The organism is Shewanella chilikensis, assembly GCF_037953065.1.
Taxonomy (GTDB): Bacteria; Pseudomonadota; Gammaproteobacteria; order Enterobacterales; family Shewanellaceae; genus Shewanella; species Shewanella chilikensis.
Map to the genome: position 1 here is coordinate 4,675,172 of NZ_CP149966.1, position 55,932 is coordinate 4,731,103.

At 52.6% G+C, this 55,932-nt stretch carries 52 protein-coding genes and 1 pseudogene (1 of these 53 running past the window's edge); 30 read left to right on the forward strand and 23 right to left on the reverse strand.

What is annotated here, in order from left to right; all coding sequences use genetic code 11:
• Positions 1-179, forward strand: the 3' portion of a protein-coding gene (locus WKR14_RS21045; protein WP_000058717.1) for a DMT family transporter. It extends 706 nt beyond the left edge of the window; 179 of the gene's 885 nt are visible here — the last part of the coding sequence; its start codon lies off the left edge, out of view; it ends in the stop codon at positions 177-179.
• Between the two features lie 31 nt (positions 180-210).
• On the opposite strand, the gene tet(A) is transcribed toward WKR14_RS21045, so the two are convergent.
• Positions 211-1,410 carry a tetracycline efflux MFS transporter Tet(A) gene (gene tet(A), locus WKR14_RS21050; RefSeq protein ID WP_276396203.1) on the reverse strand — a complete coding sequence of 400 codons (1,200 nt, stop codon included), beginning with the start codon at positions 1,408-1,410 and terminating at the stop codon, positions 211-213.
• Between the two features lie 105 nt (positions 1,411-1,515).
• On the opposite strand from tet(A), the gene tetR(A) reads away from it, so the two are divergent.
• A complete protein-coding gene (gene tetR(A) / locus WKR14_RS21055) occupies positions 1,516-2,166 on the forward strand; it encodes a tetracycline resistance transcriptional repressor TetR(A) (RefSeq protein ID WP_000164043.1) in 651 nt (216 codons plus the stop codon).
• 31 nt (positions 2,167-2,197) lie between these two features.
• On the opposite strand, the gene WKR14_RS21060 is transcribed toward tetR(A), so the two are convergent.
• The 5 genes from WKR14_RS21060 to chrA all read right to left on the reverse strand — a co-directional run bounded on the left by WKR14_RS21060 (position 2,198) and on the right by chrA (position 7,749).
• Positions 2,198-2,440 (reverse strand): transposase, encoded by a 243-nt coding sequence (locus WKR14_RS21060; RefSeq protein WP_000844627.1) that lies wholly within the window; start codon positions 2,438-2,440, stop codon positions 2,198-2,200.
• Between the two features lie 57 nt (positions 2,441-2,497).
• A complete protein-coding gene (locus WKR14_RS21065; RefSeq protein WP_001138014.1) occupies positions 2,498-5,464 on the reverse strand; it encodes a Tn3-like element TnAs1 family transposase in 2,967 nt (988 codons plus the stop codon).
• Positions 5,465-5,467: 3 nt separating this feature from the next.
• Positions 5,468-6,028, reverse strand: coding sequence for a recombinase family protein (locus WKR14_RS21070; RefSeq protein WP_001161490.1), 561 nt, complete (start codon positions 6,026-6,028; stop codon positions 5,468-5,470).
• A gap of 199 nt (positions 6,029-6,227) precedes the next feature.
• On the reverse strand, positions 6,228-6,533 hold the full coding sequence (locus WKR14_RS21075) for a PadR family transcriptional regulator (protein WP_000130000.1): 306 nt from the start codon (positions 6,531-6,533) through the stop codon (positions 6,228-6,230).
• Between the two features lie 10 nt (positions 6,534-6,543).
• A complete protein-coding gene (gene chrA / locus WKR14_RS21080; RefSeq protein WP_000184001.1) occupies positions 6,544-7,749 on the reverse strand; it encodes a chromate efflux transporter in 1,206 nt (401 codons plus the stop codon).
• Between the two features lie 227 nt (positions 7,750-7,976).
• Between chrA and WKR14_RS21085 the strand changes: the two genes are divergently transcribed.
• Positions 7,977-8,981, forward strand: coding sequence for an IS110-like element IS5075 family transposase (locus WKR14_RS21085; RefSeq protein ID WP_000427614.1), 1,005 nt, complete (start codon positions 7,977-7,979; stop codon positions 8,979-8,981).
• Positions 8,982-9,286: 305 nt separating this feature from the next.
• On the opposite strand, the gene WKR14_RS21090 is transcribed toward WKR14_RS21085, so the two are convergent.
• On the reverse strand, positions 9,287-9,490 hold the full coding sequence (locus WKR14_RS21090) for a hypothetical protein (protein WP_000553518.1): 204 nt from the start codon (positions 9,488-9,490) through the stop codon (positions 9,287-9,289).
• Between the two features lie 1,096 nt (positions 9,491-10,586).
• Here WKR14_RS21090 and WKR14_RS21095 point away from each other — a divergent pair.
• The 3 genes from WKR14_RS21095 to mphR(A) are packed head-to-tail and all read left to right on the forward strand — an operon-like array spanning position 10,587 to position 13,311.
• The gene (locus WKR14_RS21095; protein WP_000219387.1) at positions 10,587-11,492 is read left to right on the forward strand and encodes an Mph(A) family macrolide 2'-phosphotransferase; all 906 of its coding nucleotides are present in this window, start codon (positions 10,587-10,589) and stop codon (positions 11,490-11,492) included.
• Positions 11,489-12,727, forward strand: a complete 1,239-nt coding sequence (gene mrx(A) / locus WKR14_RS21100; protein ID WP_000004159.1) for a macrolide resistance MFS transporter Mrx(A) — start codon at positions 11,489-11,491, stop codon at positions 12,725-12,727. Before WKR14_RS21095 ends, mrx(A) begins: the two co-directional genes overlap by 4 nt.
• Positions 12,727-13,311, forward strand: coding sequence for a macrolide-binding transcriptional repressor MphR(A) (gene mphR(A), locus WKR14_RS21105; RefSeq protein WP_001137892.1), 585 nt, complete (start codon positions 12,727-12,729; stop codon positions 13,309-13,311). The genes mrx(A) and mphR(A) overlap by 1 nt, the downstream gene beginning before the upstream one ends.
• A 492-nt stretch (positions 13,312-13,803) precedes the next feature.
• Here the strand turns inward: mphR(A) and WKR14_RS21110 are convergent, their stop codons facing one another.
• The 4 genes and pseudogenes from WKR14_RS21110 to WKR14_RS21130 all read right to left on the reverse strand — a co-directional run.
• On the reverse strand, positions 13,804-14,568 hold the full coding sequence (locus WKR14_RS21110; protein ID WP_001389365.1) for an IS6-like element IS6100 family transposase: 765 nt from the start codon (positions 14,566-14,568) through the stop codon (positions 13,804-13,806).
• A gap of 506 nt (positions 14,569-15,074) precedes the next feature.
• Entirely contained in the window at positions 15,075-15,575 is a 501-nt protein-coding gene (locus WKR14_RS21120; protein ID WP_000376623.1) for a GNAT family N-acetyltransferase, read from the reverse strand.
• Between the two features lie 127 nt (positions 15,576-15,702).
• Positions 15,703-16,542 (reverse strand): sulfonamide-resistant dihydropteroate synthase Sul1, encoded by an 840-nt coding sequence (sul1, locus tag WKR14_RS21125; RefSeq protein WP_000259031.1) that lies wholly within the window; start codon positions 16,540-16,542, stop codon positions 15,703-15,705.
• A pseudogene (locus WKR14_RS21130) lies at positions 16,536-16,742 on the reverse strand (DMT family transporter); the annotation flags it as partial. The gene sul1 and the pseudogene WKR14_RS21130, both read right to left, overlap by 7 nt.
• Positions 16,743-17,040: 298 nt before the next feature.
• Between WKR14_RS21130 and WKR14_RS21135 the strand changes: the two are divergent.
• The 3 genes from WKR14_RS21135 to WKR14_RS21145 are packed head-to-tail and all read left to right on the forward strand — an operon-like array spanning position 17,041 to position 18,865.
• Positions 17,041-17,853 (forward strand): subclass B1 metallo-beta-lactamase NDM-1, encoded by an 813-nt coding sequence (locus tag WKR14_RS21135; RefSeq protein ID WP_004201164.1) that lies wholly within the window; start codon positions 17,041-17,043, stop codon positions 17,851-17,853.
• A 3-nt stretch (positions 17,854-17,856) separates the two neighbouring features.
• Positions 17,857-18,222 (forward strand): bleomycin binding protein Ble-MBL, encoded by a 366-nt coding sequence (ble, locus tag WKR14_RS21140; protein WP_004201167.1) that lies wholly within the window; start codon positions 17,857-17,859, stop codon positions 18,220-18,222.
• Between the two features lie 4 nt (positions 18,223-18,226).
• Positions 18,227-18,865: a phosphoribosylanthranilate isomerase gene (locus WKR14_RS21145; protein ID WP_004201168.1), complete on the forward strand. Its 639-nt coding sequence runs from the start codon at positions 18,227-18,229 to the stop codon at positions 18,863-18,865.
• 10 nt (positions 18,866-18,875) lie between these two features.
• Here the strand turns inward: WKR14_RS21145 and WKR14_RS21150 are convergent, their stop codons facing one another.
• Complete coding sequence (locus WKR14_RS21150) at positions 18,876-19,907, reverse strand: protein-disulfide reductase DsbD domain-containing protein (protein ID WP_004201169.1); 1,032 nt, start codon at positions 19,905-19,907, stop codon at positions 18,876-18,878.
• A 4-nt stretch (positions 19,908-19,911) separates the two neighbouring features.
• Positions 19,912-20,241 carry a divalent-cation tolerance protein CutA gene (gene cutA / locus WKR14_RS21155; protein WP_004201171.1) on the reverse strand — a complete coding sequence of 110 codons (330 nt, stop codon included), beginning with the start codon at positions 20,239-20,241 and terminating at the stop codon, positions 19,912-19,914.
• 193 nt (positions 20,242-20,434) lie between these two features.
• Between cutA and groES the strand changes: the two genes are divergently transcribed.
• The 3 genes from groES to WKR14_RS21170 all read left to right on the forward strand — a co-directional run bounded on the left by groES (position 20,435) and on the right by WKR14_RS21170 (position 24,139).
• The gene (gene groES, locus WKR14_RS21160; RefSeq protein WP_004201172.1) at positions 20,435-20,725 is read left to right on the forward strand and encodes a co-chaperone GroES; all 291 of its coding nucleotides are present in this window, start codon (positions 20,435-20,437) and stop codon (positions 20,723-20,725) included.
• Between the two features lie 55 nt (positions 20,726-20,780).
• Positions 20,781-22,421, forward strand: coding sequence for a chaperonin GroEL (gene groL, locus WKR14_RS21165; RefSeq protein ID WP_004201176.1), 1,641 nt, complete (start codon positions 20,781-20,783; stop codon positions 22,419-22,421).
• A 236-nt stretch (positions 22,422-22,657) separates the two neighbouring features.
• The gene (locus WKR14_RS21170; RefSeq protein ID WP_032723056.1) at positions 22,658-24,139 is read left to right on the forward strand and encodes an IS91 family transposase; all 1,482 of its coding nucleotides are present in this window, start codon (positions 22,658-22,660) and stop codon (positions 24,137-24,139) included.
• 210 nt (positions 24,140-24,349) lie between these two features.
• Here WKR14_RS21170 and WKR14_RS21175 read toward each other — a convergent pair whose 3' ends face one another.
• The gene (locus tag WKR14_RS21175; RefSeq protein WP_015056391.1) at positions 24,350-24,634 is read right to left on the reverse strand and encodes a hypothetical protein; all 285 of its coding nucleotides are present in this window, start codon (positions 24,632-24,634) and stop codon (positions 24,350-24,352) included.
• 96 nt (positions 24,635-24,730) lie between these two features.
• On the opposite strand from WKR14_RS21175, the gene WKR14_RS21180 reads away from it, so the two are divergent.
• The 8 genes from WKR14_RS21180 (at position 24,731) to WKR14_RS21215 (ending at position 36,525) form a co-directional block, all read left to right on the forward strand.
• Positions 24,731-25,711, forward strand: a complete 981-nt coding sequence (locus WKR14_RS21180) for an IS5-like element ISEc68 family transposase (protein WP_151532535.1) — start codon at positions 24,731-24,733, stop codon at positions 25,709-25,711.
• 240 nt (positions 25,712-25,951) lie between these two features.
• Positions 25,952-26,941 carry an AAA family ATPase gene (locus tag WKR14_RS21185; protein ID WP_000179436.1) on the forward strand — a complete coding sequence of 330 codons (990 nt, stop codon included), beginning with the start codon at positions 25,952-25,954 and terminating at the stop codon, positions 26,939-26,941.
• 20 nt (positions 26,942-26,961) lie between these two features.
• A complete protein-coding gene (locus tag WKR14_RS21190) occupies positions 26,962-29,505 on the forward strand; it encodes a S8 family peptidase (protein WP_001536280.1) in 2,544 nt (847 codons plus the stop codon).
• A gap of 77 nt (positions 29,506-29,582) precedes the next feature.
• Positions 29,583-31,508: an ATP-dependent nuclease gene (locus WKR14_RS21195; protein WP_080080200.1), complete on the forward strand. Its 1,926-nt coding sequence runs from the start codon at positions 29,583-29,585 to the stop codon at positions 31,506-31,508.
• On the forward strand, positions 31,505-33,166 hold the full coding sequence (locus WKR14_RS21200; protein ID WP_000562220.1) for a UvrD-helicase domain-containing protein: 1,662 nt from the start codon (positions 31,505-31,507) through the stop codon (positions 33,164-33,166). The genes WKR14_RS21195 and WKR14_RS21200 overlap by 4 nt, the downstream gene beginning before the upstream one ends.
• Before the next feature lie 1,068 nt (positions 33,167-34,234).
• Positions 34,235-35,107, forward strand: coding sequence for an integrase domain-containing protein (locus WKR14_RS21205; RefSeq protein ID WP_080080199.1), 873 nt, complete (start codon positions 34,235-34,237; stop codon positions 35,105-35,107).
• Positions 35,108-35,992: 885 nt separating this feature from the next.
• Positions 35,993-36,178, forward strand: coding sequence for a hypothetical protein (locus WKR14_RS21210; RefSeq protein WP_080080198.1), 186 nt, complete (start codon positions 35,993-35,995; stop codon positions 36,176-36,178).
• Positions 36,179-36,255: 77 nt separating this feature from the next.
• Positions 36,256-36,525 carry a hypothetical protein gene (locus WKR14_RS21215; RefSeq protein ID WP_000901446.1) on the forward strand — a complete coding sequence of 90 codons (270 nt, stop codon included), beginning with the start codon at positions 36,256-36,258 and terminating at the stop codon, positions 36,523-36,525.
• 40 nt (positions 36,526-36,565) lie between these two features.
• Here WKR14_RS21215 and WKR14_RS21220 read toward each other — a convergent pair whose 3' ends face one another.
• From WKR14_RS21220 to WKR14_RS21230, 3 genes are all read right to left on the reverse strand, one after another.
• Complete coding sequence (locus WKR14_RS21220) at positions 36,566-36,721, reverse strand: hypothetical protein (protein WP_023139365.1); 156 nt, start codon at positions 36,719-36,721, stop codon at positions 36,566-36,568.
• A 218-nt stretch (positions 36,722-36,939) separates the two neighbouring features.
• Positions 36,940-37,335: a hypothetical protein gene (locus WKR14_RS21225; protein ID WP_339087169.1), complete on the reverse strand. Its 396-nt coding sequence runs from the start codon at positions 37,333-37,335 to the stop codon at positions 36,940-36,942.
• Positions 37,332-38,189 (reverse strand): hypothetical protein, encoded by an 858-nt coding sequence (locus WKR14_RS21230; protein WP_000783473.1) that lies wholly within the window; start codon positions 38,187-38,189, stop codon positions 37,332-37,334. The genes WKR14_RS21225 and WKR14_RS21230 overlap by 4 nt, the downstream gene beginning before the upstream one ends.
• Positions 38,190-38,534: 345 nt before the next feature.
• Here WKR14_RS21230 and WKR14_RS21235 point away from each other — a divergent pair, with 345 nt between their 5' ends.
• The 10 genes from WKR14_RS21235 to WKR14_RS21280 all read left to right on the forward strand — a co-directional run bounded on the left by WKR14_RS21235 (position 38,535) and on the right by WKR14_RS21280 (position 50,271).
• A complete protein-coding gene (locus tag WKR14_RS21235) occupies positions 38,535-39,857 on the forward strand; it encodes a conjugal transfer protein TraH (protein ID WP_243757284.1) in 1,323 nt (440 codons plus the stop codon).
• 3 nt (positions 39,858-39,860) lie between these two features.
• Positions 39,861-43,265, forward strand: coding sequence for a conjugal transfer protein TraG N-terminal domain-containing protein (locus WKR14_RS21240; RefSeq protein WP_000347732.1), 3,405 nt, complete (start codon positions 39,861-39,863; stop codon positions 43,263-43,265).
• Positions 43,265-43,519 (forward strand): hypothetical protein, encoded by a 255-nt coding sequence (locus tag WKR14_RS21245; protein ID WP_000043897.1) that lies wholly within the window; start codon positions 43,265-43,267, stop codon positions 43,517-43,519. Before WKR14_RS21240 ends, WKR14_RS21245 begins: the two co-directional genes overlap by 1 nt.
• A gap of 496 nt (positions 43,520-44,015) precedes the next feature.
• Positions 44,016-44,225, forward strand: coding sequence for a hypothetical protein (locus WKR14_RS21250; protein ID WP_000681268.1), 210 nt, complete (start codon positions 44,016-44,018; stop codon positions 44,223-44,225).
• Entirely contained in the window at positions 44,225-44,836 is a 612-nt protein-coding gene (locus WKR14_RS21255) for a hypothetical protein (protein ID WP_000271074.1), read from the forward strand. The genes WKR14_RS21250 and WKR14_RS21255 overlap by 1 nt, the downstream gene beginning before the upstream one ends.
• A gap of 2 nt (positions 44,837-44,838) precedes the next feature.
• Entirely contained in the window at positions 44,839-45,372 is a 534-nt protein-coding gene (locus WKR14_RS21260; protein ID WP_208252623.1) for a FlhC family transcriptional regulator, read from the forward strand.
• 96 nt (positions 45,373-45,468) lie between these two features.
• On the forward strand, positions 45,469-48,228 hold the full coding sequence (traN, locus tag WKR14_RS21265) for a conjugal transfer mating pair stabilization protein TraN (RefSeq protein ID WP_339087170.1): 2,760 nt from the start codon (positions 45,469-45,471) through the stop codon (positions 48,226-48,228).
• A gap of 150 nt (positions 48,229-48,378) precedes the next feature.
• Complete coding sequence (locus tag WKR14_RS21270) at positions 48,379-48,606, forward strand: helix-turn-helix transcriptional regulator (RefSeq protein ID WP_001187968.1); 228 nt, start codon at positions 48,379-48,381, stop codon at positions 48,604-48,606.
• On the forward strand, positions 48,593-49,546 hold the full coding sequence (locus WKR14_RS21275) for a replication protein RepA (RefSeq protein WP_000802150.1): 954 nt from the start codon (positions 48,593-48,595) through the stop codon (positions 49,544-49,546). The genes WKR14_RS21270 and WKR14_RS21275 overlap by 14 nt, the downstream gene beginning before the upstream one ends.
• Before the next feature lie 356 nt (positions 49,547-49,902).
• Entirely contained in the window at positions 49,903-50,271 is a 369-nt protein-coding gene (locus WKR14_RS21280) for a helix-turn-helix domain-containing protein (protein WP_000215270.1), read from the forward strand.
• On the opposite strand, the gene WKR14_RS21285 is transcribed toward WKR14_RS21280, so the two are convergent.
• The 6 genes from WKR14_RS21285 to rpmH all read right to left on the reverse strand — a co-directional run bounded on the left by WKR14_RS21285 (position 50,268) and on the right by rpmH (position 55,493).
• Positions 50,268-51,485 carry a site-specific integrase gene (locus WKR14_RS21285; protein WP_000868887.1) on the reverse strand — a complete coding sequence of 406 codons (1,218 nt, stop codon included), beginning with the start codon at positions 51,483-51,485 and terminating at the stop codon, positions 50,268-50,270. The genes WKR14_RS21280 and WKR14_RS21285 overlap by 4 nt on opposite strands.
• A gap of 203 nt (positions 51,486-51,688) precedes the next feature.
• Positions 51,689-53,050 carry a tRNA uridine-5-carboxymethylaminomethyl(34) synthesis GTPase MnmE gene (mnmE, locus tag WKR14_RS21290; protein ID WP_339087171.1) on the reverse strand — a complete coding sequence of 454 codons (1,362 nt, stop codon included), beginning with the start codon at positions 53,048-53,050 and terminating at the stop codon, positions 51,689-51,691.
• Between the two features lie 80 nt (positions 53,051-53,130).
• Positions 53,131-54,756, reverse strand: coding sequence for a membrane protein insertase YidC (gene yidC, locus WKR14_RS21295; RefSeq protein WP_101056526.1), 1,626 nt, complete (start codon positions 54,754-54,756; stop codon positions 53,131-53,133).
• 3 nt (positions 54,757-54,759) lie between these two features.
• Positions 54,760-55,014, reverse strand: a complete 255-nt coding sequence (gene yidD / locus WKR14_RS21300) for a membrane protein insertion efficiency factor YidD (protein WP_101056527.1) — start codon at positions 55,012-55,014, stop codon at positions 54,760-54,762.
• Complete coding sequence (gene rnpA, locus WKR14_RS21305; RefSeq protein WP_101056528.1) at positions 54,981-55,337, reverse strand: ribonuclease P protein component; 357 nt, start codon at positions 55,335-55,337, stop codon at positions 54,981-54,983. Before rnpA ends, yidD begins: the two co-directional genes overlap by 34 nt.
• Before the next feature lie 18 nt (positions 55,338-55,355).
• Positions 55,356-55,493 carry a 50S ribosomal protein L34 gene (gene rpmH / locus WKR14_RS21310; protein ID WP_011758135.1) on the reverse strand — a complete coding sequence of 46 codons (138 nt, stop codon included), beginning with the start codon at positions 55,491-55,493 and terminating at the stop codon, positions 55,356-55,358.
• Positions 55,494-55,932 lie beyond the last annotated feature (439 nt).

Genomic DNA, 55,932 nt, shown 5'->3' on the forward strand with positions numbered 1-55,932 from the left:
TTTCCTTACTGGGCTTTCTCAGCCCGGGGACCGCCGTGTTGCTAGGATGGTTGTTCTTGGATCAGACGCTGAGTGCGCTTCAAATCATCGGCGTCCTGCTCGTGATCGGGAGTATCTGGCTGGGCCAACGTTCCAACCGCACTCCTAGGGCGCGTATAGCTTGCCGGAAGTCGCCTTGACCCGCATGGCATAGGCCTATCGTTTCCACGATCAGCGATCGGCTCGTTGCCCTGCGCCGCTCCAAAGCCCGCGACGCAGCGCCGGCAGGCAGAGCAAGTAGAGGGCAGCGCCTGCAATCCATGCCCACCCGTTCCACGTTGTTATAGAAGCCGCATAGATCGCCGTGAAGAGGAGGGGTCCGACGATCGAGGTCAGGCTGGTGAGCGCCGCCAGTGAGCCTTGCAGCTGCCCCTGACGTTCCTCATCCACCTGCCTGGACAACATTGTTTGCAGCGCCGGCATTCCGATGCCACCCGAAGCAAGCAGGACCATGATCGGGAACGCCATCCATCCCCGTGTCGCGAAGGCAAGCAGGATGTAGCCTGTGCCGTCGGCAATCATTCCGAGCATGAGTGCCCGCCTTTCGCCGAGCCGGGCGGCTACAGGGCCGGTGATCATTGCCTGGGCGAGTGAATGCAGAATGCCAAATGCGGCAAGCGAAATGCCGATCGTGGTCGCGTCCCAGTGAAAGCGATCCTCGCCGAAAATGACCCAAAGCGCGGCCGGCACCTGTCCGACAAGTTGCATGATGAAGAAGACCGCCATCAGGGCGGCGACGACGGTCATGCCCCGGGCCCACCGGAACGAAGCGAGCGGGTTGAGAGCCTCCCGGCGTAACGGCCGGCGTTCGCCTTTGTGCGACTCCGGCAAAAGGAAACAGCCCGTCAGGAAATTGAGGCCGTTCAAGGCTGCCGCGGCGAAGAACGGAGCGTGGGGGGAGAAACCGCCCATCAGCCCACCGAGCACAGGTCCCGCGACCATCCCGAACCCGAAACAGGCGCTCATGAAGCCGAAGTGCCGCGCGCGCTCATCGCCATCAGTGATATCGGCAATATAAGCGCCGGCTACCGCCCCAGTCGCCCCGGTGATGCCGGCCACGATCCGCCCGATATAGAGAACCCAAAGGAAAGGCGCCGTCGCCATGATGGCGTAGTCGACAGCAGCGCCGGCCAGCGAGACGAGCAAGACCGGCCGCCGCCCGAAACGATCCGACAGCGCGCCCAGCACAGGTGCGCAGGCAAATTGCATCAACGCATACAGCGCCAGCAGAATGCCATAGTGGGCGGTGACGTCGTTCGAGTGAACCAGATCGCGCAGGAGGCCCGGCAGCACCGGCATAATCAGGCCGATGCCGACAGCGTCGAGCGCGACAGTGCTCAGAATTACGATCAGGGGTCTGTTGGGTTTCACGTCTGGCCTCCGGACCAGCCTCCGCTGGTCCGATTGAACGCGCGGATTCTTTATCACTGATAAGTTGGTGGACATATTATGTTTATCAGTGATAAAGTGTCAAGCATGACAAAGTTGCAGCCGAATACAGTGATCCGTGCCGCCCTGGACCTGTTGAACGAGGTCGGCGTAGACGGTCTGACGACACGCAAACTGGCGGAACGGTTGGGGGTTCAGCAGCCGGCGCTTTACTGGCACTTCAGGAACAAGCGGGCGCTGCTCGACGCACTGGCCGAAGCCATGCTGGCGGAGAATCATACGCATTCGGTGCCGAGAGCCGACGACGACTGGCGCTCATTTCTGATCGGGAATGCCCGCAGCTTCAGGCAGGCGCTGCTCGCCTACCGCGATGGCGCGCGCATCCATGCCGGCACGCGACCGGGCGCACCGCAGATGGAAACGGCCGACGCGCAGCTTCGCTTCCTCTGCGAGGCGGGTTTTTCGGCCGGGGACGCCGTCAATGCGCTGATGACAATCAGCTACTTCACTGTTGGGGCCGTGCTTGAGGAGCAGGCCGGCGACAGCGATGCCGGCGAGCGCGGCGGCACCGTTGAACAGGCTCCGCTCTCGCCGCTGTTGCGGGCCGCGATAGACGCCTTCGACGAAGCCGGTCCGGACGCAGCGTTCGAGCAGGGACTCGCGGTGATTGTCGATGGATTGGCGAAAAGGAGGCTCGTTGTCAGGAACGTTGAAGGACCGAGAAAGGGTGACGATTGATCAGGACCGCTGCCGGAGCGCAACCCACTCACTACAGCAGAGCCATGTAGACAACATCCCCTCCCCCTTTCCACCGCGTCAGACGCCCGTAGCAGCCCGCTACGGGCTTTTTCATGCCCTGCCCTAGCGTCCAAGCCTCACGGCCGCGCTCGGCCTCTCTGGCGGCCTTCTGGCGCTCCTGCTGCGGCGTCCGCTCGTGGGCCGTGGCGCGGGTCCGCGCGCCGGCCTCGTGCGCCTGGCGCTCGCGGGCGAGGTCCAGGGCGGCCGTCTTCACGTTCTGCCTTGCGCAGATGAGATAGGGGAGCCCGCAGAATTCGGAAAAAATCGTACGCTAAGGTTTTCCGGGCATCCGTAAGGGCCGAAACTTCCCGTCTTCCAGTCTGCGGCTCTGCCGCCAGACGTAATCGCCGGTTAGGTTGATGTGCTCCCAGCCCAGCGGCGACAGGAATTGCAGCAGCTCGCCGTCCACCGGCTTGCCGGCCTCGACCAACCCCTGGGTGGCGCGTTCCAGGTACACCGTGTTCCACAGCACGATAGCCGCCGTCACCAGGTTGAGGCCGCTGGCCCGGTAGCGCTGCTGCTCGAAGCTCCGATCCCTGATTTCCCCAAGGCGGTTGAAGAACACCGCCCTGGCCAGCGAGTTGCGCGCCTCACCTTTGTTCAGGCCGGCATGCACGCGGCGGCGCAGTTCAACACTTTGCAGCCAGTCCAGGATGAACAGCGTGCGCTCGATCCGGCCCAGCTCGCGCAGGGCCACGGCCAGTCCGTTCTGGCGCGGGTAGCTGCCGAGCTTGCGCAGCATCAGCGAGGCGGTGACGGTGCCCTGCTTGATCGAGCTGGCCAGGCGCAGGATGTCGTCCCAGTGGGCACGCACGTGCTTGATGTTCAGGGTGCCGCCGATCAGCGGGCGCAACGTCGGGTAGGCTTGCACGCCCTGCGGCACGTACAGCTTGGTTTCGCCGAGGTCGCGGATGCGCGGCGCGAAGCGGAAGCCTAGCAGGTGCATCAGGGCAAAGACGTGATCGGTGAAGCCGGCCGTGTCGGTGTAGTGCTCCTCGATCCGCAGGTCGGACTCGTGGTACAGCAGGCCGTCGAGCACATAGGTGGAATCGCGGACGCCGACATTCACCACGCGGGTGCTGAACGGCGCGTACTGGTCGGAGATATGGGTATAGAACAGCCGTCCCGGCTCGCTACCGTACTTCGGGTTGACGTGCCCGGTGCTCTCGCCCCGGCCACCCGCGCGGAAGCGCTGGCCATCGGAGGATGAGGTCGTGCCGTCGCCCCAGTGGGCGGCAAAGGCGTGGCGATACTGGTGGTTGACCAGCTCGGCCAAGGCCGCCGAATAGGTTTCGTCGCGGATGTGCCAGGCTTGCAGCCAGGACAGCTTGGCGTAGGTCAGGCCGGGGCTCGACTCGGCCATCTTGGTCAGCCCGAGGTTGATCGCATCACCGAGGATTGCGGACAGCAGCAACGTCCTGTCTTTGGCCTCGGCCCCGTCCTTCAAGTGGGTGAAGTGGCGGCTGAAGCCCGTCCAGTCGTCCACGTCCATCAGCAGTTCGGTGATCTTGATGCGCGGCAGTAACTGGCTGGTTTGGTCGATCAGCGCCTGCGCCCGATCCGGCACCGCCGCATCCAGCGGGGTGATTTTCAGCCCTGACTCGGTGAGGATGGCATCGGGCAGCTCGTTGTCCTTGGCCAGGCGGGTGACGGTGGCCAACTGCTCGTCCAGCAGCTGCAAACGCTCTTCCAGGTACTGGTCGCTGTTCGGGTTGATCGCCAGGGGCAGGGCCTGCTCGCGCTTGAGTGCGGCGAACTTCTCGGCCGGCAGCAGGTAGTCGTCGAAGTCGCGGAACTGCCGCGAGCCCTTGACCCAGATGTCGCCGGAGCGCAGGGCGTTCTTCAGCTCGGACAGGGCGCAGATTTCGTAGAATTTCCGGTCGAGGCCTTCCGGGGTGATCACCAGCGGCTTCCAGCGCGGCTTGATGAAGGCCGTGGGTGCATCGGCCGGCACCTTGCGCAGGTTGTCGGCGTTCATCTCACGCAGGGTCTGCACGGCTGCCAGCACGCCTTGCGCGGCCGGCGCGGCGCGCAGTTCCAGCACCTCCAGCAAGGCCGGCGTGTAACGGCGCAGGGTGGCGAAGTTCTCGCCGACCAGGTGCAGGTGGTCGAAGCCTTCCGGCCGGGCCAGCAGCTCGGCCTCGCTGACGCTCTCGGTGAACTCGTCCCAGGGAATCACCGCCTCGATGGCGGCATAGGGGTCGCTGCCGCTTTCCTTCGCTTCCAGCAGCGCCTGGCCGATCCTGGAGTACAGGCGCACCTTGTCGTTGATCGCCTTGCCCTGCTTCTGGAACTGCTGCTGATGCTTGTGCTTCGCGCCGCTGAACAGCTTGACCAGGATGCGGTCATGCAGATCGACCAGCTCATCGATCACGGTCGCGGTGCTCTCCAGCACCACGGCGGCCAGGGTCGCGTAGCGGCGCTGCGGCTCGAACTTACCGAGGTCTTTGGGCGTCATCTGCCCACCCTCGCGGGCCAGCTTGAGCAGGCGGTTCTGGTGGATGTGCCGGCCCAGGCCTTCGGGCAAGTCCACCAACTGAAATGTCTTCAGCCGCTCGATGTGTTCCAGCATGTGCCGAGAGTTGGGTTTCAGCGGTGCCTGGCGCAGCCAGGTCAACCAGGTGATGCTGCTGCCGGCCTTGAGCTTCAACAGCTCGTCCAGCTTGGCCCGATGCGAGTCCGTGAGTGGTTCGACCAGGGCGCGGTAGACCCGCCGATTGGCTCGCGCAATGGCTTCCGAGCAGGCCCGGTCAATCACGCTCAGCGCCGGCAGGATGCGTCGTTTCTGCCGTAGGCTCTCCAGGGCCTGACCGGCCAGCAGCAAGCCTTTGTCGGTCTGCTGGGCCAGCTCGGTTAGCTCGCGCACCAGGGCGCGGAAGTCGGACAGGCCGAACGGGGCCAGTTGCAGGTAGGTGCGCAGTTCCTGGGCATGCTCGCGACGGGTCACGTCGCGCTCGCCGTACTTTGCCCAGCTCGCCGGCTCGGCCTGGACTTGCTTCGCCACCCACAGGATGACCGGCTCGGGCAGCTCGCTGTCGGTTCCCAGCGCGTAACCGGGGTAGCGCAGCAGGCAGAGCTGCACGGCGAAGCCGAGGCGGTTGGCGTCGCCGCGTCGCTGGCGGATCAGCGACAGGTCGGAGTCGTTGAAGGTGTAGTAGCGGATCAGGTCATCCTGGCTTTCCGGCAGCGCAAGCAGGGTGTCCCGCTCCGTGGCCGAGAGGATCAAGCGACGCGGCATGTGTCAGTCGTCCGTGCGGAGGTACTGGTAGAGGGTTTCCCGGCTGATGTTGAACTCGCGGGCAAGCTGCGCCTTGGGCTCGCCGGCCGTCGCTCGCTGCCGCAGGGTAGCAGCCTGCTCATCGGACAGGGCTTTCTTGCGGCCCCGGTACGCGCCACGCTGCTTGGCCAAGGCGATGCCCTCACGCTGCCGCTCGCGGATCAGGGCGCGCTCGAACTCAGCGAAGGCCCCCATCACCGACAGCATCAGGTTGGCCATCGGCGAGTCCTCGCCAGTGAACACCAGGCCCTCCTTCAGGAACTCGATGCGCACGCCGCGCTGAGTCAGCTTCTGTACCAAGCGACGCAGGTCATCGAGGTTGCGGGCCAGCCGATCCATGCTGTGCACCACCACTGTATCGCCTTCGCGGACGAAGCTCAGCAGCGCTTCGAGCTGGGGGCGCTGGGTGTCCTTGCCCGATGCCTTGTCGGTGAACACCTTGCTCACCTGGGTTTGTTCCAGCTGGCGTTCCGGGTTCTGGTCAAAGCTGCTGACCCGGACGTAGCCGATGCGGTGCCCCTGCACGATGTCTCCTTGGTTGAAGGCGGCTTAAGTGCACTTTCTGTTCCGTTGTGCCTCAAAGCCCATTTCTGTCAGGCTGAAATCTATAACCTTCGCGGGCATGTGTCAAAAAATGGGAAAGCAGACTCTATTCTGACGAAGCGGCGCGGCCCTGCCTGACATCAAGTTAGGGTATAGCTCAACCTGACATAGAAGCAAAAACTCAACCACCTTCTACCAACTCTCCGAACAGCTCCTTGACCTTTGTTTTCGCATCAGCAAGTGCAGTTCTGCCTTGTTCAGTGATGTCATAAACACGCCGTTCACGTCGCCCGGTGCGTTCGTGGCGTGAGGTCAGATAGCCTTTTTTTTCCAGGCCGTGCAGCATCGGGTACACGGTGCCAGCGCTCATCTCGTAGCCGTGTCGGCGTAGCTCTTCGATGATCCCCAGCCCAAAGACAGGTTCCTCGGCTGCATGGTGAAGGATGTGCAGGCGGATCAAACCGCCGTAGAGGTCTTTGTCAGTCATTTTTTGTGCCTCACAGAGCGACGCTCAACAGCCACCCAGCTGCACCGCTACCGAGGACAACCAGCCACGGCGGGAGCTTCCAGAACATAAGTGCGACAAGGGCAACTAATGCCAAGCCGAAGTCTTGCGGCTGAAAGATGGCGCTAGTCCATACAGGCTGATACAGCGCGGCCAGCAGCAAGCCGACTACAGCGGCATTGATCCCGGCCAGCGCAGCTTGGATGCCTGTATTGCGGCGCAAACGCTCCCAAAATGGCATTGATCCGACGACCAGCAAGAACGAGGGCGCGAAGATAGCCAGCAGACACACAATGCCGCCGATCCAGCCCGACGGGGCGGTGTTCATCGAGGCACCAAGAAACGCGGCGAACGTGAACAAAGGGCCGGGCACCGCTTGAGCTGCCCCGTACCCCGCGAGAAAGGATTCATTGTTGACCCAGCCGGAGGGCACCACTTCGGCTTGCAGTAATGGCAGCACAACGTGACCACCGCCGAACACCAGTGATCCGACACGATAGAAGGAATCCACCATTGCCATGGTTTGACTTGGCATCAGTTCGGCCAACACCGGCAGGCCAATCAGCAAGACAAAGAACAGCGAGAGCCAAAGCACGCCGGCCCGGTGACTGACCGTGATAGGTAGGGGGTCATGCTCAACAACTTTCGCTGGCTTGAACAATAACCGGCCTGCGATGCCTGCGATAGCAATCACGCCAACCTGTCCCCACGCGGACGGCACAAGTAAAACGACGCAGGTAGCAATTGCCATGATGGTGACTCGCAGCCCATCCGTGCATAGGTTACGCGCCATGCCCCATACTGCTTGAGCGACCACGGCCACAGCCACCACTTTTAAGCCATGCAACGCGCCCTGCGAGACGTAATCGCCATAGCTGGAGATGCCGAGCGCAAAAAGGATCAAGGCTATGGCAGACGGCAGCGTGAAGCCAGCCCAAGCAGCCAGCGCCCCGCTGTATCCAGCCCGAGACAGTCCTACCGCTATGCCGACCTGGCTGCTTGCAGGCCCTGGCAAGAACTGACAAAGCGCGACCAAGTCAGCATAGCTCCGTTCGGAGAGCCAGCGCCGCCGTGTGACAAATTCGGCGCGGAAGTAGCCCAAGTGCGCAATGGGGCCGCCAAAAGATGTCAATCCAAGCCGCAGAAAAATAAGAAAGACCGACCATGGTCTGCTGTCATCGGTAGGGTTATTCGTCATACTTTCGCCTTCATGATCTGCAACGAGTTGATCAATAATAAGCGAAATTCGATAACGAAATTCGATATAAATCTAGAAAAAAATACCTCTATGTGTACTACGCAGTTTTAGCTGTGGCTTTCACAGGAGCACGCTTACTTACGGCTTAGCGTGCTTTATTTAATGAGATGGTCACTCCCTCCTTCCCAGTACTATGCTGAGGACAGGCTTTCATTCGGAGAACCATCATGGAAAACATTGCGCTTATTGGTATCGATCTGGGTAAGAACTCTTTCCATATTCATTGTCAGGATCATCGTGGGAAGGCCGTTTACCGTAAAAAATTCACCCGACCAAAGCTAATCGAATTTCTGGCGACATGCCCGGCAACAACCATCGCGATGGAAGCCTGTGGCGGTTCTCACTTTATGGCACGCAAGCTGGCAGAGTTAGGGCATTTTCCAAAGCTGATATCACCGCAATTTGTCCGCCCATTCGTTAAAAGCAACAAAAATGACTTCGTTGATGCTGAAGCTATCTGTGAAGCAGCATCACGTCCATCTATGCGTTTCGTGCAGCCCAGAACCGAATCTCAGCAGGCAATGCGAGCTCTGCATCGTGTCCGTGAATCCCTGGTTCAGGATAAGGTGAAAACAACTAATCAGATGCATGCTTTTCTGCTGGAATTTGGTATCAGCGTTCCGCGAGGTGCTGCCGTTATTAGTCGACTGAGTACCCTTCTTGAGGACAGTAGTTTGCCTCTTTATCTCAGCCAGTTACTGCTGAAATTACAACAGCATTATCACTATCTTGTTGAGCAGATTAAAGATCTGGAATCTCAGTTGAAACGAAAGTTGGACGAAGATGAGGTTGGACAGCGCTTGCTGAGTATTCCCTGCGTTGGAACGCTGACTGCCAGTACTATTTCAACTGAGATTGGCGACGGGAAGCAGTACGCCAGCAGCCGTGACTTTGCGGCGGCAACAGGGCTGGTACCCCGACAGTACAGCACGGGAGGTCGGACGACATTGTTAGGGATTAGCAAGCGGGGCAACAAAAAGATCCGAACTTTGTTGGTTCAGTGTGCCAGGGTATTCATACAAAAACTGGAACACCAGTCTGGCAAGTTGGCCGACTGGGTCAGGGAGTTGTTGTGTCGGAAAAGCAACTTTGTCGTCACCTGTGCTCTGGCAAACAAGCTGGCCAGAATAGCCTGGGCACTGACGGCGCGACAGCAAACTTACGAAGCATAAAGGCAGAAATACACCAGTTTAAACAATCATTCATCTGGTTTTGCGAATACTGATATTGATGATACTAACGGCCCACCGGCCTGTTGAGGAACCTGTAAAACGGAAAGGCTCATTGAAGCCGTATATTTTCTGGAGGTTCATCAGGCGCGGAACTCATCGAGGCGCGGGAATAAAATCCCATTCAGACGCCGGATAGATTCAAGCAAGCCAACTTGTCGTCAAAATCGGTGTTGCAAAAACGGGAGTGACCATAGATTCCGTTTTCTCTATTCGCCCCTTTGTTGAGATATGACCCGCTCCCCGGATCATGGCTTGGCCTTCTTCGCGACCCTGGCTACTGCACGGGCCGCCTTGAGGCACTCATCGAACACTTTCCCCTTTGCGAAGCTGGGTGTTCGGTCGAAAAAGAAGGTGGCTTCTTTCACCCCCAGCGAGACCGCATGAGGGGGAAATTCCTCCTTCTCCAGCGTTGCCTTGATGTGCTTGGCAATGAACTCGCGTGGGTGCATGGATGCCTCCGTTCTTCCAGAAACTGGTCTCATCACACAAACGACAGGCAATAGGAGTCCGTGACCCGCTGTCGGGCCGCTATCGCTTGTGGGATAAAGGCCCCGTTGACGGGGCCAGGAGAGAGCTGTAACCACATGCATTGCACCTGTGGTGGTGGCTTGAGCACTTCACAGTGAGTCAGCCGTTCTTGCTGTCGGTACCGGTGCGCCCTCACGGGCAGACCTACCATTCGAAACGGTCGCCTCTCGGCGAGGGCCTGGGTGGCGCTTCACAGCGGGACCAGGCATCCGCTTAACCCTGCGGTGGGAGATGTGATCACCTCCTTGGGGTGGTCATATCGGTTGGTTGTGGTGGCCGGGTCTGACACCGGCCGAGGTCTAGGGGGCATCCCTACGAATGCCGGTTGGCGCAAAGACCTTCCCATTCACCACAACCGTGGATTGCATTGGTCTCCGGGTCTCTCGTGCGGTACCCCATGGGCCTTGGCTCACCTGCAATGCAATCCCGGTTGTGTCCCGGCCTTTCACCGGGTGGGTGGCTGGGGAGTCAGACCCGCCACTCGCTGTGTTCGCTATCACTTCAACTGTGCTGTCTTTCCAGCTGTCAGCCGGTCACTGCCTTAATTTCCATTCACCTTGGTCGGCATGCATTCCAGCCTTGCCAAGGGAGAGCGGGGAGGTTAGTCAGCCCGGTTGCCGGTGTTATTTCCCCAAGCGGTTTGTTGCCACCGCTGCCAGTGTTGTGCTGGTCCTCCGGCTGGGGTTGTCCATCGTGCGAAATCAATTTGCTAACTATTGGTTAGCATATGCTTGGTTTGCTTTAAGTCAACACCCAAAAGTTAGTTTTTCAATTTTTTAATTCAGGGTCAGTTGGTGCAAGCTGTGGTGACGCAAAGGAAGGGGTAATTTTCGGATCATTGCCCTGCCGCCCGTTGCTCCGAACCACTGGGAGCTGGACCCCAACGATCTCGGGTGTGACGATGGACCTGTACTGAGGGGGCTGTGGGTCGTACCCCGATTCGCATGAGGATTGAATATAACCGACGTGACTGTTATATTTAGGTGGCTAAACCCGTCAAGCCCTCAGGAGTGAATCATGACCGTAGTCACGACCGCCGATACCTTCCAACTGTACGCACTTGCAGCCCGACATGGGCTCAAGCTCCATGGCCCGCTGACTGTCAATGAGCTTGGGCTCGACTATAGGATCGTGATCGCCACCGTCGACGATGGACGTCGGTGGGTGCTGCGCATCCCGCGCCGAGCCGAGGTAAGCGCGAAGGTCGAACCAGAGGCGCGGGTGCTGGCAATGCTCAAGAATCGCCTGCCGTTCGCGGTGCCGGACTGGCGCGTGGCCAACGCCGAGCTCGTTGCCTATCCCATGCTCGAAGACTCGACTGCGATGGTCATCCAGCCTGGTTCGTCCACGCCCGACTGGGTCGTGCCGCAGGACTCGGAGGTCTTCGCGGAGAGCTTCGCGACCGCGCTCGCCGCCCTGCATGCCGTCCCCATTTCCGCCGCCGTGGATGCGGGGATGCTCATCCGTACACCGACGCAGGCCCGTCAGAAGGTGGCCGACGACGTTGACCGCGTCCGACGCGAGTTCGTGGTGAACGACAAGCGCCTCCACCGGTGGCAGCGCTGGCTCGACGACGATTCGTCGTGGCCAGATTTCTCCGTGGTGGTGCATGGCGATCTCTACGTGGGCCATGTGCTCATCGACAACACGGAGCGCGTCAGCGGGATGATCGACTGGAGCGAGGCCCGCGTTGATGACCCTGCCATCGACATGGCCGCGCACCTTATGGTCTTTGGTGAAGAGGGGCTCGCGAAGCTCCTCCTCACGTATGAAGCGGCCGGTGGCCGGGTGTGGCCGCGGCTCGCCCACCACATCGCGGAGCGCCTTGCGTTCGGGGCGGTCACCTACGCACTCTTCGCCCTCGACTCGGGTAACGAAGAGTACCTCGCTGCGGCGAAGGCGCAGCTCGCCGCAGCGGAATGAGCGAACGTCGATATAGCCCGCTCGCGACGCTGTTCGCGGCGACCTTTCTCTTCCGGATCGGCAACGCGGTGGCGGCCCTCGCGCTTCCATGGTTCGTCCTGTCTCATACAAAGAGCGCGGCCTGGGCGGGCGCCACGGCCGCTAGCAGCGTCATCGCGACCATCATCGGCGCGTGGGTTGGTGGTGGCCTCGTCGATCGGTTCGGGCGCGCGCCCGTCGCATTGATCTCGGGTGTGGTGGGCGGCGTGGCCATGGCGAGCATCCCACTGCTCGATGCCGTTGGCGCCCTCTCGAACACTGGGCTGATCGCTTGCGTGGTGCTCGGTGCCGCGTTCGACGCACCCGGTATGGCCGCGCAGGACAGTGAGCTGCCCAAACTCGGCCACGTCGCCGGGCTCTCCGTTGAGCGCGTCTCGTCACTGAAAGCGGTGATCGGGAACGTCGCGATTCTAGGTGGCCCGGCCCTTGGGGGGGCCGCAATCGGCCTGCTTGGCGCTGCGCCAACGCTCGGGCTGACGGCGTTCTGCTCCGTCCTTGCAGGTCTGCTCGGCGCGTGGGTGCTTCCCGCGCGTGCCGCTCGGACGATGACCACGACGGCGACTCTCTCCATGCGCGCCGGCGTCGCTTTTCTCTGGAGCGAACCCCTGCTGCGCCCTCTCTTTGGTATAGTGATGATCTTCGTGGGCATCGTTGGCGCCAACGGCAGCGTCATCATGCCTGCGCTGTTTGTAGATGCAGGACGCCAAGTAGCAGAGCTCGGGCTGTTCTCCTCAATGATGGGGGCTGGTGGTCTCCTTGGCATTGCCATTCATGCGTCGGTCGGCGCCCGGATATCAGCGCAGAACTGGCTGGCGGTGGCATTTTGTGGCTCTGCGGTGGGCTCGCTTCTGCTTTCACAGTTGCCAGGCGTGCCGGTGCTGATGTTGTTGGGCGCGCTCGTGGGACTGCTGACCGGCTCAGTCTCTCCCATTCTCAACGCTGCCATCTACAACCGCACGCCGCCAGAACTTCTCGGCCGGGTACTCGGCACGGTCTCGGCGGTGATGCTGTCAGCCTCGCCCATGGTTATGCTTGCGGCCGGCGCGTTTGTCGACCTTGCTGGTCCGCTCCCTGGCCTCGTTGTATCGGCCGTGTTTGCGGGGCTCGTGGCTCTACTCTCGCTCCGTCTTCAATTTGCTACAATGGCGGCGGCAGCCACAGCCTCCGCCCCAACCCATACAGAAGGTGAACACTGATGCCCCGCCCCAAGCTCAAGTCCGATGACGAGGTACTCGAGGCCGCCACCGTAGTGCTGAAGCGTTGCGGTCCCATAGAGTTCACGCTCAGCGGAGTAGCAAAGGAGGTGGGGCTCTCCCGCGCAGCGTTAATCCAGCGCTTCACCAACCGCGATACGCTGCTGGTGAGGATGATGGAGCGCGGCGTCGAGCAGGTGCGGCATTACCTGAATGCGATACCGATAGGCGCAGGGCCGCAAGGGCTCTGGGAATTTTTGCAGGTGCTCGTTCGGAGCATGAACACTCGCAACGACTTCTCGGTGAACTATCTCATCTCCTGGTACGAGCTCCAGGTGCCGGAGCTACGCACGCTTGCGATCCAGCGGAACCGCGCGGTGGTGGAGGGGATCCGCAAGCGACTGCCCCCAGGTGCTCCTGCGGCAGCTGAGTTGCTCCTGCACTCGGTCATCGCTGGCGCGACGATGCAGTGGGCCGTCGATCCGGATGGTGAGCTAGCTGATCATGTGCTGGCTCAGATCGCTGCCATCCTGTGTTTAATGTTTCCCGAACACGACGATTTCCAACTCCTCCAGGCACATGCGTAAACGGAGGTGTGCAGAGTCCCTGCGGCAGGCGACGAACACGACCGTCGTCGATTAGTACCGGTACGGTCGGTGGTATCGAAGTCTTGATCACCACTCAGGTCTACGGCTTACAAATGGTGACCATCCCGATACTTGCGTCAGAGCACCGGGCCGATTCTTTGACAGTGAATCACTCCCGTAAGGTTGTGCCGGTGTGGGTGTCCCGGGTCGAGACGATACTCCGCCAATGCGCCCAGCAAACAACCTGGCCATCGCAGGTGGTGGGGAGCGGTGTGGCGGATGAGTTGGACAAGTTGGTGTAGCAGCACGAGCACGGCGAGATAACATCGCAGGAGTTCGACATGCTCAAGAGACAGCTGATTGCGAATCGCGATGCAGATTCATAACCCGATTGCGGGTTGGCTTCACTCCACCATCACCGAGCAGACTAGCACGGCGGGCTCTGTTGCAAAGATTGGCGGCAGTCAGAGGTAGGCTGTCGCTCTGCGCCGATCAGGCGGCTGCTGCGAAATGGTGGTTGAGCATGCCCATGGCCTCCGTCAGCGCCGAGGGCCCAATGCCAAAAGCTCTCTCCACAAGGCGCACCTCGCCCCTGATGCCGGGCTGCAGGCACCAGGGGCGAGCCTGTCCTTTGCGCAGGGCTCGCATGACTTCGAATCCCTTGATCGTGGCATAGGCCGTGGGGATCGATTTGAAACCGCGCACCGGCTTGATCAGTATCTTGAGCTTTCCGTGATCGGCCTCGATCACGTTATTGAGATACTTCACCTGCCGGTGGGCCGTCTCCCGGTCCAGCTTTCCTTCGCGCTTCAATTCGGTGATCGCTGCACCATAGCTCGGCGCTTTGTCGGTATTGAGCGTGGCAGGCTTTTCCCAGTGCTTCAGGCCTCGCAGGGCCTTGCCCAGGAACCGCTTCGCTGCCTTGGCGCTGCGGGTCGGCGACAGGTAGAAATCGATCGTGTCGCCCCGCTTGTCGACTGCCCGGTACAGGTAGGTCCACTTGCCCCGCACCTTGACGTAGGTTTCATCCAGGCGCCAGCTCGGATCAAAGCCACGCCGCCAGAACCAGCGCAGCCGCTTCTCCATCTCCGGGGCGTAGCACTGGACCCAGCGATAGATCGTCGTATGGTCGACCGAAATGCCGCGTTCCGCCAGCATTTCCTCAAGGTCGCGATAGCTGATCGGATAGCGACAATACCAGCGCACCGCCCACAGGATCACATCACCCTGGAAATGGCGCCACTTGAAATCCGTCATCGTTCCGTCCGTCCAATCTCCGCCAAGCATGCTCAAGCTTCACGATTTTTGCAACAGAGCCCACACGAGTATTGAGCATAGTCGAGATTGGTGCAGATCACTTCTGATATTGAACTGTCAGGAGCTGGCTGCACAACAGCCATTACGCCCAATCAACTGGTGCAGTCGTCTTCTGAAAATGACATTTGGTATCTCTCATAAACGGATGTTTTTGAGAGAACTATCTTCGGCCTTCACACGCACGAAAGGCGGCGAAGCTCCGCCGTTAATCCGTCCGCCGGAGATCTCGCCCAGGCAGGCTGAAGGCCGAGCAAGCCTGACAGGCCCGAAAAGCCCGGCACGGGCGTCGGCGGCGATGACGGCGGCGGCATTATCCAGGGTTGATGATGGAAGTGGAGGATATCGACAACCTCTCGCGCAACCAAGACATCGCGGTCGGACTGCAAGTGATCTTGAAGCCACGGGCCCGTCCCACCCCGACATGGACCTCGATGCCCGAACGGACGTTAGATTTCGAGTTCTAGGCGTTCTGCGATGAAGGTTGGATCCCAGCCGGGATTGAAAGTGTCGACGTGGGTGAATCCGAGCCGCTCGTATAGGCCACGCAGGTTCGGGTGGCAGTCGAGCCGCAGCTTGGCGCACCCCTGCGTTCGCGCGGCATGGCGGCAAGCCTCGATCAGCGCGGAGCTGACACCCCGGCCCGCATGTGTCCGTCGCACCGCGAGCTTGTGCAGATATGCGGCCTCCCCCTTGAGGGCGTCGGGCCAGAACTCGGGATCCTCGGCCGACAAGGTGCAACAGCCGACGATGCCGTCGCTGCAACTCGCGACTAGGAGCTCGGATCTCAGGACGAAGGTCTCCGCGAATGTCCGGTCGATCCGCGCGACGTCCCAGGCGGGCGTTCCCTTGGCGGACATCCACGCCGCAGCGTCGTGCATCAGCCGCACAACCTCGTCGATATCACCCGAGCAGGCGACCCGAACGTTCGGAGGCTCCTCGCTGTCCATTCGCTCCCCTGGCGCGGTATGAACCGCCGCCTCATAGTGCAGTTTGATCCTGACGAGCCCAGCATGTCTGCGCCCACCTTCGCGGAACCTGACCAGGGTCCGCTAGCGGGCGGCCGGAAGGTGAATGCTAGGCATGATCTAACCCTCGGTCTCTGGCGTCGCGACTGCGAAATTTCGCGAGGGTTTCCGAGAAGGTGATTGCGCTTCGCAGATCTCCAGGCGCGTGGGTGCGGACGTAGTCAGCGCCATTGCCGATCGCGTGAAGTTCCGCCGCAAGGCTCGCTGGACCCAGATCCTTTACAGGAAGGCCAACGGTGGCGCCCAAGAAGGATTTCCGCGACACCGAGACCAATAGCGGAAGCCCCAACGCCGACTTCAGCTTTTGAAGGTTCGACAGCACGTGCAGCGATGTTTCCGGTGCGGGGCTCAAGAAAAATCCCATCCCCGGATCGAGGATGAGCCGGTCGGCAGCGACCCCGCTCCGTCGCAAGGCGGAAACCCGCGCCTCGAAGAACCGCACAATCTCGTCGAGCGCGTCTTCGGGTCGAAGGTGACCGGTGCGGGTGGCGATGCCATCCCGCTGCGCTGAGTGCATAACCACCAGCCTGCAGTCCGCCTCAGCAATATCGGGATAGAGCGCAGGGTCAGGAAATCCTTGGATATCGTTCAGGTAGCCCACGCCGCGCTTGAGCGCATAGCGCTGGGTTTCCGGTTGGAAGCTGTCGATTGAAACACGGTGCATCTGATCGGACAGGGCGTCTAAGAGCGGCGCAATACGTCTGATCTCATCGGCCGGCGATACAGGCCTCGCGTCCGGATGGCTGGCGGCCGGTCCGACATCCACGACGTCTGATCCGACTCGCAGCATTTCGATCGCCGCGGTGACAGCGCCGGCGGGGTCTAGCCGCCGGCTCTCATCGAAGAAGGAGTCCTCGGTGAGATTCAGAATGCCGAACACCGTCACCATGGCGTCGGCCTCCGCAGCGACTTCCACGATGGGGATCGGGCGAGCAAAAAGGCAGCAATTATGAGCCCCATACCTACAAAGCCCCACGCATCAAGCTTTTGCCCATGAAGCAACCAGGCAATGGCTGTAATTATGACGACGCCGAGTCCCGACCAGACTGCATAAGCAACACCGACAGGGATGGATTTCAGAACCAGAGCGTTAGGGAAGGTGCGAATAAGTCACCAAGTACAAAAATACGCCTTTGTAAGCATTTGAATTAAATCGACTAAAATTTTCAGTTTTGTTGTGGAGGGTACTTGTTCTCACCTTCCTTAGATTGGCTTACACCATTAGAGAAATTTGCTCAGCTTGTTGATTATCATATGGCTTTTGAAACTGTCGCACCTCATGTTTGAATTCGCCCCATATTTTTGCTACAGTGAACCAAATTAAGATCATCTATTTACTAGGCCTCGCATTTGCGGGGTTTTTAATGCTGAATAAAAGGAAAACTTGATGGAATTGCCCAATATTATGCACCCGGTCGCGAAGCTGAGCACCGCATTAGCCGCTGCATTGATGCTGAGCGGGTGCATGCCCGGTGAAATCCGCCCGACGATTGGCCAGCAAATGGAAACTGGCGACCAACGGTTTGGCGATCTGGTTTTCCGCCAGCTCGCACCGAATGTCTGGCAGCACACTTCCTATCTCGACATGCCGGGTTTCGGGGCAGTCGCTTCCAACGGTTTGATCGTCAGGGATGGCGGCCGCGTGCTGGTGGTCGATACCGCCTGGACCGATGACCAGACCGCCCAGATCCTCAACTGGATCAAGCAGGAGATCAACCTGCCGGTCGCGCTGGCGGTGGTGACTCACGCGCATCAGGACAAGATGGGCGGTATGGACGCGCTGCATGCGGCGGGGATTGCGACTTATGCCAATGCGTTGTCGAACCAGCTTGCCCCGCAAGAGGGGATGGTTGCGGCGCAACACAGCCTGACTTTCGCCGCCAATGGCTGGGTCGAACCAGCAACCGCGCCCAACTTTGGCCCGCTCAAGGTATTTTACCCCGGCCCCGGCCACACCAGTGACAATATCACCGTTGGGATCGACGGCACCGACATCGCTTTTGGTGGCTGCCTGATCAAGGACAGCAAGGCCAAGTCGCTCGGCAATCTCGGTGATGCCGACACTGAGCACTACGCCGCGTCAGCGCGCGCGTTTGGTGCGGCGTTCCCCAAGGCCAGCATGATCGTGATGAGCCATTCCGCCCCCGATAGCCGCGCCGCAATCACTCATACGGCCCGCATGGCCGACAAGCTGCGCTGAGCCATGGCTGACCACGTCACCCCCAATCTGCCATCGCGCGATTTCGATGTGACAGAGGCGTTTTATGCGAAGCTGGGCTTTGCGACGAGTTGGAAGGATCGCGGCTGGATGATCCTGCAGCGCGGCGGTTTGCAGCTCGAATTCTTCCCCTATCCTGACCTCGACCCAGCTACGAGCTCGTTCGGCTGTTGCCTGCGGTTGGATGATCTCGATGCCATGGTGGCATTGGTGAACGCGGCGGGAGCCGAGGAAAAAAGCACCGGCTGGCCGCGCTTCAAAGCTCCGCAACTGGAGGCGAGCGGCCTGAGGATCGGCTACCTGATCGATCCCGACTGCACGCTGGTGCGGCTGATCCAGAACCCCGACTGACCGCATGCCCGCGAAAATCAAGATTTGCGGGATCAGCACACCCGAGGCGCTCGATGCGACCATCGCGGCGCGGGCGGACTATGCCGGGTTGGTGTTCTATCCAGCGTCGCCCCGTGCGGTTACGTCGAATGTCGCGGGCGCTTTGACATCGCGCGCAGCTGGCCAGATCGCCATGGTCGGTTTGTTCGTCGATGCGGATGATGCTGTCATCGCCGACGCACTGGTGGCAGCCAAGCTGAACGCGCTGCAGCTGCACGGTTCGGAATCGCCCGAACGCGTGGCCCAGTTGCGCGCGCGGTTTGGCAAGCCGGTGTGGAAGGCGCTGCCCGTCGCCAGCGCCAGCGATGTCGCACGCGCCGCAGCCTATGCCGGGGCGGCGGACTTGATCTTGTTCGACGCCAAGACCCCCAAAGGCGCGCTGCCCGGCGGCATGGGGTTGGCGTTCGACTGGTCGCTGCTGGCCGGATATCGCGGTGCCTTGCCGTGGGGGCTGGCAGGCGGGCTAAATCCGACGAATGTTGCCGAGGCGATTGCGCGCACCGGAGCGCCGCTGGTCGATACCTCCAGCGGCGTCGAAAGCGCGCCGGGCGTCAAGGATACCGACAAGATTACCAATTTCGCCTTTGCGGTGCGCTTGGCCTAAATCGCGTCGATCAATAGGCGTCGTTCAGCGCAAAGATCGGCTTGCGGGTGCGCCACTGCCCTCGGGTGAAGTCGGGAAAATCTAACGTGCGATTGCCCTCAGCAATCGATTGTTCCGACAGAGGCGTGATCGCGCTCCAGGCCAGCGCGTCGTAAATGTCGATTGGCATCGGGGCCTTGGCCTTCAGCGCCTCGACAAAAGCGTGGATCACGAACCAGTCCATCCCGCCATGCCCGGCCCCTGCCGCCAGATCGGCGTAGCGTTTCCATAGCGGGTGATCGTATTTCGCAAACCAGCCCTCGGCAGGCTCCCAGCGGTGCGGCTGTGGGCTCTTGCCCTCCAGATAGATCGACTTGTTGACGTCCATCCACAGCCCCTCGGTGCCTTGCACCCGAAAGCCGAGAGAATAGGGGCGCGGCAGCGAGGTGTCGTGGCACAGCATGATCGTTTCACCATTAGTGCAGCCGATCATGGTGTTGACCACATCACCCAGTGCGAATTTCACCTCGGCGTTGGGATGATCGGCAGAGCCGTTCTTGACGACATAATCATGCAGCCCGCGCGCCTTACAGCCGAAGCCGCCAGCGCCCGCTTCGCCCGGCAACGCGACCTTCAGGGTGCGGGTCTGCGGCGGGTAGCACACGCCGGCATCGGCGCAGCCCTGGTACTTCACGGTCAGGGTGGTCGCGCTCGCGCCGGCCGCGGGCGTGCCGGTGAGGGTGCCGAGCAATTCCTTGCGGTAGGTTTCGACGTCGCCGAAGAATTCGTCGCGGTAGGCCTTGCCCTTCGGCAGCGCCATGGTCGCGCCGGTGAAGGCGGCATCGGCCTTGACCGAGGTGCGGTGCCGGTACAGGTAATAGCCGTCGGCGATCCGCCAGCGCACCTCGATGCGGTCCGGCGCGGTGGCCTGCGCGGACAGGACGAAGACCTCGTCGACCGGCGGCAGTTCGAAGTCCTGGGCGACGGCCGAGGTCGCGGGCAGCGCAAGCAGCAGGGCGAGCCCGGCCAGCCAGCGGCGCAGGCGGATCGTGGATGCGGTCATTGGCTCAGTTTACCGGTCGGCTCTCGGCGGCCAGCCATTGCAGGTATTCGGGCAGGCCGGACGCGGCTTCGACCGCGAGCAGCTCCGGGAGTTCGTAGGGATGCAGTTGGCGCAGGCGTTCCTGCAGGGCGGGGTAGGCCTCGGCACTGGTCTTGACCAGCAGCAGGACCTCGGCCGCGGCCTCGACCTTGCGTTGCCAGCGATAGACCGAACGCAGGCCGGGCAGGAGGTTGACGCAGGCGGCCAGGCGCTCGGCCACCAGCGCGGTGGCGATGCGCTCGGCGCTGTCGGCGTCGGGACAGGTGCAGAAGCAGATCAGGGCGCTCACCGGCATAGGGTAGCGGCTGCCCCGATCCGGCGGGCCTGGCGGACATCCGCGTGCGGCCCTTGAAAGTCGGCGGGCCCGCCCCATCTCGGTGGCATGCCGGGTTCGCCCGGTTCTGTTGTCCGCGGTTTGGCACTCGCTTCGCGCGACTGCTAAAATCGCCGGGTTTTTCCACGTCAATCAACCATTTACCGAGGTTGCCATGTCCAATATCAAGCCGCTGCACGACCGCGTGGTCATCAAGCGCATGGAAGAAGAGAAGCTGTCCGCCGGCGGGATCGTGATCCCGGATTCGGCCACCGAGAAGCCGATCAAGGGCGAAGTCGTCGCCGTCGGCACCGGCAAGGTGCTGGACAACGGCCAGGTCCGCGCGCCGCAGGTCAAGGTCGGCGACAAGGTGCTGTTCGGCAAGTACAGCGGCACCGAAGTGAAGCTGGACGGCGTCGAGCTGCTGGTGGTGAAGGAAGACGACCTGTTCGCGATCCTCGGCTGATCGCGCGTCGCTCCCACACATTTCTCATCCGAATAATTTTTCGAGGTAATTCGCAATGGCTGCCAAGGACATTCGTTTCGGCGAAGACGCGCGCTCCAAGATGGTGCGCGGCGTCAACGTGCTCGCCAACGCCGTGAAGGCGACCCTCGGCCCGAAGGGCCGCAACGTCGTGCTGCAGAAGAGCTACGGCGCGCCGACCATCACCAAGGACGGCGTCTCCGTCGCCAAGGAAATCGAACTGGCTGACGCGTTCGAGAACATGGGCGCGCAGATGGTGAAGGAAGTCGCTTCCAAGACCTCCGACAACGCCGGCGACGGCACCACCACCGCCACCGTGCTGGCGCAGGCGTTCATCCGCGAGGGCATGAAGGCGGTCGCCGCCGGCATGAACCCGATGGACCTGAAGCGCGGCATCGACCAGGCGGTGAAGGCCGCGGTCGGCGAACTGAAGTCGCTGTCCAAGCCGTCGTCGACCAGCAAGGAAATCGCCCAGGTCGGCGCGATCTCCGCGAACTCGGATGCCAACATCGGCGACCTGATCGCGCAGGCGATGGACAAGGTCGGCAAGGAAGGCGTGATCACGGTCGAGGAAGGCAGCGGCCTGGACAACGAACTCGACGTGGTCGAGGGCATGCAGTTCGACCGCGGCTACCTGAGCCCGTACTTCGTCAACAACCAGCAGTCGATGTCGGCCGACCTGGATGATCCCTTCATCCTGCTGTACGACAAGAAGATCTCCAACGTGCGCGACCTGCTGCCCGTCCTCGAGGGCGTGGCCAAGGCCGGCAAGCCGCTGCTGATCGTGGCGGAGGAAGTCGAAGGCGAAGCGCTGGCGACCCTGGTGGTCAACACCATCCGCGGCATCGTCAAGGTCTGCGCGGTGAAGGCCCCGGGCTTCGGCGACCGTCGCAAGGCGATGCTGGAAGACATGGCGATCCTGACCGGCGGCGTGGTGATTTCCGAGGAAGTCGGCCTGTCGCTGGAGAAGGCCACCATCAAGGACCTCGGCCGCGCCAAGAAGATCCAGGTGTCGAAGGAAAACACCACCATCATCGATGGCGCCGGCGAAGGCGCGGGCATCGAGGCGCGCATCAAGCAGATCAAGGCGCAGATCGAGGAGACCTCCTCCGACTACGACCGCGAGAAGCTGCAGGAGCGCGTGGCCAAGCTGGCCGGCGGCGTTGCGGTGATCAAGGTCGGTGCCGCCACCGAAGTCGAGATGAAGGAAAAGAAGGCGCGCGTCGAAGACGCCCTGCACGCGACCCGTGCGGCCGTCGAGGAAGGCATCGTCCCGGGCGGCGGCGTCGCCCTGATCCGTGCCAAGGCGGCGATCGCCGGCATCAAGGGCGTGAACGAAGACCAGAACCACGGCATCCAGATCGCCCTGCGCGCGATGGAAGCCCCGCTGCGCGAGATCGTGACCAATGCCGGCGATGAGCCGTCGGTCATCCTCAACCGCGTGGTCGAAGGTTCGGGTGCGTTCGGCTACAACGCCGCCAACGGCGAGTTCGGCGACATGATCGAGTTCGGCATCCTGGACCCGACCAAGGTCACCCGCACCGCGCTGCAGAACGCCGCGTCGATCGCGGGCCTGATGATCACCACCGAAGCGATGGTGGCCGAGGCCCCGAAGAAGGACGAGCCGGCGATGCCGGCCGGCGGCGGCATGGGCGGCATGGGCGGCATGGATTTCTAAGCCCCGCGATCCATCAAGCAAGACCACAAAGCCCGGCCTCGTGCCGGGCTTTGTGCGTTCTGGCGTCCGAGGCGGGAGACTTCCTACCCGCCCCGCGGCAATGTCTGACGCGAAGATCAGAAAACGCCGATATGAACGCGTGCTCGCGGGCGCAACCCTGAGCAGCCGTCCCTGCAACGGAGCGCTGCGTGCCGCGCCTGACCGCACCCCGGCGGCAGGCCGAGGTGTGCGCGCCACTGCCGGCCGCCCACGCCGCTGCGCGTTACGCGCGCCACCTGCCCGAGCGCACGCTGCTGTACGCGCTAGTGCAGGCGCACTACCCGGACTTCATCGCGCGTCTTGAGGCCGAAGACCGCCCGCTGCCCGAGTATGTGCGCGAGGAGTTCGAGACCTACCTGCGCTGCGGCGTGCTCGAGCACGGCTTCCTGCGCGTGGTCTGCGAGCACTGTCGTGCCGAGAGGCTGGTGGCGTATTCCTGCAAGAAGCGCGGGCTGTGCCCGAGCTGCGGCGCACGGCGCATGGCCGAGTCGGCGCGGCATCTGGTGGACGAGGTGTTCGGCCCGCGGCCGGTGCGGCAATGGGTGCTGAGTTTCCCGTACCCGTTGCGCTTCCTGTTCGCCAGCAAGCCTGAGGCGATCGGCCCGGTGCTGGGCATCGTGCATCGTGTGATCGCCGGTTGGCTTGCCGATCAGGCCGGCGTGCCGCGGGATACGGCGCAATGCGGCGTGGTGACCCTGATCCAGCGCTTCGGCAGCGCGCTGAATCTCAACATCCACTTCCACATGCTGTGGCTCGACGGCGTGTACGAGGACACCACCGAGCGTCCGCAGCGCAAGCCGCGCCTGCACCGCACCCGTGCGCCCACATCGGCGCAACTGACGGAACTGGCCAACACCATCGCGCATCGCGTGTGCCGGCACCTGTCGCGCCGCGGCTGGCTCGAAGGCGAAGACGAATCCGTGTTCCTGTCCGACAGCGCGGGTAGCGACGACGGCATGGATGGGCTGCGGATGAGTTCGATGACCTACCGCATCGCCACCGGTCGCGACGCTGGCCGCAAGGTCGTCACGCTGCAAACGCTGCCTGGCGACGCCGGTCCGCTGGAGGGCGACGCCGGCAAGGTCGGCGGCTTCTCGCTGCATGCCGGCGTGGCCGCGGAAGCACACGAAAGCCACAAGCTCGAAAAGCTGTGCCGCTACATCACGCGCCCGGCGATCAGCGAGCAGCGGCTATCGATCTCGCCACAGGGCAGGGTGCGTTACCAGCTCAAGACGCCGTGGCGCAATGGCACCACGCATGTCGAATGGGATGCGGTGGACTTCATCGCCAAGCTGGCGGCACTGGTCCCGCCGCCACGCGCGCATCTCACCCGCTTCCACGGCGTATTCGCCCCGAATGCAAACCTGCGCGCGCAGCTGACGCCCTCGGGGCGCGGCAGGCGGCCTGCGGGCGATGCGGCGCCAGTGGACGTCAGCGCCCACGACGAGCCGCGCAGCCCCGAGCAGAAGCGCCGTGCGATGAGCTGGGCGCAACGGCTCAAGCGGGTCTTTTCCATCGACATCACCACCTGCGCCCACTGCGGCGGCGCGGTGCGGATCGTCGCCAGCATCGAAGACCCCAAGGCCATTCGCGCCATCCTCGCCCACTTCGAGAAACACGGCGCGCTGGAGCAAGCGCACTACCGGCCCGCAGCGCGCGCCCCGCCGCCCGCCGCGTGATGAGGCGCCGGCCACACAGCCGGCAGCCAAGCCAGAGTCCGATCCGATGCGGCCACGACCCCGCAGGGCTGCGCTCGGCCCTGTGCCGGGATTCGGTGAGAAATGGCTACGCACTGAGCCGCTGCGTGGCCCCGCGATGTCGAAAACCCACGCATGAACCCCCGATCTGTGCCCGATCTGTGCCCAAAGCGGCGCTTGCGCGGCCGCTTCCTACCCGCCAGACTCGCCAAAAAGGGCGGTTGAACTTCCTATACCCATATCCCACTTTAGGTTTGGCAGCACCTTTTCAATCAGGTGGTTGTTTACACCAATCCAGCTATTGGCCAATTGAATATTGGTTTCGTCTACTTTTTTTGATTTTTTAAACAGCTTGGTAAAACCGAGTGCCAAAACAGGGGGACCATGTAAAAACGTGCTTCCTGTAATGACTGAACCAACTGTGAGTCCTTTACTGACTTTTTGCAATAAGGATGCTTTTTTATGAGCAGTAGACATAAATCTAACCTTGAGTGTAGAGATTTAAGGAAGGTGCGAATAAGTCCGAGATATGAGATCATCGTGTTGTAACCTGACCCCTGAATGAGTAACCGGATGAGCCAGCAACTGACTTTTGCCGACAGTGAGTTTTCCAGTAAACGCCGCCAGACCCGCAAAGAAATCTTCCTTGGCAGAATGGATAACTTGCTTCCCTGGGACAAATTACTTGGCGTTATCGAGCCTGTGTATCCCAAGGCCGGTAATGGTCGCAGGCCCTATCCGCTGGAAACCATGCTGCGTATTCACTGCATGCAGCAATGGTACAACCTGAGCGATGAGGCCATGGAAGATGCCCTCTATGAAATCGCCTCCATGCGACAATTTGCTCGCCTGTCACTGGATAAAGCCATTCCAGACCGCACTACCATCATGAATTTCCGGCATTTGCTGGAGCAGCATGAACTGGCCCGCAAAATCTTCAGTACCGTTAATCACTGGCTAGCAGAGTGTGGCGTTCTAATGACCCAGGGCACCTTGGTGGATGCCACCATCATTCAAGCCCCCAGCTCTACCAAAAACAAACACAACAGCCGTGATGAAGACATGCACCAGACCAAGAAAGGTAACCAGTGGTACTTCGGCATGAAAGCGCACATTGGCGTGGACGCCAAAAGTGGCCTGACCCACAGTCTGGTGACCACGGCGGCTAACGAGCACGACCTCAATCAGGTTGGCAAGTTACTGCATGGCGATGAAGAATTTATCTCAGCCGATGCTGGTTATCAGGGGGCCGAAAAGCGCGATGAGCTCAGCGATGTCAGCGCAGACTGGCTTATCGCCAAGCGTCCCGGCAAAGTGAATGCATTGAAGCAACACCCGCGCAAGAACAAGCTGGCCATCCGTTACGAATACCTGAAAGCGAGTATCCGAGCGAAGGTTGAGCATCCATTTCGGATAGTAAAATGTCAGTTTGGTTTCGTCAAAGCCAGGTACAAGGGGCTGGCTAAAAATGACAGTCAACTGGCGATGTTATTCACCCTGGCGAACCTGGTTCGAGTTGACCAATTGATACGGGCACAGGCGAGATCTACCTGAAATGAGGAAATTGGCCTGAAACAGGGCCAAAATCAGCCACGAAGAGACGATTTTGGGCTGAAAATTGGAAAATTTAGCCACAGGACGTCGATAAAGGACGGTTTGGGGCGTCATATTGGGAGCTGCGAACCACTTAATCGCAGCTTCCCTAGAGGGGATTAAGTGCTTAAACCCTGTCATACTACACAGACTTTATTGTATAAAATTGGTAAAGTTGCCCCGTCTTATGGAGATTGAATAATGGCTACTGCGGAACAACTAAAAGCGCTTTTAAAGAGTCACGCTGAACGTGACGATCAGCGTTTTTATTCTGTTGCCCTTCAGGTTGCTGCCAAAGAAGCTCGACAGGGGCATAATAAGCTTGCGAGCGATATTAAAAATCTTGTTGAGAAATCTCAGCGTTCTACCAATAAGCTGGGTCTAGCATCGTCTAGAACTATACCTTTTGCGCAACAGAATCAAAGTGAGTTAAAAGGTCTATTAGAGCTCACGCCACACAGTGTTCGCCTAAATGAGCTTGTTCTTTCTGATGACATACAAGAACGTATGGAGAAGGTGATATTAGAACAGCGTCAGAAGGATAAACTCAGTCAGTTTGGTTTGCAGCCGCGTAGAAAACTTCTTTTTACTGGTTCTCCTGGAACTGGTAAGACAATGTCTGCATCTATGTTGGCAACAGAGTTAAAATTACCTCTTTATACAATCGTCCTAGATAATCTTATTACTCGTTTTATGGGAGAGACTGCTGCAAAGTTGCGTTTGATCTTTGATCATATAAGGCAAACAAGAGCTGTTTATCTTTTTGACGAATTTGATGCTATAGGAACTCAACGAGGTGCACCCAATGATGTTGGGGAAATTCGTAGGGTGTTAAACTCATTTTTGTTGTTTGTAGAGCAAGATGCATCAGAGAGTATTATTGTTGCAGCTACAAACCATCCAGAGTTACTAGACCAAGCGCTTTATAGAAGATTTGATGACATCATTAAGTTTGAAAAACCAAAATTTGATCAAATATGCCTTCTTATTCAAAACCGTCTATCACTTTTCGATACCGATGATTTTGATTGGAGGATGGTTGCTGAAGCTGCAAATGGTTTGAGCTCTGCTGAGATTACCCGATCTTGTGAAGATGCAGCTAAAGAAGCTGTTTTGAATTTTAATGCAAAAATAACAAGTGAAACACTGTTAAAGGCCTTTTCTAGAAGGCAGTCAGGTAATAACAAATAAAAAGTATATAAGGGAATTATATGGTTTCTAAAAGGAAGCATTTAGATGTGGCTCGGTTTTTCATTGACGAACCTTTTAAATCTAAAAGGCCTGGTCGAAATTCAGGTGTTCCTGGTCGAGATAGAAACCAACATGGAAGTTATTTGGCTGGTTTATATCAGAATTTAATAAATGCTTACGAACAAAAAAGAAAACAACAAATTAATCCTATCACAGATGATTCTGGTATTTATGTTGAAATTATCGGAGTTGATGGATGCAAGCTCCCATTAGATAGTTTAGATAACAGAGATTTTAAACTCTGTTCTTGCCAAATGAGAGGAGATAGAGAGTTCGCGTTAATTTTTATACCTGAAGATAAACGTGATACATTCCTTAAAAAAATACAACAGTATTTAGACCCTCAGAAAGATGGAAAACCAAATAAGGAAGGCGTTTCTTTTCCTCGAAATCATACGTTAATAGATAGTATTTCCGAGATCAGGCTTGCAAATTTGGAGTCATTTTGGACAGATCCTATAGATTTATTTCCTGCAGATAGGAATCTTGATGTCTGGTGGGAATTATGGTTGAAAAGTAACACCGTAGACGACGTTAAAAAAATAGCAGAGTCTCTTGCTGAAAGAGTTGATGGTCGCTTAGGAAACACATCTCTTTCATTTTTCAATTCTTTTGTTGTTCTTATTAAAGCCTCAGTTAATAAACTTGAGAAAGCTCCTGAATTAATTTCAAATTTAGAAGAAATTCGGAAAGCGAAGGAGACACCAGTTCCCATCATTAGCTCTTCACCAAAAGAGCAACAAGAGTGGCTGAAGAGTATTTCTGATCGAGTATCTCTTTCAGATAATATAACAACCAGTGTGTCAATACTGGATACTGGTATTAATTACAATAACATGCTGTTAAGTAAAGTGTGCTGTGATGATTTTTCTGTTTCTTGGGATCCTGATTGGCCCAAATACGATCAATATCAAGCACTAGCGCCGTTTAATGAGCATGGTTCTTTGCAGGCAGGACTTGCAGCATTTGGGAATTTGATGGATGTCGTATTAGGAAATAGCGCTATCCAACTATCACATGTTATTGAGTCAGCAAGAATTTTACCTCCGCAAGGCAACAATGATCCCTTTTTATATGGGGCTATAACGGTAGGAACAGCATCCAAACTTGAAGTAGATAGGCCAGATATAAATAGAGTATATAGCCTTGCTGTTACGTCTGATCACGAAAGAGAAAGTGGCAGACCTTCTTCATGGTCTGCAGAAATTGATCAATTCACTTCTGGTATGCAAGATGGAAAGCGGAGACTTTTTGTTATTTCTGCCGGTAACAACTTAGATATTCGTCCTGACCAAGACTATTGGGATCAAGTCAATCTCGCGCAGATAGAAGATCCAGCTCAAGCATGGAATGCTATTACTGTTGGGGCATATACAGAAATGACCACAAATGATGATCCATATTTTGAAGGTTGGTCACCATTTGCAATGGCGGGTGATGTTGCTCCATCAAGTCGTTCTTCGGTGAATTGGGCGTGGAGAAAGCAAGCACCATTTAAGCCAGATGTAGTTGCCGAAGGTGGTAATCGACTTTTGTCACCTGATAAGACTGAACTCAGTAATGAAGATACTGTTGGATTATTAACAACATCAGGAAAAACTACCGGTCAGGTTTTTGAGCGGGGTAGTGATACAAGCGCTGCGTGTGCGTTAGTCTCGAGATGTGCGGCTCAGTTAACAGCCGAGTATCCTGAACTTTGGCCCGAGACTATACGAGGTTTGATAATTCACTCTGCGGAGTGGACTCCACGAATGATGGAACGATTTGGTTTATTAAGTGCAGTACATAGTCCTAAAGTAGCAAAAGAAACATTATTGCGTACGGTTGGGTATGGTGTAACAAACATTGACAGAGCTAGATATAGTGCTGACCATGCGCTTACTTTGATCGCTGAAGGCGAAATTCAGCCATTTATCAAATCCCAAGATGCTAATGCGTCATCTGATCCTAAACTAAATCAAATGAAACTTTATCAGTTACCTTGGCCTCTCGCGGAATTGCAAAATTTGCCGCCAGAGTTAGAAGTTAAACTCAAAGTTACTTTATCTTACTTCATAGAACCTAATCCTGGTAGGAGAGGTTATCGTACAAGATATAGCTATCAATCTCATGGTTTAAGGTTTGAAACTATCAGACCTGGTCAATCAATTGCTAACTTCCGTTCTTACATTAATGGTTTAGCAAATATGGATGATTACGATGGACCAGAAGGTGACAATGATGGGTGGTTTTTAGGGAGTCAACTTCGAACAAGAGGTTCAATTCATTCAGATCACTGGACTGGTAGTGCTCAAGATTTAGCTGATATGCATACTATAGCTATTTTTCCAGTAGGTGGATGGTGGAAATATAAAACTGCAGAAGAACGGTGGGAAAATAGAGTGCGGTTTAGCCTTCTTATTAGTATTGAAGTACCTGATGAGAGTGTTGACATTTACTCTGTAATAGAGAATCAGATTGAAGTTGCAATAGAAAATCAGGTCGCAATAGAAATTGTAACTTGAGTTACTAAAAGCCATTAGTTTAATTTCCCCTGTCTTATTTTAAGACAAGAAAATACTTCTAGGAGTTGAAGGCAAGGATGAAACTGCACAGTATTCGGATATCAAATTTTCAAAGTTTTGGTGCTGAACCAACAGAACTGACACTGGAAAATATTACCTATCTGATTGGCCCCAACGGGTCAGGCAAGACTGCTGCACTCCAGGCTTTGTGCCGACTGTTTGCATTTGATCCATCATTACGCCGTATTCAGCGCTCAGACTTCCATGTCCCGCACGATGAACAAGAAGCGCCCGAAGAAAGGCAGTTATGGATTGAGGCGGACTTCGTTTTTCCCGAGTTGGAGGGTGAAGAAGATAACTCAAGCGTTGCTCCCCATTTCAGTCACATGCGCCTTGATGACCCTGACGGAATTCCTCGGGTACGGTATCGCCTAAGTGCCACTATGGGCCTAGATGGAGATATTGATGAAGCTTTCGTGTATGTGCTTGAAGTTGGTCCGGACGGCTCACCTATAAATCCTGAAACAGTTCCTCGATCTGACCGAAATCACATACAAGTCCACTATCTGCCAGCCAGGAGAGATCCTACTGACCACATAGCATACGGAACGAGTGCGCTGCTTGGCCGCTTGCTACGTGCCGTGAACTGGGAAAATGAACGAGAAGAGGTCAAAGGGTTCACCGACCAGATTAGTGAGAGCCTGGCTGCTAATTCATCGGTTAATGCTTTTAGTTCCCACCTGAAGAAAATATGGGGCACCCTCCATAAAGGCAGCTACTTTACAGATCCCAAGATTACTTTTGTGGCATCTGAGATCGAGGCGTTGCTTCGTCATTTGTCCGTATCATTCTCGCCTGGACATGATGACAATCTTGTCGATTTTTCTCGACTCAGTGACGGTCAGAAGTCGATGCTCTATCTATCGTTGGTTCTCTCATCTCAAGCTGTTGGTCGTGCTGTCCTTGCCGGTGAGGACGACTCTTTTGACCCTGAAAAGTTGCGTCCGCCAGTCTTTACTTTAATAGCCCTTGAGGAACCAGAGAACAGCCTCTCACCTCACTATTTGGGAAGAATTGTTAACGCTCTTAACTCAATGACGAGTAACGAGGATGCTCAGGCCCTAGTCGCTACGCATGCTCCGTCGATGTTGCGACGTGTCGATCCGGAACATATTCGATATCTTCGACTTACTGAAACCCGGCAATCAAGAATTAAGAAAATCCAATTACCCGCTAAAACCGATGAAGCGCACAAATTTGTACGTGAGGCTGTCCAGGCATTTCCTGAGATCTACTTCTCTCGTTTGGTTGTGTTGGGTGAAGGGGATAGCGAAGAAATTGTATTACCGCGCCTTTTCCAAGCAAAGGGTGCGCCAGTTGATGAATCAGCGGTTACGATTGCTCCGCTTGGAGGTAGGCATGTAAACCATTTTTGGCGTCTGTTATCCGAACTGCAAATCCCATTTTTGACTCTTCTAGATTTAGATGTGGGCAGATATCAAGCGGGCTGGGGAAGAATAAAGTATGTAAATAACCAACTTGGTTTGTATCAACCTGAAAAGGTACTACCAACTACTTTTTCTTTATCAGATTGGAATGATGACAAAGTACCTGTTCGTACACATCATTTCTTTGAAAACGGCACTAAGAGTGTATTTTTAGAGCTGGAAACACGTGGTGTTTTTTTCTCATTTCCAATGGATTTAGATTTTTCAATGCTTCTTGCTTTCCCTAATGCGTACGGTGTTCAGCAGGAGGTTTCAGATGAGTCTACGATTAAAGCCGTTTTGGGTAAGAGCCATCATGGCTCATACCAATACAGCGGAGACGAGTTAAATCTTTTCTCTACGTATCACAAGCTTTTTAAACTGGGTAGTAAGCCCGCTGCGCATATAGATGCTCTTGCTCAACTGAGCAACGAGGAATTGCTGGCGAACATGCCAGGATCATTTGGACGACTTGCAGATGCCGTGATAGCCAAGCTTGCGGAGCTGCCCGAGTGATTGCTGTAGATGCATGGTTGCCTTCTGATGGGCTAACACTTGAACCCAATGCTCTGCTGGCTGCGAAGGAACAAGCGCGCTGTCTTGCACTGACTGCGGGGCCGGGAGCGGGCAAGACGGAAATGCTTGCACAGCGAGCTGACTTCCTCCTCCGAACCGGAACCTGCCGTTATCCGAAGAGAATACTCGCTATTTCTTTCAAAGTTGACGCCAGCAAAAACTTGAAGGAGCGAATCCAGCGACGCTGTGGACAAGAATTGGCTTCCCGTTTTGATAGCTACACATTTCATGCGTTTGCAAAGCGTATTATTGATCGCTTCCGAGTAGTGCTTACTGGTAATGATGCTCTGGATACGGATTATTCGATTGGCGAAAGAAAAGTCACAAGAAGGCAAATTACATTTCATGATCTTGTGCCGCTAGCAATTCAAATTCTCAAGGCCTCTGTTGTCGCAAGAAATGCCATACGCCAAACTTACAGCGATGTTTTCTTGGATGAATTCCAAGACTGCACGGATCAGCAATATGAACTCGTTAAGGTAGCTTTCCAAAGTACAAGCATTCGTCTTACCGCTGTCGGTGACACCAAGCAGAAAATCATGGGATGGGCAGGAGCTTTGGACGGAATTTTCCAAACGTTCGCTAAGGATTTTTCAGCCGTACCACTAAACATGTACCGAAACTTTCGTTCAAAACCACGCCTGCTTCGGATGCAGAACGAGATAATTCGTGTGCTTGATCCAGCTTCCGTTATGCCAGATCACCAACTTGCTGGTGAGGAGGGAGAGGTTTTCGCGTGGCAATTCGAGAATGCACAGGGGGAAGCTGAGTATTTGGCCGATTTGATTGCCGGGTGGATAAGAAATGAAAAGGTTCCGTTGTCCGAAATCGCCGTATTAGTGTCCAAACAACTAGATCTTTATGCCAACCACTTGATGACGGCATTGGAAGTTAGGGGAATACCGTACCGGAACGAGCAGGAGATGCAGGATATTACTGTTGAACCTGCCGCGAGGCTCGTTGTTGACTATTTGTCCTGCCTCTACGGCCAGCGAGAGCCCAAAGCTTGGGTTCGGCTTATGAATCAATTGATTCCCTTTGCTGATGATGAGGTGCAGTCTAGCGCTAGGCAAAGCTTCCAACGCTTCTTCAAGGAGCAGAGAAAAATCATCACCATGACCGAGCTGTTGGATGAGCCGTTTTCGGGATGGTGGGATTCTGTGTGTAGCTTTCTGAAGAAAATAGGAATGGAGACTCTTGTTGCTCTCTCGCCCGACTATGAGTCACATGCTAGGTTAGGTGAAGTTGTGAGAGATACCAAAGCGCGCATTGAAGAATTGCTTGAACTTACCCCCGATTTGCCTCAAGCCTTGACTCGTTTCTCTGATGATCAGGCTGTGCGTATTCTGACTATCCATAAGAGCAAAGGATTGGAGTTCGACTCAACGATAATTATGGCCGTTGAGAACGAAATATTCTTTGGGGATCAAGATGCTAATCGGTGTGCTTTCTTTGTTGGTGTATCCCGTGCCAAGCGTCGGCTTGTTGTTACATACGCAAAAGAGCGAGATAAGCCTGATAATTATTCAGGGATATGGCGAACGAATCGCTCTGCTCAGTTAGAATATTTTGGATATACATCTCCTTTTGTTAAGTGAGCCGATAGTAAGTTAGTTGAGCATCCAAACACCACCCAAAAGGCGCTTTTTGATTATTTCCTACCAATCAAGAATCGTTCAGGTTGTAAGGTTCTATCTAAAAAGCATCAAAAAGCGACTTCTGAATATACAAGACATTTTTAAGAATGAAAACATCACCCAAAAGCCATCGAAAAGCCACTTTCTGATGAACTTGACGTTACTATCAGATTGATTAATATATGAATTGTAAACGGTAGCTGGCCCAAAACAGCATTTTTCCAAATCTAAGGCGTTTGCCTTCACTTCGTTAACCCTCAGGGGGACTGTCCCCTAGGGGCACTCCTCCGTCTAAAACCTATCTCCCCGGAGGAAAATCAGATGTTTATCATCATTGTGCTTGCAGCGTTTTGCTGCTGCCTGCGTTTGTGCATTCCGCAAGCGACCAGGCTTCCATATCGCGATCTGGCTGACAGCTATGTCGCGTTCCTGGCGCTCAATTCCGAGCGGCCAAACACAAGAGGGCCTCCCTCATCCGTCAGAACGAGTGCTGGATTTCCGGCTTACTCTATGCTCCACCCCGTCTCTGTCGCCGTAGGCGTAAACAGAGACGGGGGTAGAGCCCCCGACGGAAGCCTTGAGCCTCAAGGGCTCTAGGCTTTCGCACCGCGCACGAATGTGCGCGAATTATACCGCCTTCGGCGGTTAGCGCGCTTCGCGCTTTCCTTTCCAAAGAATGACACGACAGTACCAGCCGGATCTGCTGGCAGTTTGTTCCGTCGGAACAGACCAGCCAATGGAATGAGCAGTTCGCTCCATAGCAGTACAATTCGTAATTAATGACCGTGGACATCGGGTTTAACTGTCCTGTGTTTGGGCAAGATCCCAGCGTTGGCCTTAGCATGCAGAGCTAATTAAAAAACTGCGTTTCACTTACCACCGGATACGGACGGGCCAACAAAGTAAAAATTTTGATTAACAGAGTTAGGGGGATCAATGCGTTCAGAGCGGACTAATCCGGATTCACGGAATTTTGGTCTTCGTAGTCGAGATATAAACAAGGCAGCCCTGAACGCTCTCAAGGAGGGGATGAAGAGTTTTCAGTCCATAGCCACTATTCATGACCGATGGAGCGTTTTTAGCGCTTGGATTAAGTCCGAACAGGGCATAAAGGACATGCGGGACATAGAAAAGGCTCATTTGGTCGCTTATGCGGCGCACCTTAATGATCGCTACGAGCGGGGAGAAATTGCGCCATCCACGGCGCAGAACTACCTGAGCGCAGTGAATCGGGTGATGGAGATTGCGCGTGGCGACCGACAGGTACGTGTAGATCCTGTCTCCGAGGGGGGACTTCCAAAGCGCTCAGGTATCGCCACTGGCGACCGAAGTGTTTCGGAAGCTTCCCATAATGCCGCAATGGGGGCAGCCTCCGAGCGCCTTGGGGCTTTGCTGGAACTACAGCGTAATTTCGGTCTGCGGTTCGAGGAATCGGCCAAGCTGGATGCAGCCAGAGCACTAAGAGAGGCCGAGAAAACTGGCTCCGTGAGCATAAAAGATGGCACCAAAGGTGGCCGGGCGCGCACTGTTCCGATCACCAGTGATGCTCAAATTACGGCACTCCAGCGAGCCGCCGCCATACAGGATGGCCGCAGCATGATCCCCGCAGAGAAGAATTATCGTGAGTTTCGGCAAGAAGCCTACCGGGAGATCGGCAGCCATCCGGTGAACTTCCATGGCGAAAGGCACCACTACGCTCAAACGCGCTACAAAACTTTGATGCGTGCTGATTGCCCGGTAAAAGCAGGTGTTAAACATGGGCGAGAGCACTATGAATATTTAGCCAAAGAACTTGGAGTATCAATAGCTCACGCCAAAATGCTGGACAAAGAAATCAGATCTGAAGTGGCTTTGGAATTGGGTCATGGTCGCATCGATGTGACAAATAGTTATTTGGGGTAATTGATGGAAAAATGGGTAAGAGAAAGAAGCCATGTTTATGTGCGGCATGGAGGGAAGACGGCTCGGCGAGCTATGGTAAAAAGGCTAATTTCGGCTCTAAACGATATTGCCGCCAATGAAAAAGGAGTCAACGCACCATCACAAATTGGAAGAGCTCATATCCACCGGTATTACACAAGGCATCAAGGATTGAGTACCACGACATTGCGGGATCATTTTTATGCGTTCCGACTCTTGTGGGAATTACTTAACCGTCCTGGAGAGCCTCCGCGCCCAAAAAACACCGGCTCTGCTGATTAAAAGCCATCTACGCCTATGTCATATTCCTTAATAAGACCTTCCGTTCGCTGCTTTGTTTAAATGTGCCCAAAAAGGGCCAATACAGCGCGTGTCGATTCAGAAATGAGCTGTTAAATTTGTATCAACTTCAGCTCCGTGCTGAGTATGTGCGATAGCTGGTCGCCAAAAACAAACAGCATTTTATCAATTTATCCCGTAACCGGGGTTCACCGGTTATGCGGTGTAACCCCTTCAATTCCAACTAATTGGAGGTGTTTATGTACTTTTCTACGTTCGTTTTGATCATGATTGTTACCGTGGGCGTTATTGCTTTCGGGGCTACGATTGTCGCCAAACTACTAAATAAGGCTTCGATTCTGGCATATCGATCATTGATAAAAACGCGGCCTGTACGGGTCGTTAGCCCATTGGTAACTAATAGCAGTTCATTGTGTGGTGAATGGTTGAAAGCTACCTCCGGTAGCCATCAACCTAGAGTCTCCGATGCTGTCGAATGCGCTCCGCTTGAGGGGGAGCTGGTTGTAGAACGCGCTGTAATAGGTTCCACCAGGAAATTATTGTCAGCTCAAAGATGAGGGAGATTTTATGTATCGACTGATTCTGACAAACAAAAAAAAGCGAACGCGAGAGTATCAGCCTTCTGATGCTGGTTATAGGGCAGCTCTCAAAGCCACGCGCAAGTTTTTGGAACAAAATCCCCAGGGAAATGCAGTGCTTTACGGGCATGGTGTTTGTGAGTCCTTCACTATACGCAACATGCCTGAAGCCTAATCCCTAATTAAATAACCCAACCGGGTACTTTGCCCGGTTGGGCTAAGTCCCGGCTATTAAACTTTTGGAGAATTAATATGTTGGGACAAAATCAAACAGAGATCCATCAATTCGATGTGTGTGGCCGCGTGTATTATCGTGGGGTTAACTACACTGAAAAAGAAGGTGAGTTGGCTGTTGAAACAGTAGAAGCTACTTCTCATGATGAAGCTGAAGCGCTGTTTAAAAGCCTGCAGGATGAGTATGCTCGTGAGTGTAATCGGACTGTTGAGCGCATCGATATCACTTTCACTATTGACTTGACGATAGCTGAAAGCGACAACGATGAACCGTACTTAGTGATGTAATTACTAAGAAAAGCAAAGGGCCAGCTTGTCTGGCCCTTTGCTACTTCTGGTGATAGGAATCTACTGAATCGGTTTCATTATCCTGCTTGGCCGTTTGCTCATCCAAGAGGCGGAGCATCTCTGATGCCTTGCGTCTGGCCTCGGCTACAATTTCTGGCTTCTCATGCTCCAAGATCTGGTCTAGTGTTTTTGCCACTGGTAAATCTCGCTAGTTTAGTTAGACTCTAAGTATATAAGGTTTTACAAGAGAGGTTCAGTTCCGTGGATGCCTTTACTATTGCAATGTTAAGTTTGCTCGCATTTTTTACCATTGTGACGTTCGGAAGTTTGTATTTATACAACAAACACAATCAAAATCGCGCTGATCAATAAATATATGTGTATTAAACGGCCCTGTTATCTATGCTGAATAATTCAGCAACAAACTGGTATTTTTACTGTCTCAATTAGATGATCGGACATAGCGTTAATTTCCTCATCGTCTAGCTTCGGGGCAAACAGGGGCGTTCCCCAGAATTGAACCTGTGGATAGTCTGAAAGCCTAAATACTCCATGCGGCCATCGGTCCTCGTCACCCAACCACCGGCGTAAAGTCAGATCTATACCCCATCCATTCTTTAGCTCTATCCAGCAATGCGGATTGATTTGAGTCTTGCTATGCACTGTTTCAACAAACCCTACTCTGCACTGATGTGGAATGTCTGATTTGGCTAGAATGTGGCCGATCACGTAAGTCATCACATCACAACCGGCTTTTGAATCCTCCAGATTTAGCAAAGCCAGTTCCAGTTCTTCATGCCACAGACTCATTGTGCCTTCCTAAATAGCAATTGCTGGCCTTTTTCATAGATAACTGGATATGGTAAAGCTTTGCCATCCTGGAACACACTATTGGGCGGGAAATACATGACTGCCCACTCCGGCAGCGCTCGGCTCGTACTTTTGTAAAAATCGTCCATTGGAAATGATTTCACGTCGCTGACCTGGGAGAAAATCAATCGAGAATATTTGGTCGTGTTATTAGCGGCCAGATTAAAGCTATCAATATTACCACTGCCCACAAAGGCTGGTGTTTTCCAAGGATTAGGCATTGTAACGTTGTATGCAATTACGCAGTTTGAGCCATCACAGCCAAATTGTGGAGCCGTTACTGCCCACATAATTAAGGGATTTCCATCAATCTTAGGCGCTGTACTTTCCACTATTTTAGTTAAATCCAGGTTCATAGATTTCGCGGCTACCGCAACGGCATTATCAATTAGGTTTATGTAGTTGCTATAAGCATCTTCTGAGGATTTAGCCATTGATGCAGGCATCCAAGCCATCAAACTTGGCCTAGCGGATGGGTTATCCGGTGATGTAAGAATGCTTGCAGTGTTAAACATGAGAGTTTGCTGACCGTTCAATCCTCTTAATGGAGCATCAAGCGATGTGGCCAGGCTTGTGACATTTAGCGCTTTCATCAGTAGAGACTGTCTATATGAGTTCCGCCCATCTTCTGAGTCTCTCAGATCTTGGTCATAAATACCCCCAGCTCTTGCCAAGTTTAGCGCTCTGGACATCTCTGAATTATAGGATTTTGGGGTTGTAGCACAGCCTGCGAGCATAATGGCGGCGAACAAGGCTGTAGCTGAACTTACGGAAGTTGACATATTCATTTTCATTTAAAGCTCCTCTTTTAGAAATAGAGTGCCATTGGTTTGTGAAAATGCAACAAGGGTTAATTAAAACTTTTTAAAAATCATAAGTTTGTACTGACGTGACAAAGTTGCCGACATTATTCAATGATTAACTTTCACATGTGAAAGTTTTATTTGGACTGCCCAAATTGGACAGTTTGGGAGTTCGGTTTGTACTCATTTGCTCGGTAGGCTTTCGGGTGACACGAAACCTATTGGAGCAACAGTATGAGAGTCTCTCCCCCTTACATTAGAACACTATCTGCCTCTTGTTTAATCATCTTCTCTGTCGTCGCCACTCATGCCTCGGCTGAAGGGCTTCAGTCCGAGATGGATAGACTATTCAACGAAATGAGTAATACAACTAGACCGGGTATTCATGAGACACAACGCCGTGGAGTTATTGCGGGTGGGCGTGTGACCACCAAAGCGCGTATTTTTGATGAAAACCTAGTTAGCTTTGTCCCTCCATCCTGGAAAGCTGGGTGTGGTGGCGTTGATCTATTCGGTGGTTCTTTATCATTTGTGAATGCAGATCAGATTGTTCAACTGATGCGAGCTGTGGCAGCAAATGCAAAGGGCTATGCTTTTCAACTAGCTCTGGATAATGTTTTTCCTGATGGTGCCAAATGGATAGAAAACTTTCAGAAGAAAGTTCAGGCTTTGAACCAGCATTTAGGCAATTCTTGTCAGTTAGCTCAGGGTATTGTTAACGATTCACTAAGTGCTTTTGACACGAAACTAAAGAACGATACTCGTACAAAAGCATCGACCAAAGGTTTATTTGAAGACATGTTTTCTGCAACGCAGGAAACGGATGGACAAACGGCAATCAAGACGCTGAAAGACAACTCGCCACAGGCCTACCAAGAGATGATAGGTAATATTGTCTGGAAGCAACTCAAAAAGAATAGTGTAAGTTCATGGTTCCAGTACGGGGATAACAGCCTGCTTGAAGCCATGATGTCTATAACTGGTGCCGTTGTCATTGGTGATTTAATTAATGATCCAAATCTTGCTGGAGCAAACAACAGTACTAATCCCATCGTCACCTTACCGGGGAATCGAATTACCCTTGGAGATCTCATTTCAGGTGGCTCTGTTAAAGTTTATTCATGTGACAGTGATACGGTTAACTGTATTTCTGCTGGTTCTGAGCTGAAGAGTGTTCAGCTCAGGGGTATTGGCAATCAAATGTCAGATTTACTTCTTGGTTCTGATTCTTCACCTGGATTGATTTATAAATATGCAAACAATGTTGGGGCTTTAAGTTCTGCCGAGATAGCTTTTGTATCAAATCTCCCCAGTAGCTTTGGCTCACTTTTCCGAAATCTTTCCGCTGTTTCCAGTGATACAGCAGAGCAGTTTGCTCAGCAAGCACAGACCATCATAGCGCTAGATATAACCTATAGGTTTATTGAGGAGATATACCGGGCAACAACTATTGCGTTAGCTAACAGTGATAATGCCTATCAACAAAAAGCTGTTGATGTACTTGATGCTTCTCGGGCTGTTGTCAGACAAGAGTATGACCAATTAATTGTGAGGCACGGGAAGCTAAGTGATCTGATGGGGTATTACAACAGCTTACTTGATGTCACAAAGAAGCAGCGGCTTTTACTTGCGGCCCAAGCATCAGGGAAAAAGGAGTAACTAATGGATTTTAGTATTTATTCCGTCGGTGATGCCGCATTTCTAGAGCAAATAATGATTGCTGTAGCGATGGCTACAGGCACCGGTGATTTTGAACGAATGGTAAGTATTGGCCTTTTAATTGGCGCTCTTATCATCTCATTTCAGTCGTTATTCCAGGGAGCTAAATCCTGGGATTTACATCAAGTTTTTGCTTGTTGGCTCGTGTATGCCATTTCCTTTGGAGCCGGCGTTACGGTAACTATTGAGGACGCGTACAACGGACAAGTGCGAGTAGTGGATAACGTACCTGTTGGTCCAGCCGCCGCTGGTTCTATAATCTCAAGCGTTGGATTTGGTCTCACAAAACTCTTTGAGGTTGCATATAGCCCTGTCGCGAGTGTGACTGAATCAAAGTTCATGGATTCTTTAGAGTTATTATCAAAGCTCAGAAATCACGAAATGGAGTCAGCACTATGGACTGTCTGGAATGATTCCCTAGGAGGCGGTGCTGTTGATATGAAGAAAAGCCTGACTAACTACATATCAGAATGCACAGCAATTAAATTTTCATTAGGTGAGTCAAATGAGGATCAAATCAACACAGAGAATTGGCGTACAGCTCTCAGATTTGATTCACAAATATATGGGACCCGATTGTACCTGTCTCCATCTGGCCCGACAGATCCCAGTTGTACAGATGGCTGGATTCAGTTGAGCCAATCCTTTGAAACTGCCTTCAATTCTGGCCTTTCGCAACAAGCTCTTGGCTATTTGTTGTCTACCACTGATGCTTTGAATGCTACATCTGACGCTTTATATCGCCTGCAGGTTACGAATGTGGCCGCAGGTGATTTTATAAAAGCCAATTTTCTGCAACCTATCGTACAGCGTGGCTTTGCTCAGTACTACAGTGATATGAATGATCCGTACGCACAAATCATGCTCACTCAAGCTGAGTCTCAGCGAAATACGCAATATGCAGCCGAACAGTCTTTGTTTGTAAAATCGATTCAACCTCTTATGACCTTGGTAGAGGGGTTTGCCTATGCGATTACGCCCATAGCCGCATTTGTGATGGTGCTAGGTTCTAAAGGTTTGCTATTGGTCGGTAAGTATCTTCAAATGCTTATATGGGTACAACTTTGGTTGCCAATTATGTCGGTAATCAATCTATTCATTTACATAATGGGGCAGCAGGCGCTCGCAAAATATACCACAGGGAACTTATCCTCATTTGAAGGCGTTGCATATGCTGGGGCCGAAATTGAGCGTTGGATAGGGATAGGTGGAATGATGGCCGCAGCAACGCCAGTCCTATCGTTGATGTTAGTAACTGGCTCAGTATATGCCTTCAATAGTCTTGCTCAACGAGTGGGGGCGAGTGATACAGTCAATGAAAAACTAATGTCTCCAGACTTAGTGGACCGTGGTTCTGTTTTGAGTCAACAACCACAATTTAATCAATCCCGGATTGCTGGAACAATGACCTCTGGAGGTGAGTCGTTAGTTGATAGTATTAACTTAGGGAGTACCGTAAGTAATGCCCTTAGCAGTAGTTCTGCTGCTACTGCACAGGCTCAGAAAGGTTTCGCTAGCCAATTAAGTAATAGTGTGTTTTCTGGACATGGTTCAGAACAGACTTATTCACAACTACAATCATTAGGACAAACGTTGAGAGCGTCTGATTCAACTCAGGCTAAAAGTATTTTGTCCGCGGCGCAGAACTACGTTACTGATCGTGGGATAAATGCTTCTCACACGGATGCTGTGGCAGGAGCTATTGCTATGCGTGCTAGCGCTGGAGTGGATGCCGGAAAACTTGCTGCTGCTTTTACAGGACCGGTTGGTGCCGCTGTAAATGCCGCTAATCCGGTATCTATGAACGGTAGTTTAGATGTATCTGCGCAATCGCAGAGTCAGGATAGTAGACAGCAGCTTAGTTCTGATATTGACTCTTTATCTCGCGGACTCGGTTTTACAAAAGATGACAGTTCAGCATTAACGAGTGATTTGGCGCGGCAAGTGTCTACTGATAAAGGTCAACGTTTTACCCAGAGCTTAGGTGAAGAGCAGAGAAAGCAGCTCATGCAATCCAGTTCTGATCTTTTGTCTTCGCAACAAACCTACCAAGAGTTATCTCAGGCTCAGCAAACTATCGGGACTACTAGCAACAATAATATTATCGCGTTAGCTGACAAAGTTCTGAACAACTGGTCAGCCGGTAAGTCATTGTCAGATGGTGTTAGACAGTCATCGCCAGAGACAAGAGATTTTGCGCAAAGAAAAGCCCAGCATTACCAAGATTTAGGTATTGATTCCCAGAGGGCAATAGTTGGAGGGCAGTTGTTTGCTATGCTCAATTCCAACTCTCCATCTGAACAAGCAATTGCAGCCGGTGCAATAGCAAAGGCCACTGGTGGTAACAGTGGTATTGACTTTAATCAACCTGGTCATAGTGCAATGTTGGTAAAGGATGCTCCGCGCTATGTCTCGCCGGTTGAAAATTCGAGCGCACTTTCGGCACCGGAAAGAATGAGCAATGAACAAAAGCTTTTAGCTGAATCAGGCAGTATTGGATCTGAAAATTCTGTTCGTGACGCTCATGAAAAGGGTATCCAACAACTTGAGCAGAGTTATGGGACAAGCAGAAATGAATATCTTAATGACCGCTTGCCTGCGTTAAGAGCACAGATCATGGCATCCGATTTGGCCCCGTCAACATCCAGTGCTTTGTTTGCAGGTGCTGAGGGCGCAGGTCGTTTTGTACAGCAAGTTGTGGGTGGCGCAGGAGCCGCCAAAGAAGGGTTCGCAGAGAGTTTTGGGCAATCGATGTCTAAGTTAGCCCAGATGACTCCGGAACAACGAGATCAGTTTATTGAGGACACAAAGAAAGGGGACGATTACGTCAAGCAAGAGTATGGTCTTGGAGGCTTCCTGGCTGTAGGTGCTGCAAATCTGGGTAGGGATATCATTGGTGTGGGGATCAGTGGATTTGAAGCCGGTAAAGAATGGTTAACCGGTAATTCAGATCTTTCAGAGGCAGCACAGGGAATGTCTGTTAGAGAAAGAGGGATGTTTTTTGCTTCAGCATTAGCAAGTGCAAGCGAGGCTGGAGCTGGAAAGGCGGCTGAGTTTGTTCAGCAATATGGTGACGAATTCAGGCAGATAGCAATGGATACTGCAAGATATGATTATGGTTTGAATAGTCAGGCAGGAGCAGAATTGTTTGCTGCATCGTTGATGGGCGGCGATTCATCGCGCTCTGGAGAACTAAGAGAAAATCTCAGAGAAGAGGTTGGTGATAACGTATTGGCAGATAAAATGGCTGCGATTATTGAAAGTTCTGCGGGGGCAGGTAAAGACCAAGCGGGCGGATATTTAGCGCCTGTATCAAGGTATTTGTCCGTAGCCAAAGGAGGCCGTTAATGAGCAAACGAGCTGAATATAGACGCGCAATTAAAGAGCTTAAAGTGATGATATTACTGGGGGAAGGGAGATGGCTAAACGAAAAGCCAATCTCCTGTGGAAATAAAAAATTTATCGTCGATGGTTCGGTGTTGAACAATGTAATCAGAGAGCATCCGGAACTTAATAAACACATTTTGATAGGTTTTTTTTCGTCGCCTCAACGGTATCCGTTATTAAGATATAAAGATAGGCAGTTAACGTTAAGTCTATAATTAATAAAAACAAAGGCTCTCAGGAGCCTTTGTTTTTATTCAATCCATAGAAGCTTCCGGATACATCTACGTCACTTACCATTGGAGATCCTGTGGCAGGGTTGTATGTGACGTCTGCAAACAGATCTCGCCCAGATAATGTGTTCGTTTTACTCCCGGAATTACTGATTAGATAGGCTCTTCTACCAATCTTTAAAGATGCCAGCAGAGAAACTCCGACTACAAAAAATATGAGCGACCATAGGCCAAGAAGTTTGTACGAATAGAACAAACTTACGATTAAAAACAAAGAGAATAGCGCCTTTTTCATTTACGCCTCCTGATTAATATGTAACCGATTATAGATTATCGTTCAGAAATGCAAATCTTCATAGCACCATAAAATGATACTGTAAAAAAACACAGTATTTGGCGTTGCATTATCAAAAAGTCATGGTATTTATGATTGATGACAAAGTTAATCAGTGAATAAATCAGGTGTGTTATGGAGAAAGATATGAAGCATTTAGATCGTGAAACTGAAAAGCGATTAAACACAGTCGTTAAGGCAATCGGAACATTGTTTATTCTAAGCTTTCTTGCTCACTTGGTTATCTCGTCGTGGAGAGATGACCAATATGGATTTACCTTACTAGCGTTGATTGCAGGGAGCGCGTTAGTTTCAATCAATCTGGGCCGCAGAAAAAAAGGTAAGGAGGACTACTGATGTATGCCTTAGAGCCGTTAGAACGTGATGTTATTGGTAGCTTTGACAGGTTTGCCGTTCAATTGAGTGAAGAGAAGCCAGACCAAGATATTTATGAGTTCGATTTGACTCTGTGGACACTACTGAAGCTTTTATCAGCCAATGCGCCATCCCAGGTTAGCAATCATTTTTCTCTTCCAGAAGATCTTGTTAATAAATTGGCGTCAACTCCTGACAGTTATCTTTCACAATTAGCGAGTGGAGTTCTTCTGAGCTTTAAACTTGAAACAGATCAAATGGAAGTGATCGATACTCTTGCCGGTAGCTACGATTCTGTCATATGCCTTAAAAATGTTGTGGACGACTTTGACGCAGCGTACTGGCTATTGCTTAATAAGTTAGCTAGTAGAAACTTGGACATGGCGATGCAAATTTTTGGTGTATCTTCTGGTCTTGCTTCCTCAGTCGCCGCCTCCTCAAACAGCCAGTTAAGGTCGTTATCGCATAGGGTCGTTATTAGATTTTCATTGAGATTTGATATTGGCGTACTCGATCAATTCTTATCAGCAGCTCTTGCCGATACAACGCCGATTTTATTAAAAAAGATTCAGCAATCTTTGGTGTGGAGATAATCATGAGTGAATGTTTTACATCTGGTTCGTTATCTCGCTGGGTAAAAGCAAGGCACATGGCATTGGCGGGTTATATCACAAAGATAATTATCCTAGAGACTGGTTTGACTTATAAGCAAGTTCGCAGGCTGTACGCTGAGCTTGAATATTGCGGATATGATGTGAAGGATAAGAAATCCAGGACATTCCGTGGTGGAGCGACGCTGATCCACAGTCAGACATCTAAAATTCAAGCATCGCTTTTAATGCAGCTCTATTCAAATCTTGGAGGGGAAAAAGTTAAGCGTTCTGTAGATATTAGCGCTCTGAATAAAGCGTTTAGGATGTATCACGCTATCCGTAAAGAAGTACTAGGTATGAAGGGAGGAAAATGGGAGCCCTTCGACATTACAGATGCCTGGTGTCTTGCCTCTGAACTGCGCAATGGAGAAGCAATGATAGAGCATTGCGAGCAATGCCAATGCACTTTTTTTACGTCAATTAATCAGCGAACATGTGTTGAATGCCCATTCTGCCGGGTCTCAAAAGCTGCCTGAATACATCCGCGTATGCCGCAAAAGGGCAAATAGCGATGCTAATTTTTATGAGAGAGCGACATAGCATTATCCAAACTAAAAAGCTGGAGAAATGCTATGTCCACTATGCCGCCCATCATGACGAGGTTTGTTGCCTCGCTCCTATGTTTAACCATCTCAGTTCTTCCGATACATTCTTATGCGGGTAATCAGGAACCTAACATCGGAGCTGTTGGTCGTGATGCCAAACAATTTGGTTTATCTATTGCGAACGGAGTTAAGCAAAACTCTGCTCAGGTTCAAGATGGTAAAATTTCTCTACCAGTCGGTAATGGTCAATCAACATCCATAAACATAAATGAACTGTTTCCTGGAGTTCAACCTGGTCAAAATACCGCAGAGTATTTCCCTGATGCAGCATCTCCAGAGGAGCTAGAACAGATATTTAGTGATGCTGATGCTATGGATCAGTTTGGTAATGAGGCAAAAGCCAATTTATTCCAAGACGCCAACAGCTCCAATCCCTCAATATCAGGTTCTGCATATCAAGTTCTCATGGATGCGGCCAATCGCTCACGCCCTGATTTCAGTAATGACCCGGTATTGAATCTAAGCAAAAAGACCTATGAGGATATGGACCTCATCGCAGGTGGCTTTGGGGATTGTTCTGCCGAAACAACCATTAATCAGAATACTATCAACGCCCACATTCCAGAGTATGAACGGTGTCAGCGTGTTGTAGATCAAAGCGCGGACTGTGAGGTTGTCCATGACTACGATGCCTCTGTGGTGAAGCACTATGATGGCCCATACAACCTCAAGTCCTGTGGTGACGGATGCACGGAGCTCTGGATTGGTAAGGTTGGGGACGATTACTGGGCTGGTAACTGTAAAATCTATGAAGAGTACACAAGAGTCCAGGTTAGTAACCCGGATGCTATCGTTTCCGCAACACTTGAATATGTTAAGTGGGATGATTACATGCAAGTGTGGGTCGGTAAGTCCGGCCAAGAAACTAAAGTGTGGTCTGGCCCAGATGGCAACTTCCCTCCAGAAACAGCCGGTAGATGTGAGCTCTCCACGAGTTGGGAGCGAAACCCTAATGTTGATGTCACTCCCTATTTTAAGAACGTGAAAGATGGTGATGTTGTTACATTCAAGATCCGTGTTTCAGTAACTGGTGAAGGTGAGGGTTTTGGCCGCATAAAACTCCGCTATGACCCATCGAAAGCCATTACCAAGGATGAGTGGGCTCCACAGAGCTGCATGGATTCAGCCAAAGGGGTTGTAGATGGTTTTGCCGAAGGCGAGATAACATGTATAGATGACCCGACTGATGCTACGGGCTGCACAGTCATCAACGGGGTCAAAGTTTGCAAATCCCAACTGAAACCGTCACCTTTCCCTGGCATTCCAAAGCTGTGCAAAAAGGTTCGAGTTAAAGCCGACTATGACTTTTATAAGGGGCAAATGGACTGCTGGACAGATCCTCAAGGTGAAACACACTGCCCTGTAAATACTGGTGGAAATCTCAACAGTTGCCAGATGTATGAGGATAATCCTCAGTGTGGATTTATTAGTTCTGAATGTATTGATGGAGCAGAGGGTTCCTCGGGTAAGTGTTATGTGTTTAAAGATACCTACGACTGCGGAACGGACATATCAATACCTACTTTAGAGAAAGAAACGACGTATCAATGTGGTGGACCCATTAGGTGTATGGGGGATGATTGTCTCGATATAACAAAGTCACAAAGCACTGATTTCGCTCGTGCATCTGCATTGTTGAATGCAGCTCAGTTCATGACTCAGGATATGAGTTGTACTGGTCAAAATTATGATGATAACCCCACTGGTGAAGAAAATGTGATGTGTTCAGCTTTTGCCGGTGAGGCTGGGGAATGCAAGATTGCTGTGGGTGGTGTCTCAGATTGTTGTGAAAAGCCGACGAATATTTCGTTTGCTGATTATCTCAATTTGATTATGGCCGTGCCTAAGCTAGACGGTGCCGTTATGGGACTCTCTGATGGCAGTGCCGTGAAAGGAGCATACCAAGTATTAAGAGACCCCGTAATGTCTGGCTGGACCGAAATAACACAGCCTTTTGCAAGTTATATAGAAAATATTAGTGGAGCGGTTGATAGTTTTCTCCAGCCTGTTCAACAGTTTGCCCAGGAGACTATTGGCGCATTAAAGGAGCAAATTACCAAGCTGACTTCTGAAGCTCTAGGAAATGCTTCTGCGACGGGAGCCGCTGGCGTACCTGCTGGGGCTCCTGAATCAATGACTGAACAAATCCTCGGCCAACAAGGTGCCGCCATGCTAAGCACCGTTATGACTGTTTACACAGTCTATGTAGTGTCGATGGTCATGATCCAAATGATTTGGAAGTGCGAGGAAAAGGAGTTCACCATGAATGCTAAAAGAGCACTAAATAGCTGCACATACGTTGGATCTTACTGCAAGTCCAAAGTACTGGGAGCATGTGTCGAGGAGCGAGAGTCCTATTGCTGTTTCAACTCGCCACTCTCTCGAATCATCCAAGAGCAAGTGCGGCCACAACTTGGCCTTAACTTTGGTGATGCGCGCACACCTCAATGCGGCGGAATTCCATTGGATCGAATAGCGGATATTGATTGGAGTAAGGTTAACCTAGACGAGTGGTTGGGTATACTTCAGCAAAATGGAAAACTTCCTGATCCCGCATCGTTAAACTTGGATGCTTTAACGGGAGCTGGAAGTGATTTTAATATTGATGGTACTCGACAAGACGCCTCAGAACGTATTATGGAGCGGCTGGAAGGGATTAATGTGGACAAAATTAGAAACGACAAAGCGCGTGAAATCTTTCCTGACTTGGATGGCAATGGTGGTTGATGTTTATCAATGAGAAACTTTCACATGTGAAAGTTTTTGTGTCGGAATAAATCGCCTAGGTGCCCAAATAGGGCACTTCCAGAGGCCATGTTTACGGGGGTTCACCCTCAAAATTTCTCCAGTAAATCAATGATGATGCTGGAGAAATTTATGCAGCAAACTTTAAATGAAAAAGATTACAGTCACCTGCAGATGATCTCTGTGTATGAGGTGACTGCCCTACTTAAAATCTCTGTGCCAACGCTTCAACGAATCCGCACAAACGACCCTTCATTTCCCAAACCATATAAAATCAGTGGCGATAAAACACTAAGATACAGGTTAGATCAGTTGGAGGCATGGCTTGATTCCCGCAGGGTAAGTAATGAAGCCATTTAGCCAACTACTTGCTCAGTATCAGGCGGATATCGAAGTAGAAAATAGTGATAAATCACAAGGCTTGAGTCGGGCTGAGTCTGAATTAATAGATGCCTCAGTAAGGATTAAATCAGATCCACCCTCGCCCAATGATTTCACTTTTATGCACTCAATCATGTGCCAAGTCGGTTTGCCTCGTTCAAGAGTAAATGGATCTGAGTTTGAGAGGCGTTGTGGTGCTGCTGGTCTATACATCCGAGCGGGTAAAATTTGGGATGGTAAGCAGTTTCTCCAACAGCCTGTTCCGTATGGTCCCATGCCAAGGCTTGTAATGGCATATCTGAATACTCAAGCGTTGCGTTCAAAATCACCCGAGATTGATGTCGGCAATAGCGCCAGTGCTTTCCTCAAACAACTGGGCAAGGAGTCATCAGGAGGAAAAAATGGGAGCTATACAAACTTCCGTAAACAGCTTTTGGCGTTATCTGCTTGTAGTATTACCCTTGGTTTTAGTACCGCTGATAAAGCGTTCACTTACGATGGTAAGCCCATCCAAAAATTTGAGGCTTGGATTGGTAACAGCGACAATCAAGGTGCTTTATGGCCTGGTGTTATTACATTTTCACACGAGTATTTTACTACGCTAAGCGAACATGCTGTACCGCTTGATTTAAGGGCTCTAAATCAGCTTAATAGCAGTGCTCTTGCGATGGATATTTATGCCATGCTTTCGGATCGTTTACATCGAATTAGCGGTAGGCCTGTCGTATTGTACTGGCGTAATTTGCGCGAGCAGTTTGGTCAAGAATATACCGGAGACGACGCTGACAGGAACTTTAAGAAGGTATTCCTTCCTGCTCTAAAGAGAGTCCTTACTGTTTATCCGGATGCAAAAGTTAAGAAAGTGACTGGCGGAATTCTGATGATGTCCAGCCCCCCACCGATTCCATACCGTAATTGACTTAATAACCGGCCAATGTGCCGGTTTTTTTATGTTATTGTTTTGCAAAGTTGTGGAAAACACTGTTGGTTTTGGATTTTATCCACGCATAATCGCCCCCCCTTTTTACGCATAATTACCCCCCTGACTACTGACGAGCTGCGCATAATCACCCCCACTTTCCACGCATAATTTCCCCCCCCCTAAACCTATAGGTATTGCCTTTAAAAAAATCCTATAAAGATACCTATAGTTGAACCATGTTCAGGCGTTAATAACTTTGTTCGCGCCCTAAAAGGGCAGATCCAGAGCCGAGGATTGGTAGCTGTCTCTCATAAACTAGGTCTATCAATAACTGGTGTGTAACGGGTAGGCTGATGACTGTAGACGTGAATGAAACCTTGAATGCCTTGAGAAGCGAAATTGCAGAAATGAAGCAATTACTGGCTCAGGTCGTTGAAAATACGGTGAGTGACGGCAGCAAATCAAACTTACCACCATCTGATAAAGAGTATCTTACCGTCGATGAGGCGGCGGCATACGTTGGAGCAAAACGCTCATACATCTACCGCCTGACGCATGAAAAGCGCTTATCGTTTACTAAGCCGGGTGGTAATCGGGTGCTAATTAAGCGCTCAGACCTTCAAGCATGGTTGGAAAAGAACAGAGTGAAGTCTGCTCATGAACTTCACCAAGACGTTACAAATTACATCACGAGTTTTCCTCGCGGCCGTAGGGCATCTTAAAGTGTTTTATTCAATACGGACTTTCCGCAGTGAGGACAGCAAGTTCCAGATTCTTGTACTTTATCTTCAAAAATATCTGGAAAGCCTCTCATTGCTGTTACCCGGCGACTTTCAAGGATATCAGCATAAATTTCCGTTGTTCTCAATTCTGAGTGTCCAAGAAGGCGAGAGAGAGAATAGATATCAACCCCACGGTTAAGCTGGGCCACAGCAAATGTATGTCTGCCTACGTGGAAAGTAACATGTTTTTGAACGCCTGCTAGCATTGCCCAGTGTAGCAAAGCAACGTTGGTGTAACTGCTATATTTTAACCCTTTAAATACTCGCTCCGCTTTATCTTGGCGCTCTCCCATAAGCTTGACGGCTGAGTCTGGTAGATCCAGGTAGACTAAGCTGTTTCCGGCATTCAGTAATTTAGCTTGTTTGAAAATAATTCTGTAGTGTCCATCCTGAAACTCTTCTATTTCTTTCCAAGTAAGCTTCTGAATATCGCTCCATCTCAAGCCAGTTGTGCAACTAAAAAGAAATGCTCGTTTAAGTACGTCATAGCGACATTCCGCTTTTGTCATAGCTCGAACTTCATCCAGAGTGAGGTAGGTTCGCTGGGTATTTTCTGCTTTGACACTTTTTACTCGCTGGACTGGGTTATCCCTGATGATGCCTTCCCGGAACGCTTCATTTAGTGCGGCTCTGACTTTGTTGAAGTAACTAGAGGCTGTGTTTTTCGCAAGTTTTGATTGCGATTTCGTTAGTGGTTCCTCTAAAAGGTATTTCCTAAACCCTTCTAGGAATTTTTTATCAATTTCTTCAAAAGTGAGCTCTGCTCTTCCGTGATAGCTCCGAAGATGTTTACCTGCTGAGATCCAAATAGAATAGTTTGAAGAGCTTCCAGACTCTTTACTGGCAGTTAACTTGTCGTAGTAATCGTAAAAGCTCGAAGCAAGTTTTACTCTGTCTTCCAGTTGGAACTTATTACTGTGAGATTCAACGAGCCTTGCTGACCGCGCAGCCTCAGCCTGACGCAACATTTCTTTATTGTGCTGACGCTCTGCTTGTGTCTTTGGGTTCTCGTAGAGATAGAGTTCTAAAGGTTCGTAGTCGCGCTTTGCTCGTTTTTTGCCATCCTCACCTTCAACAACTCCGTAATAGTACACTAGCCTAAGTTGCTGGAGCCCCTTCGAGTTAGGGTTACGCTTGTTTACTGATACCTTCATAATTGCTCCGCTTTGCTCCCGTTACTCCAAAATTTTAACTCGGGAGCAAATGTGGATCAATAATTAGCAAAACGGAGCAAAATCGTGAGAAGGGAAGTAAAACCTAACCATAAGAGAACTTCCTAAAATTGCCATAAATAACAATGGGTTGTTTTGATATGTTTTGAAAGGTTTTACTTCGTTTTTAATTTGATTTAGGAGATTTACTTCCCGATACAGAAGCTGGAAAAAATTCTTCCCAGCAGATCGTCCGAGGTGAATTGGCCGGTGATTTCGGCCAGAGCCTGTTGAGTCATGCGCAGTTCTTCGGCCAGCAGCTCACCTGCCTGATAGACTTCCAGCTGTACTTTGCCCTGCTGCAGATGGTCACCAGCGACTTCCAGGGCTTCCAGGTGGCGGCGACGGGCGATAAAACCGCCTTCCAAGTTACTCTGATAGCCCATCAGGTTCTTGAGGTGCTGTTTCAGCGCATCGACCCCGAGCCCTGTTTTGGCTGAGATCCTAAAAACGTCATAGCCTTTCTCTTCGCTGGGGTTCAGTGATTCACCGGTCAGATCCGCCTTATTGCGTACCACAGTGACGCCGAGGTTTTCCGGCAGGCGATCAATAAAATCAGGCCAGATTTCATGGGGATCAACGGCTTGGGTTTCTGTGCCATCGACCATAAACAATACTCTGTCGGCGGTAGCGATTTCGGCCCAGGCTCTTTCTATGCCTATCTGTTCCACTGTGTCAGTGGTGTCGCGCAGGCCGGCTGTGTCTATGACATGCAGCGGCATGCCATCCAAGTGGATATGCTCCCGCAATACATCCCTTGTGGTGCCGGCTATTTCGGTGACAATCGCCGACTCTTTTCCCGCCAGGGCGTTGAGCAGACTGGACTTACCGGCGTTGGGGCGGCCGGCTATCACTACTTTCATCCCTTCGCGGATGATGGCGCCCTGTTTGGCACTGGCCTGTACCAAGTCCAGTTTATCTATGATGCGATAAAGGGCATTGGCAATCTTGCCATCAGAGAGGAAGTCTACCTCTTCATCTGGGAAGTCGATGGCGGCCTCGACATAGAGGCGCAGGTTGGTAACCTGTTCTACCAACTCATGCACTTCGCGGGAAAACTCGCCCTGAAGTGATTGTAGTGCGCTCTTGGCGGCCTGTTCACTGGTGGCATCGATAAGATCGGCAATCGCTTCTGCCTGGGTTAGATCCAGCTTGTCATTCATAAAGGCCTGTTCGCTGAACTCCCCTGGGCGTGCCAAGCGGAGTCCTTCGACTTCCAGGACTCTTTTGATCAGCATGTCCATGACGATTTGACCACCATGGCCCTGAAGTTCCAGCACATCTTCACCGGTAAAAGAATTGGGGCCTTTGAAGAACAGGGCGATACCCTGATCCAGCACTTCTCCATGACTTCCCTTGAAGTCACAGTAATCGGCATATCTTGGCTTGGGCTGGTGGCCCAGTAATGCCTGTGCAACGGCTTGGGCCTTGGGCCCCGAGACTCTGACTATGCCAACACCACCGCGACCTGGAGCGGTGGCCTGGGCCACGATAGTATCTGTTGTCACTGCATTAACCCTTGAAAACTTATTTATAAAAGCAAAAGGCGACCCTTAGGCCGCCCTTGAACATTTGACCCGAAATAGGCTTATTTTAAGCCTTTTTTCTCCAGGCCGGCATAGATAATCTTCTGCTGGATAATGGCAACTATGTTACCCACCAACCAGTAGAGTACCAGACCGGATGGGAACCAGAGGAAGAACACGGTAAAGATGACCGGCATCCATTGCATCATCTTCTGCTGCATAGGATCCATAGTCGGTGCCATTGGCTGCATTTTTTGCATCAGGAACATGGAAACACCCATCAGCAAAGGCAGGATGTAGTAAGGATCCTGTACCGACAGATCGTCAATCCACAGCATGAACGGCGCATGGCGCAGTTCCACACCTTCCATCAGTACCCAGTAAAGGGCAATAAAGATAGGCATTTGCAGCAAGATAGGCAGACAGCCACCCATAGGGTTCACTTTTTCCTTCTTGTACAACTCCATCATGGCCTGGCCCATCTTCTGGCGATCATCGCCGAATCTGTCCTTCAGCTCCTGCAGTTTTGGTTGCAGGTTACGCATTTTGGCCATAGAGGTGTATTGCGCCTTGGTCAGCGGGAACAGAATACCGCGCACCGTTAGGGTGATAAGTATGATGGCCACACCCCAGTTACCCACGATGGATTGGAAGAACATCAACAGCTTGTAGATAGGCACAGCCAGCCACCAGAGGAAGCCATAATCCACAACCAGGTTAAGGGTGTCAGACAGTTCGGACAGGGCGGCTTGATCCTTTGGACCTACGTAGAAGTCGGCGCTCAAGGTCATTTCAGTGCCAGGGGCTACTGTCTTTTTCTCGCCCATGAAGCCAATGTTGGCGGTACCTGAACTATCTCTGGTAAATATGGTGTTGGTTTCATTCTTTGGCGGAACCCAGGCCGACACAAAGTAGTGTTGCAGCATGGCGGCCCAGCCACCTTCTGTCTTCTTCTCCAGGTTCTTTTCCTGGATATCTTCAAAGTTATACTTTTCGTAGCGGATATCGGCAGTCGAGAAGGCGGCACCACGATAAGTTGGCATCATCATGCTGCTGTCTGAAGGCTTGATAGTCTGTTTTATCTGACCGTACATCTGAACTTGCAGTGGCTCTGATGTGGTGTTGTTAATCTTGTACTCAACGTCTACGGCAAACTGACCTTTGTGGAAGGTGTAGATCTTGGTGTACTTGGCGCCGTTTGCTGCTGTGTAGCTCAATGGAACAGTCAGTGTGTCCTGGCCATCGGCAAGAGTGAATTCTTTGGCGCTGGCTGAATAGGTAGCACGGCCCTTGGTACTGTCTGTACCGCCGCTGCCCATTAGGCCACTCTGGGCTATGTATACGAACCCAGGCTTCTGTTCCAACAGGACGAACGGTTCGTCTTTGTTCAGCTCCAGTTTGTGAGAAACCAGAGCGGCATGAACAATGTCACCGCCGACAGGGTTGATCAGCACATCCAGTTGATCTGTGGTGACTCTGATAAGATCTTTGGACGCCACGGCTGTTTCTTCTGGCATGCCTGATTCGGCTACCGGAACGTCAGCGCTGTGAGTTGTCTCTTGAACGGAAGTGGCAACTGTATTTTCAGTTACAGCGGGTTTGGGTGCTTTATCGGTTTGCCATTGTTGCCACAGCAAAAAGCTGACAAACAGCAGGCCGATAAGCAGTAAATTGCGTTGAGATTCCATAGCCTATTTATTACACCTGTCATTTTTAGGGGGGACGGGATCACTGCCGCCCGGATGTAAAGGGTGACATTTTAATATGCGTTTGATTGCAAACCAACTCCCTTTAATCGTTCCGTGCACTCGCACCGCTTCTATGGCGTAGTGAGAGCAGGTTGGATTAAAGCGACAACGAGGCCCCAGCATAGGGCTGATAAGGAGTTGGTAGGCTCTGATCGCCTTAATTATCAGCCATTGAAACGGCGACTGAGTTTGCGCCATAACTTTTCTACCAGCTTTCTGAGCTGTTCATTATCCATATCCAGCACACCGCCGCGAACCAGGACCACTATATCCAGTGGTGGCAAATCATGTTGATTGAGGCGGAAGCTATCCCGGATCACCCGCTTGATACGATTGCGTTGATTGGCTCTCTTTACATGGCGTTTAGCCACAGTGAGTCCAAGACGCGGATGTTGCATCTCATTGGGTACAGCAAGCAGGGTTATCTCAGCTGAGGAGGCTTTAATGGGGTTGGAAAATACGGTTTTGAATTGCGCGGGAGTTAGCAAGCGTAACTCCCGCGTAAAGGTGTAACGAGTCACCTAGTTGTCTACTCGCAATTAAGCAGACAGACGAGCGCGACCTTTGGCACGGCGACGAGCCAGTACCTTACGGCCGTTCGCTGTAGCCATACGAGCGCGGAAGCCGTGAGAACGCTTGCGCTTCAGGTTGCTAGGTTGAAAAGTACGTTTACTCATGATGGCAATCCGTCTTTGTTAGTGAATTTACCTTATCTCTGTTTGAGGTAAGGGCAAAAAAGAGGCCGAATTGTAATCACTTTAGTCAGGGCAGTCAACACGTGCAGCCCCTCTCAAGGTAATTTATCTCGGCATTTTCGCGATCTGTTGAGCTGTTGTCACCACAGGATGTGGATAACTCTGTGTACGGACACTACATCTTGTGGATCCATTAATCTTTTGGCAGATCGGCGGTCGCTGATTATAGATCAGGGTGGATCGCTTTATAAAGCGGGATTTTAACCGGCTCGCCAAATAGCGGATCTTGGGAGATCGATCTGGATCCGACAGATCTGACTGTTGGGATCTGCCTGGGGATAATTACACTTAAAGGATAGCGATTATTCAGATCTCACTATAGAATACCCTCCTTTCGAGGCGATCTTTTGGGGATAAGTAC

What these genes read in the sequence shown, in the direction of transcription:
- WKR14_RS21065 (WP_001138014.1), bottom strand. Translation starts at nt 5,464, where the DNA reads ATGCCGCGTCGCTTGATCCTCTCGGCCACGGAGCGGGACACCCTGCTT.
- WKR14_RS21075 (WP_000130000.1), bottom strand. Translation starts at nt 6,533, where the DNA reads ATGACTGACAAAGACCTCTACGGCGGTTTGATCCGCCTGCACATCCTT.
- chrA (WP_000184001.1), bottom strand. Translation starts at nt 7,749, where the DNA reads ATGACGAATAACCCTACCGATGACAGCAGACCATGGTCGGTCTTTCTT.
- WKR14_RS21085 (WP_000427614.1), top strand. Translation starts at nt 7,977, where the DNA reads ATGGAAAACATTGCGCTTATTGGTATCGATCTGGGTAAGAACTCTTTC.
- WKR14_RS21090 (WP_000553518.1), bottom strand. Translation starts at nt 9,490, where the DNA reads ATGCACCCACGCGAGTTCATTGCCAAGCACATCAAGGCAACGCTGGAG.
- WKR14_RS21095 (WP_000219387.1), top strand. Translation starts at nt 10,587, where the DNA reads ATGACCGTAGTCACGACCGCCGATACCTTCCAACTGTACGCACTTGCA.
- WKR14_RS21110 (WP_001389365.1), bottom strand. Translation starts at nt 14,568, where the DNA reads ATGACGGATTTCAAGTGGCGCCATTTCCAGGGTGATGTGATCCTGTGG.
- WKR14_RS21120 (WP_000376623.1), bottom strand. Translation starts at nt 15,575, where the DNA reads ATGGACAGCGAGGAGCCTCCGAACGTTCGGGTCGCCTGCTCGGGTGAT.
- sul1 (WP_000259031.1), bottom strand. Translation starts at nt 16,542, where the DNA reads ATGGTGACGGTGTTCGGCATTCTGAATCTCACCGAGGACTCCTTCTTC.
- WKR14_RS21135 (WP_004201164.1), top strand. Translation starts at nt 17,041, where the DNA reads ATGGAATTGCCCAATATTATGCACCCGGTCGCGAAGCTGAGCACCGCA.
- ble (WP_004201167.1), top strand. Translation starts at nt 17,857, where the DNA reads ATGGCTGACCACGTCACCCCCAATCTGCCATCGCGCGATTTCGATGTG.
- WKR14_RS21145 (WP_004201168.1), top strand. Translation starts at nt 18,227, where the DNA reads ATGCCCGCGAAAATCAAGATTTGCGGGATCAGCACACCCGAGGCGCTC.
- WKR14_RS21150 (WP_004201169.1), bottom strand. Translation starts at nt 19,907, where the DNA reads ATGACCGCATCCACGATCCGCCTGCGCCGCTGGCTGGCCGGGCTCGCC.
- cutA (WP_004201171.1), bottom strand. Translation starts at nt 20,241, where the DNA reads ATGCCGGTGAGCGCCCTGATCTGCTTCTGCACCTGTCCCGACGCCGAC.
- groES (WP_004201172.1), top strand. Translation starts at nt 20,435, where the DNA reads ATGTCCAATATCAAGCCGCTGCACGACCGCGTGGTCATCAAGCGCATG.
- groL (WP_004201176.1), top strand. Translation starts at nt 20,781, where the DNA reads ATGGCTGCCAAGGACATTCGTTTCGGCGAAGACGCGCGCTCCAAGATG.
- WKR14_RS21175 (WP_015056391.1), bottom strand. Translation starts at nt 24,634, where the DNA reads ATGTCTACTGCTCATAAAAAAGCATCCTTATTGCAAAAAGTCAGTAAA.
- WKR14_RS21180 (WP_151532535.1), top strand. Translation starts at nt 24,731, where the DNA reads ATGAGCCAGCAACTGACTTTTGCCGACAGTGAGTTTTCCAGTAAACGC.
- WKR14_RS21185 (WP_000179436.1), top strand. Translation starts at nt 25,952, where the DNA reads ATGGCTACTGCGGAACAACTAAAAGCGCTTTTAAAGAGTCACGCTGAA.
- WKR14_RS21190 (WP_001536280.1), top strand. Translation starts at nt 26,962, where the DNA reads ATGGTTTCTAAAAGGAAGCATTTAGATGTGGCTCGGTTTTTCATTGAC.
- WKR14_RS21195 (WP_080080200.1), top strand. Translation starts at nt 29,583, where the DNA reads ATGAAACTGCACAGTATTCGGATATCAAATTTTCAAAGTTTTGGTGCT.
- WKR14_RS21205 (WP_080080199.1), top strand. Translation starts at nt 34,235, where the DNA reads ATGAAGAGTTTTCAGTCCATAGCCACTATTCATGACCGATGGAGCGTT.
- WKR14_RS21210 (WP_080080198.1), top strand. Translation starts at nt 35,993, where the DNA reads ATGTATCGACTGATTCTGACAAACAAAAAAAAGCGAACGCGAGAGTAT.
- WKR14_RS21215 (WP_000901446.1), top strand. Translation starts at nt 36,256, where the DNA reads ATGTTGGGACAAAATCAAACAGAGATCCATCAATTCGATGTGTGTGGC.
- WKR14_RS21225 (WP_339087169.1), bottom strand. Translation starts at nt 37,335, where the DNA reads ATGAGTCTGTGGCATGAAGAACTGGAACTGGCTTTGCTAAATCTGGAG.
- WKR14_RS21230 (WP_000783473.1), bottom strand. Translation starts at nt 38,189, where the DNA reads ATGAAAATGAATATGTCAACTTCCGTAAGTTCAGCTACAGCCTTGTTC.
- WKR14_RS21235 (WP_243757284.1), top strand. Translation starts at nt 38,535, where the DNA reads ATGGATAGACTATTCAACGAAATGAGTAATACAACTAGACCGGGTATT.
- WKR14_RS21240 (WP_000347732.1), top strand. Translation starts at nt 39,861, where the DNA reads ATGGATTTTAGTATTTATTCCGTCGGTGATGCCGCATTTCTAGAGCAA.
- WKR14_RS21245 (WP_000043897.1), top strand. Translation starts at nt 43,265, where the DNA reads ATGAGCAAACGAGCTGAATATAGACGCGCAATTAAAGAGCTTAAAGTG.
- WKR14_RS21250 (WP_000681268.1), top strand. Translation starts at nt 44,016, where the DNA reads ATGAAGCATTTAGATCGTGAAACTGAAAAGCGATTAAACACAGTCGTT.
- WKR14_RS21255 (WP_000271074.1), top strand. Translation starts at nt 44,225, where the DNA reads ATGTATGCCTTAGAGCCGTTAGAACGTGATGTTATTGGTAGCTTTGAC.
- WKR14_RS21260 (WP_208252623.1), top strand. Translation starts at nt 44,839, where the DNA reads ATGAGTGAATGTTTTACATCTGGTTCGTTATCTCGCTGGGTAAAAGCA.
- traN (WP_339087170.1), top strand. Translation starts at nt 45,469, where the DNA reads ATGTCCACTATGCCGCCCATCATGACGAGGTTTGTTGCCTCGCTCCTA.
- WKR14_RS21270 (WP_001187968.1), top strand. Translation starts at nt 48,379, where the DNA reads ATGCAGCAAACTTTAAATGAAAAAGATTACAGTCACCTGCAGATGATC.
- WKR14_RS21275 (WP_000802150.1), top strand. Translation starts at nt 48,593, where the DNA reads ATGAAGCCATTTAGCCAACTACTTGCTCAGTATCAGGCGGATATCGAA.
- WKR14_RS21280 (WP_000215270.1), top strand. Translation starts at nt 49,903, where the DNA reads ATGACTGTAGACGTGAATGAAACCTTGAATGCCTTGAGAAGCGAAATT.
- WKR14_RS21285 (WP_000868887.1), bottom strand. Translation starts at nt 51,485, where the DNA reads ATGAAGGTATCAGTAAACAAGCGTAACCCTAACTCGAAGGGGCTCCAG.
- yidC (WP_101056526.1), bottom strand. Translation starts at nt 54,756, where the DNA reads ATGGAATCTCAACGCAATTTACTGCTTATCGGCCTGCTGTTTGTCAGC.
- yidD (WP_101056527.1), bottom strand. Translation starts at nt 55,014, where the DNA reads ATGGCGCAAACTCAGTCGCCGTTTCAATGGCTGATAATTAAGGCGATC.
- rpmH (WP_011758135.1), bottom strand. Translation starts at nt 55,493, where the DNA reads ATGAGTAAACGTACTTTTCAACCTAGCAACCTGAAGCGCAAGCGTTCT.